Consider the following 53266-nt stretch of genomic DNA (forward strand, 5'->3'; position numbering starts at 1 on the left):
GCCAATATCCAGACTATGATATACGCATATCAGCAGGGCTGCACTCTTAATATGTACGGCGCAAGTGACCTTATGATACAGGGAGTTGATGACGGCGAAGTTGTTTACCGCAACAGAGGAAACGGCGTTTATATATCTGTATTCGCCCTTTCGGAAAGTCTTGGTATAGACTATTTCCGAGGAGTCAAGTATCCTCTTGAGGACTACTGTATGGTGCAGTCATTCCCCATAGGAGTGAGCAACGAGATCACCGAAAGGACAGCAAGGCTTCGTATAAATAATGGTCTTGCACTTATAATAATAACAAACAAGTAACAAAAAAGCCTTTGATGAATATAATATATTATATCATCAAAGGAGGGATAACATCTTGAAGATAGTTGTCATAAAGAGTCCGAGGTTCGTATCAGGCTTTTTGCGTATGATATTCGGTATCAAAAAAGAAGAACAATAAAATAAGGCTGATTCATAGCTGCGGTAACTCATATAGAAGTTTATATTAATTTATCGGGGGAACCCTTTCTGAAAAAGGGACTCCTAAAAGAAGTATTTATAGTTCTTAATTGCAGGCTGCGTAAAAATTACGCAGCCTGCTTTCTTTTTTATAGTCTTTTCGAGAAATAACCGCCGAAGCTCTACAATTATGACCGTATTAACGCCCGTTACGAGCTTTCGCAGGAGAGCAGGGAGCGCTTTTTAATATCCTTGCCGTGAAGCCACGTGCTGGTCTCATCGAGGACATAGATCTCGCCTCTGCTTTGCAGATGACTTGCCAGCTTGACACGCTGAACCTCACCGCCCGAAAGGGTATCCGTACGCATTGAAAGGGACGGATAGCCGATACCTACATCTGTCATTTTTTGCGGTATTGACAAATCTTTCACTTGCAGTGTTGCTTTTTGCGAAAGAATGTGATATAATTAATTGTAAGTGTGCATATAGACAGATGCAGAACTGTCTGCACAAATAAATATTATGAAAAGAGGAAAACAAATGCCTGCAAATATCGTAGTCGGAACTCAATGGGGAGACGAAGGAAAGGGCAAGATCATTGATATCCTTGCTTCCCGCGCAGATGTTGTAGTTCGCTCACAGGGCGGAAACAACGCAGGACACACTGTTGTAAATAACGGCGAAGTATATAAGCTTCACCTTGTACCATCGGGTATACTTTACCCAAATGCTCTCAACCTTATCGGTGCAGGTGTAGTTCTTGATCCTAAGGACTTCATCGGTGAACTCGACAGCCTTGAGTCGAGAGGTATAAAAACAATCGGTCACCTCAAGGTAGACCCTCGTGCTCAGATCGTTATGCCTTGGCATATCGCTCTTGACGGTCTTTCCGAAGCATTCCGCGGCGGCAAGGACATCGGTACTACAAAGAGAGGCATCGGCCCTACATATATGGATAAATACGAGAGATGCGGCATACGTATGTACGATCTCGTTCACCCTGAAGTACTTGCTGAAAAGATACAGTCAACAGGCAAACTCAAAAATGAGATAATCACTAAGGTATACGGCGGTGAGGCTTTCGATCTTGACGCTGTTACAAAGGAGTATACAGAGTACGGAAAGAGACTCCTCCCTTACATGGACGATGTTTCTGTTCTCACATTTGAGGCTCACAAGGCAGGAAAGACAATCATGTTCGAGGGTGCACAGGCTACTCTCCTCGATATCGACTTCGGTACATATCCTTATGTTACTTCATCACATCCGCTTTCAGCAGGCGTTTGCGTAGGTACAGGCGTAGGTCCTAAGGTAATCACAAACATCATCGGTGTTGCAAAGGCTTATACAACCCGTGTAGGCAAGGGACCATTCCCGACAGAGCTTGACGATGCTACAGGCGATCAGATCAGAAACGTAGGCGGCGAGTTCGGTACAACTACAGGCAGACCAAGAAGAACAGGCTGGTTCGATGCAGTTATCGTCCGTCACTCTGTAAGAGTAAACGGCCTTGACAGCCTTGCTATCAACAAGCTTGATACTCTTGCTAATATCGACACACTCAAAATGTGTGTAGCTTACAAGAAGCCCGACGGAAGCATTATCAAGGAGTTTCCGCCGACACTCGAAGAACTCGAAGGCTGCCAGCCTATATATGAGGAATTCCCCGGATTTACCGAGGATATCTCAAAGTGCACAAGCTTTGACGAGCTTCCTGCAAACTGCAAGAGCTATATCGCTCGTCTCGAAGAGCTGGTAGGCTGTCACGTAAGCATGGTAGGTATCGGTCCTGACAGATCACAGATACTTGAAAGATAAGAAAATACAAAGTTCAGCCGCTTCGGCGGCTGTTCTTATAATTAATAGATATAGGGGAGATCATTTATGAAGATTTTCACAAAAACAATTGCAGCAATTCTTACAGCCTCTCTTGCTGTATGTTCAGCCGCTCCTGTAAACGCAGCTTTTACGGATATTCCGTCGTCTGCTGTAGTCACAGCCAATGACAATGTAAAGGTTCCTACATTCACTTCCGATGAGGAAATGCTGAAATATATACGCAGTGAGATGCGTAACAGGGTCGAGAGTTTTACGGTAGCATTAAAAGGCGCAGACGTAGCCGAAGCAAGTAATTACGATGATATGCTCCTGACAAAGATATTCGATAGTACAGGCGATCCCAAAGAGGGAAGCTATCTTTTTTTAGGTGTCCGCAATATCAATGTCAAGACCTCTGCTGATGATGATATATTCAAAATAGATTTTGAGTTATCGTATATGACAACATACGATCAGGAAACAGAGCTCGACACTCAAATAAAAAAACTCGTCAGTGCAATGCCTCTTATATTGGGAGAAAATTACAAAGACCTTCCTGATGCAGAAAAAGTCGCTAAGGGTTACGATTATTTTGTAAAACTTATGAAAAATGTCGATCACGTAGAGGATAAAAATGATCTCTCACTTTATTCGGCTTATTCGGTACTGGTAAATAAAAAAGCAAACTCCATCGGCTTTGTACAGTTATTTATCCGCACTCTTGCCGAAATAGGCATTGATTCACAAGTTATGTTTACCTCAATTGATCTGACAGGTAAACTCGGTTCTCACTTCATTCCGGCAGTATGCATTGACGGTACCTATTACCTATGTGATCCTGTATCGGATTTCATTTCAGGAGACGGAGATAATAAGTTCCTGCTGAAAGGTGTAAACGATTTTGACAGTTCCGCAGAGTATAAACAAGCTGTTGAAAAGCAAGGACTGTCCCTGAACAAGTTGGCTGAACAAAACGGCGTAGCACTGTATTCTTACGATAAAACATTTGATTTCGGCGATGTGAACGATGACGGTCTCATAGATTCTGTTGACGCTTCTGCTGTACTTGCCGAATATGCAAGGCTTTCGACCTCTGATAAATACGGAATATTCTCGGCAGGTCAGAAAACTGCCGCTGATATTGATAAAAACGGTCATATCGACTCTGTTGATACGTCGATTATCCTTTCATACTATGCATACAAGTCAATAAGCTCAGATAACAAAACTTTGAGCGATTATGTAAGCAAGAAGTGATCTTCCTTTGCAAAGGAGGTATAACATGAAGTTTTCATTAAAAATACTGGCTGCTGTTTCTTCCGTTATTGTACTTACAGGCAGCATGATACCGACTGTATCTCTGGCTGCATCTTCTTCATTACCTGACATATCATATTCAGATAATGTCACTGAATCTTTAGATGAAGCAGCTGCAACGGTGCGTGAATACCTCAAAGCCCGTTCTCTTGAATTCACTGTATTTGTAGACAATGTAAAATTCTCAAGCGACAAGGAAACAGCAAAAGCCGAAGCCGAAACTTTATCTCAGTCGCTGATATACAAGGCTTTTGAAGAAACAGGAAACGGCGATGAAGGCGATTACCTCCGTTTTGCTGTAAAAAAGTACGGATGCAGCGTCTCTATAAATAATCCGGGCAGTCTTACCTATAAAGTGGAATACTATACAACTCCCGAAGAAGAAGCAATGCTTGATGATAAGGTCGATCGTGTACTTGCCTCTCTTTCACTTGAAAACAAGTCTACCTACGATAAAATAAGAGCTATATATAAATACGTTACGGAAAAGGTCTCATACTCCACAAATATGGACGACCCGTATATATATTCCGCTTACAACGCTATAATAAACGGAGATGCAGTATGTCAGGGTGTTGCACAGCTTCTGTATAAGATGTATAATGATTCGGGTATACCATGCCGTGTAATCGCAGGTATCTCCCACGATATAAGCGGCGCAAATCCCGACGGGAACCATGTGTGGCTCATAGTAAAGCTCGAAGATAAGTATTATCTCCTTGACCCTACATGGGATCTGAGATATAACGGACATTATTTCCTTTACTTTTTGAAGGGCTCGGACGATTTCGACTCGGTAAGCCCTAATATAACCCATATTCCCAGAAACGACAACGGACTTTCGTTCCCTGACTACAATTCAGAGGAATTCAAAAAAAATTATCCTATATCTCAGTATGAATATAAGCTGCCAACGTATTCCCTCGGCGACCTGAATGCCGATAAGCACATAGATTCCGTTGATGCTTCAATGATACTTGCTGAATATGCACGTATCTCCGCAAACGGAGAGGGCACGTTCACTTCGGAACAGAAAAGATTCGCCGACCTTAACGGCGATGATCTTATAGACTCCGTTGATGCTTCTATTGTACTGTCCTATTATTCGACAGTTTCCAACGGCAGTGATATAAGTATTTCCGACTTTATTAATTCTCATTAAACGAGGTGTTGATTATGTACGATGAAAAAAATCCCACAGGAGGACTTCCCGAGGAAATAAACTATACTCCCGAGGCTTCCAGAAAAGAAGGACCTACAGGCGTTACCGCTCCTGTTCTTGATGATTTCGGATATGCAGCCCCCGCAGCGAAGAAGGACGGCCCTACAGGAGTAGCTGCTCCTGTACTTGACGATATGGACAGCTTTGTTTCTGACGGAGCAAGAAAAGGTGCACCCACAGGCATATCGGCTCCTGTTCTTGATGACAGTATGGGCTACGGTCAGACAGACGGCAGAAGAGGTGCTCCATCAGGCGTATCAGCACCTGTACTTGATGATAATATGGCATACGGTCAGTCGTACGAGAAGAAGGGTGCTCCAACAGGCGTATCTGCTCCTGTACTTGACGATAATACATCATATAATCAGGCATATGAGAAGAAGGGCGCTCCCACAGGAGTATCCGCGCCAGTGCTCGATGACAGCAGTGCACCTTATACTCACGAAAAACTTGTGCTTTCAGACGATGACATAATCGCAGGTCTTACACCTGAGCTTAAAGCCCGTTTTGACGCACTTCCTGCTGATAAACAGCAGCAGATTATAGATATGAGAAGAACTCAGCTCGGCGCAGTTGCTCCGCCCGTTCAGGTAAGTGCACCTGTACTTGACGAGGACAATTATACTCCTCCTCCGAAAAAGGAAGAGCCGCCCAAGCAGCCAGAAGCTCCCATATCTGCTCCTGTACTTGATGATGAGCCTGAGCCGCCGAAATATCAGCCAAAGTATGTTGATGAGGACCTTGAACGTGCTAAATCACAGGCAAGATCTTCTGCTAATCTCACTTATGAACAGAAAGACTCAAAGGCAAGTCTCCAGATGATGCTTGCCCTCAAAGAAGAAGCTCGTCAGAAAGAAGCACAAAAGGGCTTCAAGATAACTATTGTTCTTGCATTATTAGGTGTTGTGGCAGCTGTTCTGTTCTTCCTGCTTTACTCTGGTCAGCTCGGCCTCGAATACAAGGACGGACTCAGCGGCATAAGCAAGATAATCGAGAATTCAGCTCTCTATATTGCAGGCGGAGTCGGACTCCTGTCCCTACTTCTCCTTACAGGAATAGGCGGCATCAAGTCATTGACTGCTTTTGCATTCCTGCTCTTCGGAGTAGTGCAGCTCTTCCCGGGACTCTTTATGATAAACCAGCATAAAGGCAGCTCAGGACTTGCAATACTTCTTTATGCTGCATCACTCATACTCACAGTCGCAGTATTCTTCGTGCTCTGCGGAAGCGAAGCAGTTGGACAGTTCTTCAACAAGAAAAAATCATAAAAAGCCGGCTCTGACAGCAATACTTATATAGAAGCTTTTGTACTGATTATTGAGAGAACATCTTTTGAAAAAGGGAGCCCTATGACGGAGGCTCGTACCCTTGTCACTATGTTACATCTCCCCGCAATGCGGGGAGTCACTCTCAAACTCTCTCCCGAAAACTTCTGTTTTTATTTTTTCCCGGATAGGGCGTGACCTGTTTATTACAGGTCTTTTTTATTTTCTATACGCGCCCTATCCGGAAAAAATCAGATAAAAGTCTTTGGAAAAGGGTTCGGGGAAGAACCTTTCCTCAGAAAGGCTCTTCCCCGATAAAAAACTATAAACTTTCATATAAGCACCACGGTAAAGTGCGCCTTTTATTACAGGCTGTTTTTTCTCTGATAATAGAGTTCCTTGTCTTTTTTCATATTTTTTCTTGCTTCGATGAACACATGACGGTAATTTTCGTGCTCTTCGGGAGTATAGGAAGAAGTTCCCTTTGCGATGCCGAGGATATGCTCCGACTTCTTTGAATCATTGAATGTATTCAGCTCTTCCTCAAACTGCTCAAAGAGCAGGCCCATCTGGATATGGTTCTTTTCTTCCATTATAGCGATGAATTCATCACCTGCAACACGGAATACATTTTCTTTTCCGAATACATTTTTGAGTATCCTTGCAGAATGGAACATGAGCACGTCGCCTGCTTCAAAGCCGTAATGCGCATTTATGCTTTCAAGACCGTTTAAGTCAAAGAATGCAACGGAAAAAGCTATCCCCTCCGATTTTATCCTGTCGTCGAGAGTCTTGATAGTGTTTTTGTATGCGGCTTTGTTGTATGTATTGGTGAGCTCGTCCTTATACATATTTGCATCTACATAATTTACGTATTTATCCAGCTTTTTGCAGACAGCCCGGAGATTCGTGGTCACTTCATCGTAATCGTCTCTCAGAGCCTCGCCGCCTTTTTCGCCGTTTGCCAGAGTTTTTACCACTTCGCTCTCGCTGTCAGGCAGGAAATTCAGCTTCTTTATGCAGGTATTCATAAGCTGCTCGTTTATTCTACGAGTAGCCAGATCGAGCTGATCGACCTCTTTGAGCATTGCTGTGAAACGTTTTCTGTTCTGAGACATGATTATGAATGAGAGAACTATACCTATGGTCATAGCGATCATGAGTATAACAACGGATATGACTCTGTTATTGCTGAGCTTGCCGTCATACCACTCTGCGGCGAAATCAACTCCGACGATGCCTGCTACCTTGCCTTCAGAATTGAAAACAGGACTGTATGCCGAGTAGAATGTGCCCCATTCATCGGTATGAGATTTCTTATCAACAGATGAAATACCTTGTGCAGCACTTATCATGCCGTCTGTTGCTTCAAGGCTTTCACCGAATTCGCCCGGGTCTTCCGTGTCAGGGTCGATAATAAAAGTAAAGGAACCATTGCCTTCGGCACGTAAGCTGTATATATAATCAAGCTCTATGTTTTCCTGAAAGGCTCTGAGGGTATCAAGTGCCTTGTTATAGCTTTCTGTGCCTTTATCTGAGGCTTGCAGTTTTTCAAGCTCGTCGCCGTTGAGCATATATGCCGCAGTATTTGAGATGTCCAGCATTCTTTGCTCTATCTGTTCACGCAGGTTTTTCTTGGCAAGCATTGAAAGTATCATAGCCATAAGAATGTTCGTTATCAGAAGCAAAGCAAGTGCCAGAATGAAATTACGTTTGCTCGATCTGAATCTTTTTTCTTTCATATAAAGCCCCCTATTACATCAAACAATATATATATATATATATATAATTTATATGGATATTATATCATCTGATGCATAGATTGTCAAGTTAAAAATAAAAAACAGGCAGTTTTAAAGGTCGGTACTGATATAGAAGTTTTGCCCCGAAGCATTTCAAAAGGCTTCGGGGCATTGTATTTTATACGGTTCATAAGATAAATCAGAATTTATAGGGAGTAGGGATAATCCATGTCCAACAACTGGATGCTATCTGTTTTCCCCGTTTCATTATCAAACAGAACACACAGTACGATATTTCCCCAGGTGTGCTCATAAAGATACTCCGATTTTGTTTCAGATTCCCCGAATATTGATTTGAAATCTTCAGGATTGTCATCTTTTAAACCGTTCAGAGTGAATATTCCGTTCGACGGATCGTCAATGGTGATTTGCGTTACAAGGGTTTCCGCTGTATGTTCAGAAACATTTCCGGTAACAAAAAGAGTGCAGATACGATTCATTCCCTGATAGACGTTACATACTGAGAACCCTTTTTCTTCAAAATATACATTCTGACAATCAGATAGATCAAGCAATTTCTCAAGTTCTTCATATTTGAACGGGAATGTCAGAAATTCGCCTGAAACACCAATTTCAATAACCGGAACTGACACTTCTGCGTTAATGGAAGATGTAGTTGAATCAGTTGTGTTTGTTTCTACAATAGTATCACTTGTATTCACATTTGGCTCTCCGCAGCTGCTTAACAAAATATCAGCCGTCAGCAAGCCAGCTAACACGATGATTGATTTATGGTACATACAAGCATTCTCCTCTGTAAATTCCGGGTTTATGTTAGTAACAATTATAGCATAAAATCTCTGCACTGTCAATAGAAACGCCATAGTACTTCTGACTGAATATCAGAAATACTATGGCGAAAAACTTCTATATCAGCGCAGTACTAACAGCCTGTTCATTTATTATTTTGGGAATGTGCTTTTGAGCGGATATACGCGGATCATCTGCGCTTTTTGATGCAGTATTTTGCATCTTTTGACTGCCAGCTGATATTTTCATCGTCAAGCTCGGTTTTAAGCTTTTTTATGTTGTTCGGGCATACCGTATAGTAGCGTTCATCTTTATCGTGTTCCGTATACGTATATTCCACAAACTTATCCTTTATGATGACAACGTCCTTGATAGTGCCGTGGTCAAGACATTTTTCAAATGATTCGTATGTAGTGCTGGGATACTTCAGGTAATAGGAGTTTTAATTGATGTCGTAGATACTTAATATTGAACTGCCAATGTAAAATATAGCTATGCAGTAGAGAAGGATATATATTATAAGCATTATTGAGGATTTTTTCTTGTATTTCTTCTGCTTTTCTTCGGGAACGATATTTCTGATGAAATTCAGCTGTTCTTCGGTACACGAGCTTTTTTCAACGGCTAAATTTCTGCCGAGTGCGAAGAAAAGAGCCAAACGTTTGGAGTCCTCCATATAATGGTCAACCTTGCTGTAATTGCAGGTCGTGTTAAGTGTGGGCGTTTTTATATTTACACTGTCAGAGTAAAATATATACGTAATAAGGTCTTCGTTTTCGGCGTGTACCTTCTTGTATTTTTTTCTCATAAGAAGCGGTGTGATAATGCAGTCTTTCACAGTGTATGCAAGTAAAAGGACCGGAATGACAAGCATTGAATAAAAAGAAGAAACAGGATTGAATATCAGCATCAAAAAGAGTACGATAATCGCTATAGTGCAGATGATACTCAGTATTTTAAAGATCAGAAAAAGCTTTTTCAAGTGGTTGCTGTATATTGGCTTTGTGTAAAAATATTTGGGCTTGCGAAAATTAAATTGGCAAATTATTTCTTTTTCGTTGTTATCAGGCATTTTTTAGTTCCCCTTCTGAATTTTTTGTGTTTGATATATTTATCTTTCGGTCTCAAAGCTTATTTCAGCACCGTTGCTTGTAGCAGTTATATCGCCATTGTAGCAGGTAGCATAGGATTGTATCTTCATAGCTTCAAGAAGCTCCTGAGTCTTTCCCGAAAACTCGGACGTTGAAGTGCAGGTCACAGCGCATTTAGGCTTGACTTTTTTCAGGAAATCGCCCAGATTATCCAGCTTTCTGCCGTGATAGGGGACTTTCAGCAGTGTGCACTGACCTATATCCATGATCTCGTCAAGTCTTTCCTCCATAGCATCTCCTGTGAAGAGCAGAGTGTTTTTGTGGTGAACTGCCTTTGTGACGAGGGAGAAGTTGTTTTCGGCACTTTCATTATCGCCGTAGAAGTCCTTTTCTGGAGCATAGATGGTGTATTTTACATCGTCAAGTGAGAATGAGAGATCGTCGGTGATCTTTTGCGGCTGAACGTTAAGCTCATTCAAGGTCTTGACGAATTTCTTGTATTCATCGTTGTTACCCTCATAGTTGGGGGTTATAAGGTTCTTGACTTCTAAGTTGTTGAGTACCTTCGGTGCTCCGCCTACATGATCCTGATCGAAATGAGTGATTATAAGGTAATCAATAGACGTTCTGCCGCTTTCTTCGAGGAGATTTACTATTTTTTTACCGTCACCCTTTTCGCCGCAGTCAATAACAACAGTGCCTGTTTCGGACTGTATAACTATGGCATCAGCCTTGCCAGCTTCGAGGAAAGTTACCTTCATTTCCTTGGCATCGGCAGGAGGTCCGTCATCTGAACACGAAAACATCGATATTGCTGCGAGTAAAGAGGCAGCGGCTAAGGCTGCAAGCTTTTTGATTTTTAACATATTTAAACCCTCTTTCGTTAGGAATATACACTTTTACATTTTACATTATATGACTCAAAACTTAAAATAATCTTAAAATGAGCAGTAAGACTATTGCTTGAACTCAGGATAATCGTATCAGTTATAATAAAAAGGACTTTCCGCTGCGGAAAGTCCTTTTTTGTCATTATATGATCTTATACGATCATGCTATAGGTCCGAGATTGTTTCTGCTAAGGTAAGTAAGTACCTTATCTCTGATATCTACGTTGTTGTACTGTGATTCATCAGAAGCACCTGATGTAGTATAGTTGCATACTATCCACTCTGCAATTGTATGGAAATCAGTTGGATTGTATACCATTGAATCAGCAAGTGACTGCTGGAAGGCACGTGTATTCTTGAGGAATGTCTCATACTGATCGAAAGTTACTACATGTTCGGTTGCATTATTTCCGATGAAACAATCCCATCCGCAGTCAACTACAAACCATTCGCCGTGATTCTTTATATAGTTCCATGCGTGACAGTGTCCGTCACCGCCGATAAGAACTTCATTTTCATTCATGCCCATAAGTAATGCGCAGCGATAGAAGGTTCTTGCAAAACCGCCGCAAGCAGAATTTAATAAGCTTAATACTGTTGCAGCATTACCGTCTTCATTGATAGGGTTGCGTTCCATATATTCGTCTATATGCTGAGCAAGATCCTTGATAGTCTGCATCTTATCACGCTCAGGTGCATTTCTGTTGTAAGAAATGTTCCACTTTCTGAGGAGCTTCTTGCATACAGAATCAACATAAGAATTGATGCCTGCATTTGAAGAGCCGTTGATACCGTAACCTGTCATTGATACATTAGGATTGATAGTATATTCAGGGACATATCTTCCTTTTGATGCATCATATACACGATTCTGAGTTGTGAATACATCAATGTCAGCGTTGAATTTTGAACGGTTGAAAACAACAGATGTGAGTGAAGGGCAGTTTGTGAATGACTCGGAATAAAGTCTTAATTCATACTGATTTGAAGGGCTGCCTTCAAATTCTACTCTGCTAAGGTTATTACAGCCGAAGAAAGCACGGTACTGTATTCCTGTTACCGTCTGTGGGATAATTATGCTTGATATGCCTGTATTCTGGAAAGCGCAGGCACCTATACCTGTAAGAATATTTGGAAGCTGTAAATTTGTAAGACTTGTGCATCCACTGAAAACTCCGTTATAGATCCAACGGAGATTTGAAGAGCTGAGATCGACCTTCCAGAGAGATGTACAGTTTCTGAATGCATCATTCTGAACAAGCTCCTGAGCGTTTCCGAGATATACAGTTTCAACACCTGATCCCTCAAATGCGTTATAACCGATATATGACAGTGAACTTGATGCTCTCAGATCAACTCCGAGGAGATTGCTGTCATTCTGGAAAGCGTAGTCTGCGATATGTGTGATCTTGTACTGTTTGCCGAGGTAGGTAACAGAATCAGGAACAGATAATATCTCACCATAGATGCGTCCGCCAACTACCTTAGCGTAACCGTATTCTGAAATTGCTATTTTGAGACGGTTGTTATTTTTGTCTTTTATCCACATTGTTGGCTCATTTGATGCAGCAGATGCTGTGACAGGTGTTACAACAGGAATGCTGCTATCTAAAGCGGCAAATGGGACAGTTACTAATGAGAGCGCAGCCATAATGCTTGCAACAGCTTTTTTTGAATTCATCATAGAATCCTCCCTTATAAGATATATTGGTAAATAATTTGACAAATGTAATGTGAGTATAAAACCGGTTACATAAAAAGAATTATTTATCAAAACACATTTTACTCTCAACTGATTTGGAAGTCAATCTTTTTGTTTATGAATTTACGTTTGATATAGTTTTTCTCCTCATTTGTGCTGAATTTATAGTTAAATATGATCGTCAATTTACAAAGCGTTTGCAACTGCGCGTTCAGCTTTTTGTGATCGGATAATTCAGACCTTCAAAGTAAACGGCGTTTCTATAAGCGTCAGTATTTCATATACGCTGATAATTGCGGCAGGAATGAAAAAATTCTTTATCCTTTTTTACGGTTTTCGGTACTTGAAATATACTATATTATATGGTATAATTATTTATTACAGGATTTTTTGGAAGGCGAGGTACTGCAATTGAATGACAATACCGCAGCGATAAAAGAAATAAACGGACTTCTCGGAGACAAGGAGCGAAAGGCTTATGTCAGGAGCTTTGGCTGTCAGCTCAATGTTTCCGACGGAGAAAAGATAAAGGGACTCCTGCAGAAAATGGGGTATATCTTCACTGAGGACGAGCATGAAGCCGACCTTATCATACTTAACACCTGTGCGGTGCGCGAAAGTGCGGAGGACAGAGTTTTCGGCATAGTGGGAAGTATGAAGAAGCTAAAGGAGCTGAAACCGTCGCTCATTATCGGTATAGCAGGCTGCATGACTGCACAGAGCCATATTGCGGAGAAGATACGCAAGTCCTATCCGCAGGTGGATATAGTTCTTGGAACTTCCGCTATAAATGCTCTGCCGAAGCTGCTTCTGGAGGCTCTTCACGGAGCACGTTTTTCGGCTGATATCAGTGAATACGATGATTTTTCCGAGGCGGCGGAGCAGGTACGCGACAGCAGATTCAAGGCTTCTGTTCCTATAATGTTCGGCTGCAATAATTTCTGTACCTACTGTATAGTACCCTATGTCCGCGGACGCGAGCGCAGCCGCCATGCTGAGGATATAATCGAAGAGGTGCGCAGACTTGTTCAGAATGGCTATAAAGAGATAATGCTTCTTGGTCAGAATGTCAATTCCTACGGCAAGGACCTTGAAAACGGAATGAGCTTCCCGCAGCTTCTACGCGAGCTCGACAGTATAGAGGGGGATTTCATAATAAGATTTATGTCATCTCACCCAAAGGACGCTTCAAAGGAGCTTATCGATACTATATTTGAGTGTGAGAAAGTCGCAAAGCATCTGCATCTGCCCGTACAAAGCGGAAGCAGCGATGTGCTTTTCAGAATGAACAGGCATTACGATATAGAAAAGTATCTCGGCATAGTGGATTATATCTACAGCCGCGATCCTGAATTTTCACTTACTACCGACCTTATCGTGGGATTTCCCGATGAGAGCGATGAGGAATTCAAAGCGACACTTGATCTTATTAAAAAGGTCAGATATGACAATATCTACTCGTTTATCTATTCAAAGCGCTCGGGAACTAAGGCTGCGGAGATGCACGACGGTATATCCGATGAGGAAAAGGGTCAGCGCATGAGAGAGCTTCTCAGCGTTCAGCGAGAGGTGTCTTCGGAACATTACAAGCGCTTTATAGGAAAGACTATGAGAGTTCTTGCGGACGATGTATCAAAAAAGAAGCAGGGATATCTCACAGGTAAGAGCAACGAATTCATTATAGTGGAATTTGAGGGTGACAGCTCGCTTATAGGACAGTTCGTTGATGTTGAGATAACTGACGCTATGAACTGGGCTGTTGCAGGAAAAATAAAGAAAGGATAATAAAATGAAAAGAATTATTGCAATATCATGCCTTGCAGCGGTTGTGCTTACAGGCTGCGGTCTGATAGGACAAAAGGAAGGCAAAGCCAAAAGCGAAACAACTACGGCTGCCATAGAAGCATCGACAACAGCTGCTGAGGAAACAACTACAGAGGTCGAGACTGCTGTTGAGGCGGTTACGCCGGAAATAGTTACAGCCCCTGCTGTGACAACTACAGAGCCTGACGGCAATGTATCCGCAGGCGGCTTGATGGATATGTATCCTGCTATCTATCAGAGCGTTATAAAGACTGTTTTTGAGGAGACAGCTGCCAATAACGACGGTATAGCAAGTATCGAATTTGGTTTCCGTGATCTCGATGCAGACGGTATCCCCGAGCTTTTGCTGAAATACGGCACCTGCGAGGCTGATTTCCAAATACACGTATATCAGGTCGATGCAGAGGACGGTGCAGATGATCTCGGTCTTATCGGCGGAGGTCATACATCATTCGCATATGACGAAAACACAGGCGATTTCGTTATCGTATGGGGACACATGGGTGCTGCAAGCATTAATTACTTTAAATGGGACAACGGTAACTTAAAGTCATCAGGCAGTTATGATTTCACTATTGATGAAAATACACCGTCTTACGAAAAGGTGCTTGAAGAAAAGGGAATCAGATACATTGATGTTGTATATGCTACAAGGTACGAGGACGGAAGCGTAAAATCATATTTCTCACACCCCAATGGCGAAACTGAGGAATTTGACGAGCTTTATCTCGATTATATGGGTTAAGTCTGAAATAAAATATATTTAAGGAGAATTATTAAAATGGATATTATGGAAATGACAAGAGAGCTTGGAAAGGCTATCCAGCAGGACGACAGATACACAGCTTATATGCTTGCAAAGCAGGCAAACGATGAGGATAAGGAGCTTCAGGAGGATATCGCTCACTTTGAAGATCTCCGCATGAATTTAGGTACTGCTATGAGTGCGGAAGAGCCTGATTCTGACAATATCAAGGCGCTTGATACAGAGCTCAAGACTGTATACAACAAGATAATGAAGAACCCGAAGATGATAGTTTTCTCAGGGGCACAGCAAGCTCTTGAAAAGCTGGTCTCAAATGTTCAGCAAATAATAAGCCTCTGTGCAAACGGCGAAGATCCCGAGACCTGTCAGATACCTGAGACAGGCTGCACGGGAAGCTGTGCATCATGCGCAGGCTGTCACTGATAAAAAGCTATGGCTGACAGTAACAACATAAATAACAGGCTGCTCGAAAAGATCTCAGCAGTAAATGAGATCATAAACTCTTCGAGCGCAGGTGAGCCGCCTTACAGCTTCAAGCTGGGGTACTGCGATGATACTGTAAAGCAGACAAGGCAGATAGGCTATTGTACAATAGCCTGTGCGGCTCTTATACTTATCCGTTCTGTACGACCTAATGCAAGTTTACAGACAGCAGGAATTATTTTTGCGTTTGTTGCCCTATTTTATGCCATATACTGCATGGTATATGCTTCAAAGATAGAAAAGACCGACATAGCCGAAGTAAACGGCGACAGCATCACCGTCAAGGGCAGGACTTACAGCTATAGTGAGATATCAGAGATAAAAGGTGCTGCGATCAATAACCTTAAAATAATGTCAAACGGCACTAAGATAACATCTCTGAACAAATCTTGCGACGGCTGCGGCGACCTTGTAAGGTGGGCTAAACTGCACAATATCCCTGTAAATGACAATAATACAAGGGATATGCAGTCAATTCAGAAGAAAAACTCAGTAATTGTGGCAGTGCTGGTGACATTAGCTATCGTTATAGGATTTTTGATGGCATTTCTGAAAAGAATGTGACGTTGTGCGAGAGCATAGTATTTTAAATAAAAGGAGCTAAACCAATGGAAATCGACAGAAGTAAAATATCTCCCATGATGCAGCAGTACTTCGAGGTCAAGGACAAGTACACTGATTGTATTCTTTTCTTCCGCCTCGGCGACTTCTACGAGATGTTCTTTGACGATGCCGTAACGGTCTCAAAGGCTCTGGAGCTTACGCTCACAGGCAGGGACTGCGGACTGGAAGAACGTGCGCCTATGTGCGGAGTACCTTATCATGCGGCGGATATGTACATAAAGAAGCTCATAGATCTGGGCTTCAAGGTGGCTGTCTGCGAACAGCTCACAGACCCTGCCGAGACCAAGGGCATAGTAGTGCGTGATGTTATCCGCGTGGTAACTCCGGGTACGCTGACCGAGAGTAGTATGCTGGACGACGGCAGCAACAACTACATATGCAGTATCTTCTACGATAAGGATACGGATTCCTGCGGTGTTGCTTCTGCGGATATTTCCACAGGTGATGCGGCTCTCAGCTTCTTTGAGGGCAAGGATCTGGAAGCAGGTGTCATCAACGAGCTTTCACGTTGCAGACCTGCGGAGATAATATTCCCCGAGAATTTCCTCTCACTAAAAAATGCAGCGAATTTTGTAAAGGTACGTCTTTCGTGCGCGGTGACGCTGAGAGATACAATATGCTTCACTCCGTCAGCCAGACGCGATACGGTAACAGCCGTTTTCGGCGTAAAATCCGTGACAGAGCTTGGCATAAGCGAGGACGGAGCAGACTGTGCGGCAGTATGCGGACTTTTCGATTACATAAACGATACCCAGAAAACCTCGGTATCCCGTTTTACTGCCATAGATATACTCAGCGGAGATCAGTTCATGGGACTTGACCTCAATGCAAGGCGAAATCTTGAGCTTACGGAGACTCTCCGCAGCAAGGAGAAAAAAGGCTCGCTGCTGTGGGTGCTGGACTCCACAAAGACTTCAATGGGACGCAGACTCCTCAAAAACTGGATAGAGCAGCCATTGAAGAGCCCTGCAAGGATAATCGAGCGTCTTGACGCTGTTGAAGCTCTTTACCGCAAGAGCGTTGTGCTTGCTGACCTTACAGACCTGCTGGACAGAGTTTACGACCTTGAGCGTCTTATGACCAAGGTAATGTATAAGAGCGCAAATCCCCGCGACCTGAAGTCCCTTTCTGCTACGGCTATGCAGCTGCCCCTCATAAAGCAGGAGCTTGCAAAGCTGTCGGATTCAAAGCTCCTTGCACGATATAATGACGAAATATCAACTCTTGACGAGCTTGTGAACCTTGTGGAGAATGCCATTATGGACGAGCCGCCTATATCCGTAAAGGACGGCGGTGTCATCAAGGAAGGCTTCAACAAGGAGCTTGACAGCCTCCGTCATATTATGAACAACGGACGCAGCATCATTGACGAGATAGAGCAGCGCGAAAAGGAAGCTACAGGCATCAAGAACCTGAAAATAGGCTTCAACCGTGTGTTCGGATACTATCTTGAGGTTACTCGCTCCTACTACGACCTTATTCCCGAGGGGTGGATACGCAAGCAGACTCTTGCAAATGCCGAGCGTTTCATAACAGAGGAGCTGAAAAATGCCGAGAATGCTATACTTGGCGCAAAGGACAAGGCTCTTGCCCTTGAAGCCGATATATTCTCGGAGGTGCGCGATTTCCTTGCTACAAAGCTTGAAGCTGTACAGAAAACTGCCTCTGCGGTAGCTTCCGTGGACGTGCTGTGCTCATTTGCAGATGTGGCTCTGCGAAATCAGTACGTAAAGCCTGATATCGTTCTTGACGGAGCTATAGACATCAAGGCTGGCAGACACCCTGTTGTTGAGCTCATGCTCACAGATGAGGTGTTCGTGCCCAATGATCTGCATATCGACAACAAGTCCGACAGAATGTCCATAATCACAGGACCTAATATGTCGGGTAAATCTACATATATGCGTCAGAATGCGCTTATCGTCCTCATGGCGCAGATAGGAAGCTTTGTGCCTGCCGACTCCGCAAGGATATCGGTAGTTGACAAGATATTCACCCGTGTGGGAGCTTCCGACGACCTTACCGCAGGACAGTCCACATTCATGGTGGAAATGAGCGAGGTATCGGATATCCTCAAAAATGCCACAAAGGACAGCCTTGTCATACTTGACGAGGTGGGAAGAGGTACTTCCACATTTGACGGTGTAAGCATTGCCCGTGCAGTTGCCGAGCATATCTGCACCTCGAAAAAGCTGGGCTGCAAGACTCTTTTTGCTACTCACTACCATGAGCTTATTGGACTTGAAAATGAGCTTGAAGGCGTCAAGAACTATAGTATCGCCGTAAACAAGCACGGCGGCACTATACGCTTCCTTAGAAAGATAGTCCGCGGCGGAGTTGACGAGAGCTACGGTGTGGACGTTGCAAAGCTGGCAGGACTTCCTGCAAAGGTGGTAAGCCGCGCAAGAGAGCTGCTTGAAGAAATGGAAAAGGCTCACGAGAATGAGCGTCCTGTAATAAAGAATGATGACTTCGGACAGATAAGCTTCGGAAGTCTGGGCAGGGAAGCTGCGCTGGATATGCTTGAAAAGACCAATGTCGATGAGCTTTCTGACAGCGAATGCCGCGAGCTGCTGAAAGATATGCTCAAGGCTATGCAGTAGCCCTTAGCCGCTGTAGGGAACGCCGCCCTCGGCGTTCCGTGTATGACTTTCAACTCTCAACTCTAAATGCAGGGAATGGCTCTGCATTTCATAAATATATAATCGGAGGTAAAAATATGCCTGCATATATCTCAATGACATTTGAATACAGCCGTCTGGAGCTGGATTATGACAATATGAAGGAGCTTCTTGCTTACATCAAACACGCAGGGCTTGAATTCAAAAGCGGATCAGGAAACTGCGAAAACGAAACAATCGAGGATATACTGGAGTACAACCAGAAGAAGCTGGAGCAGAACTTCGTCCTAGGCAGTGACGAGAGCCGCGAAAATGACTATAAGCAGATGATATTCGGCTATGAAGGCTTTTCCGAGATACGCGGATATATCAGCAATAATTACCCTGCCGACAGGGAGTACAGCTTTACTCTGTTGTTCAAGGAAGAAGAGGTCGCTGCTGAGCGAGGCGTATACAAGACCGAGGCTATCGCAAAGATGAAGAATATTGCAAGCCTTTTGTGGATACTCCCGAAAACACGCACTGTGCAGACCGAGTTTGAGACAAGCGACGGAATACGTACAGAGCAGGAGATAAAGGACGGAGCTGCACCGTCTGTCTGTCCGTTAGCCATAGTATCCGAAAAGCAGTTCGGACATATGGACACAGCAGCATATACCGACGATCATATTTATGCAGGCGGAGTCCTCATAATGCATAAGGATATCAAGCTGGTCTGAACCGCGTTCCATATCAGAAAGGAAGTAAGCAATGCCTCCAATAAACGTCCTAAGCAAGGAAATATCCGAACTCATCGCCGCAGGTGAGGTCATCGAGCGTCCCTCATCGGTCATAAAGGAGCTTGTGGAGAACTCCATAGACTCAGGGGCGACTCATATAACAGTGGAGATAAAAAACGGCGGAACTACATATATGCGCGTCACAGATGACGGCTGCGGAATGTCCTTTGACGATGTACCAAAGGCGTTTCTTCGCCATGCCACAAGCAAGATAAGTGCAAAGGAGGATCTGGAAAATATCCTCACTCTCGGCTTCCGCGGTGAAGCACTTGCGTCTGTAGCAGCAGTTGCCCGTGTGGAGATAATGACAAAGCAGAAGGAAGAGCTTTACGGCACACTCTATACCATCGAGGGAAGTGTTGAGAGCTCCCATGAGCAGAGCGGCTGTCCCGACGGCACTACTATAATTATCCGTGACCTTTTTTACAATGTCCCTGCAAGGCGCAAGTTCATGAAAAAGGACGTTACCGAAGCAAATGCGGTAAGCAGTATACTCCAGAAGATAACTATGTCACACCCTGACATAGCTTTTCGCTTTATACGCGACAACCGCACTGAGTTCAATTCAAGCGGTGACGGGGAGCTGTTTTCGGCAGTATATGCGGTTTACGGCAGAGATTTTGCCCGTGACCTCATGCCCGTTGACTATGAATATGAGGGAGTCCATGTGGGCGGATACGTGATAAAGCCTCTGTACTCCAAGAATAACCGTGCTTTCCAGAATTTCTTCGTAAACGGAAGATATGTCCGCTCAAGGCTTTGCTCTGCGGCTCTGGAAAATGCATACACTAACATGATAATGACAGGAAAGTTCCCTGCCTGCGTACTTCTCATAGATCTGCCGCCAAGCACTATGGACGTAAATATCCACCCCACAAAGGCAGAGGTGCGCTTTACTAACGAAAAATCCGTATCGGACGCGGTTTATTTCGCTGTGAAGAACGCTATGATGAAGGACGGTCTTATCTACGAGTTTGAGCTGAAGCCTCATGCAGACTGGACAAAACCTGCGCCTGAGCAGGAGGAGATGATACAGCAGGAATTCCTGTTCACTCCCGTTGACAAGATAGAGGAGACAGAGAAAAAACTGGCTGAAGCTCCTGCGGCTGTATCCGCGCCTGTTCAGCCTGTGCAGAGAGAGGTCGAGGAAAAGCCATATACTGCGGATATAAAGCCGAGCACAGCATATGACGAGCCAAAGCCTATACAGGCGGCAGTTCCCGTATATGAAAAGCCCGAGCCTGTACGGGAAGTCATAGAGGCTCCGAAAGCGGAGCAGGTGACTGAGAGCGTAAAAGCTCCGGAGTCTGTAGCGGTCAGCGAACCCGAGCCGCCTGCTGCTGTTGAGGGATTCAGCTATATCACTCAGCAGGCATTTACTGCCGCACAGCCTGAAGCACCTAAGCCTGTCGAGGAAAAGAAAGAGGAGTCCGTATGGACTGAAAAGCCTAAGATACGTGTTATCGGTGAAGCCTTCGGACTTTACATCGTTGCCGAGGTAGGTGACGATACCATGATAATGATAGACAAACATGCTGCTCATGAGCGTATAATCTTCGAGCGACTGAAAAGCCGCAACTGCAGGCAGTACAGCCAGCAGCTCCTTACGGGAGTTCGTGTGCTGCTCACAGGTGACGAGATAAGCGCACTTGAAGCAAATCAGGAGCTTCTTGCGGACTTGGGATTCACATTCGACTTTTCCGAGAAGCCTTGCGTAGTTGCAACGGCAGTCCCTACATTTATAATGGAGCTTGACATGGAGGACATAATCTCCGAGATAGCCAATAATCTCCGTATGTACAGCCACGACCCACAGTCTCATATGCTGGACGATATGCTACATACAGTTGCCTGCAAATCCGCAATAAAGGGCAATGACAAGAACGATATAACCGAGCTGCAATCTCTTGCGGAGCAGGTGTATTTCGACGAGCGTATACGCCATTGTCCTCACGGCAGACCTGTAATGTTTACTATGACAAAGAGCAATATCTCACATCAGTTCAAAAGAACGTAAGGAGTAACTATGAAACGAGCAGTTAAAGCATTCATCGCAGTATATTTCACAGTAATAATGTGCTTTATGGGCGGAACCAACGCCTTTGCATGGGACGTTGATACCCTTCATCAGAATATAACACTGAAAAATGCTCCCGAGGGTACGGCATTTGCGGATATTCTCGTAAAGGACAAAAAGAACGACAAGTACGTCATTGACCTCAATGAAGAAAACGGGAAGCTGCTTGGAGTGGACAAAGACTGTGAACTTGCGAAATATGAAGAAGGCTGCTATACAAGTATGCTCCTGCGCCATAACTGCGCAGTTTTTGAAAAGGCGGATATTTATGACAGTATTACTGTAATATTCAGGCTGAAAGAAGAAAACAGCACGCTGTTCAATCATTTCAGCAGTATAAAAGTCGCTTACTGTGATAAAGACGGAAATATCCTCGGTATCACCAACGAGGCCGATATCAAAAAATCATTTTGGGGTATGCCTGAGTACACGATAGCGGCAAACGGCAGCAGTCTGACCTGTGATGTGAATAATGGACCGCCTTATTTCATGCTGGTGCTTGTGCCTGCGGTGTTAACAGGCCTTGCAGTAATTACAATCGCGGTGGTCATCACGGTAAAGCTGAGGAAAAATGCAAAGCTTAAAAAAAGCATAAAACGCATACAGTCGGGAGAAATTGATAATGAACGAAAAGAACAATAAGCCCTTTGTGCTTGCGGTAGTCGGTCCTACGGCTTCGGGCAAGACATGGCTGGGCGTTGAGCTTGCAAAGATTTACGGCGGAGAGGTCATCTCCGCCGATTCCATGCAGATATACAAGGGTATGGACATAGCCTCCGCAAAGCCAACGGAAGAGGAAAAACAGGGGATTCCCCATCATCTTATGGATTTCCTTGACAGAGATGTGAGCTTTAGTGCCGCGGACTATGTTCAGCTTGCAAATGAGAAGATACAGGAGATACTCTCACGGGGAAAGCTTCCTATTATAGTAGGGGGCACAGGACTTTATATCGACTCGCTCCTTGAGAATGTGAAGTTCTCCGAGGGAGGCAGCGATGAGATTTACCGTCAGGAGCTGTACGCCTTTGCAAAAGAACAGGGCAACGAGGCACTCCATGCAAGGCTTGCGGAGCTTGATTCAAAAGCCGCAGAGGGCATACACCCCAATAATCTGGTGAGAGTAGTTCGCGCACTTGAGGTCTGTCACGTTACGGGCAGGAAGTTCAGCGAGCTGAAACGTGAGAGCAAAATGGTGGAAAGTCCTTATGATTCACTTATTATAGGGCTGAACTATGAGGACAGGCAGACACTTTACGACCGCATAGACCTGCGCGTCGATGAAATGGTCAGGGCAGGGCTTGTTGAGGAGGCGAGGCAGCTCTGGCTGGAGAGAGGCATGAAAACTGCCGCAAACGCTATAGGCTATAAAGAGCTTATTCCCTATTTCAAGGGGGAAAGAGCTCTTGAGGACTGCATAGCAGATATCAAGCAGGAGACCAGACATTACGCAAAGCGTCAGCTCACATGGTTCAGAAGAAATCAGCGTATTGAGTGGATAATGCCTGATACATTTAATAAAAAAATTGAAATATTAGAAAAATGCAAAAAAACTATAGCCAAACACTTTGAAGTGTGATATAATGTAATGTGTGTATTTCTATGCGAGCTATTTGGAAAATAATTTTACCCGTACAGATGTACACGTAAACAAATAAATCAGATAGGAGAATGTGTATGAACAAAACTATTAATCTGCAGGATGTTTTCCTTAATCAGTGCAGAAAAGACAAGATCATGGTAACTATTATCCTTACTAACGGATTCCAGTTCAAGGGTATGGTAAGAGGCTTTGACAGCTATGTAGCTATCTTCGACTGTGAAGGCAAGCAGCAGCTGGTTTACAAGCACGCTATATCAACGATCATCCCGGCAAGATCAGTTTCTATTCTTGACGCTTCGGAAAAGAACGACTAAGGGTGATCTGAATGCGATTTGCCAGATCGGAAGGCAGCTTTATGGTCAAGCTCCTGAGGAACGTTGTCCTTGTGCTGCTTCTGATAATCTTTATCAGCATAGTCTATAATTTTCGCAACAGAGAGAGCAATACCGTCTCGGCTCTGACGGCTTCCGCAGTATCCTCAAAGGAATACAAGGGAGTATTCATCAGGGATGAGGAGATAATCCTCTACAGCGGCGAAGGCGTTCTCAGTTATAATGTGTCTGACGGCGGAAGAGTCGGCAACGGCACTGTCATTGCCGAGGCTTATCCATCGGACGAGCAGCTGAGCATAAAGCACGAAAAGGCTAAGCTGGAAAAAGAGCTCGCTATCCTTCAGAAGATACAGAACCCCGGTACTCTCGAATCGGCACAGCCTGCAAATCTTTCAGAAAGTATCGACGAGAATTACCGAAGGCTCATCTATTCCAGGGATATGGGCGATTATGAGACCCTTGACGAGGTAAGTGAAGAGCTTCTTGTAAAGCTAAGTACCTATCAGATAATAACCGAAGAGGTACAGGGCTTCAGCCAGAAGATATCAGATATACAGTCGGAAATTGCAAAGCTTGATGCAAAAATGGTGGTTTCGCAGGAAACTATATCCGCAAAGCGCTCTGCTTATTTTGCAAGTTATATCGACGGCTATGAGGACAAGCTCACGACAAAGAACCTTGACAGCCTTACGGTCTCTATGCTGGACGAGATAACCGACAGAAAATCCACAGCTCCAAACGTTGTCGGAAAGCTTATCGACGGCTACGGCTGGTACCTTGCGCTGGTTGCCGATAACTCCAAAAAGGAGTACGCTATCGGCGATGAAGTAAAGCTGAGATTTGATTCTTCTGCGGAAGCTTATCCTGCTCAGATCACGGATATCCGTGATGAAAGCAAAAATAAAAGTATAATCATAATATCGTGTGATAAGTTCAATTACGAGCTGGTACAGCACAGAGCTGAGATCGTGGAGCTTATCAAGGGTGAGTACACAGGGCTTAAAGTTCCGCGAGAGGCTATACGTTTTGCCGACGTAAAGACAACGTATACCGACCAGGACGGAAATGAGGCCGAAAAGACGCTTACCAGCAAGGGTGTATATATCCGCAAGGGTGAACAGATACTATTTAAAAAGATAAAGGTAGTCTATGAGGGAAGCGATTACGTTCTCTCTGAGGTAACTGACGATCCTGAGTATCTTGCGCTTTACGATGATATTATGATCGAGGAGGTCGAGAAAGAGAATGAAAAGTAACGATCTCGCTTATATCGACGAGAATTTGCACATAATAAGAGAGAGATGCGCAGAGGCTAAGGCGAAATACCGAAGCCCTGAGGACAATGTCCGCATCATGGCTGTAACAAAAACTGTTGCTCCCGAAGCTATTAACCATGCCATAGAGCTTGGTATTGATCTTCTCGGTGAAAACAGAGTACAGGAGTATCTCTCGAAGGCTGACTTCTATGACAAGTCGGCTGAGGTGCAGATCATTGGTCATTTACAGACAAACAAGGTTAAATATATCATAAATTCGGTAAGTATGATACAGTCCGTTGACAGCATTAAACTCGGACAGGAGATAAGCCGCCTCGCCGTTAAGAACGGCAGGACGATGGATATCCTGTGTGAGGTAAATATCGGCGGTGAGGACTCCAAGAGCGGAGTAGCACCGAGTGAGCTGAATGAGCTGATCGAAGGACTTAAAGAGCTTGACGGCATCAGGATAAGGGGGCTTATGACTATCCCGCCGCCGGGCGAAAGCGATATCTTCCTCGGACGTATGAAGGAGCTTTACGACAGCGTAAAGACTCAGTACCCCGATATGGATACGCTCTCTATGGGTATGACTCATGATTACGCCGAAGCCATTAAGTACGGCTCAACTCTCGTGCGCATAGGTACGGGACTTTTCGGCGCAAGAGACTATTCCAAGTAACTTCCAGCGGAACGCTGAATATCAACACGGGATGCTCCGCATTGATCCTGTGAAGAGAAATATATAAAAACAAAGAATGCGGAGAAGGAGTATTAAGATGAAACTTTTTGACGGTATTAAAGATTTTTTCTTTGCTGCAGATGATGATGATTTTGAAGCTGATGTACCAGTACGTCATGAGCGTGAGAGAGGCGGTTTCCAGCCTTCCGATCAGGACGATGCTCCTGTGAATGAGACAAGTGCTCCGGGCACAGGCAGAAGAAACAAGGTCGTAAATATCCAGACTACTGCACAGCTTCAGGTAGTTCTCGTAAAGCCTTCTGCTTTCACAGACGCTAAGCAGATCGCAGATCACCTTATCGCAAAGAAGACAGTAGTTCTTAATCTTGAAACAGCTTCTCCTGAGAATAAGAGAAGAATCATTGACTTCCTTGTTGGTGTTGCTTATGCAAACGGCGGAAGCCTCAAGCCTGTTGCTAACCTGACATATATCATTACTCCATATAATGTCGGATTTATCGGCGAGGATCTTGTTGGCGAGCTGGAGAACAACGGCGTATTCATCTGATGAACGATCAGTCGGATAAGCTATTTGTTGCAAGGCTGGGGGATATGGTCTCGCTCTGTGAAAGAGACGGGACGGCTCAGTTCTCATCATTTCTCGACGAGCGTCAGTGCACTGAGGCTGAGATGTGGTGCAGAAAGAACACTGGTGGGCTAAGGTATATGCTATGGGGCGGATATGAGAATGCCAGAAGAAAGATACTTGCGATATACCCCGATTACTGCGAGGAGTATATCAGAGATGATTTCCCTATGAAATGCCTCACCTTCAGCTATCGTAATGAGGACAAGCTCACGCACAGAGACTTCCTCGGCTCTTTTATGGCTCAGCAGCTCAAACGCGAAGCCATCGGCGATATCGCCGCAGAGGAGGGAACTGCGCAGACCTTTGTTACTGAGGTGGCGGCAAAGCTTATCATGTCTGCGGTCTCAAAGATCGGCAGGGTCGGAGTTAAAATATCCGATGACAAGCCATTTGAGCTGGAAAATGCTCAGAAATTTCAGGATATCAGCGGAACTGTCGCATCGCTGCGCCTTGACTGCGTAGTAGGGGCTGCGGCAAATGTCAGCCGTGAAAAGGCTGCTGCTCTTATCCGTTCGGACAAGGTGGAGGTAAACCACTTTCCCGTTTCTTCGGTCTCACACGAAGTGAGAGAGGGAGATATCCTCTCGGTGAGAGGCTGCGGAAGGTACATTCTTTCGGGTATTAACGGCTCGACCAAAAAGGGCCGCATACACATAAATCTGAGAAAGTATATTTAGAGGTGAATTGAAATGATAACTTCAAAGGACGTTAGAAATAAGAGATTTGAAAAAGCTGCTTTTGGTTATAAGCAGGAGGAAATAGACGAATTTCTCACACAGCTCGAGGCTGAGCTTGATGAAATGGAGCGCGAGCGCGCTGAGGCTAACAGCAAGATACAGGTGCTTGCTGACAAGGTAAGAGAATATATGAGAGACGAGGACGCTCTCAAGGACGCACTTCTTGGTGCTCAGAAGCAGGGTCATCAGGTACTCAACGAAGCTAACGAAAAGGCTGAGCAGATACTTGCTGAGGCTAAGGAAAAGGCTGCTGCTCTCGAGGACGAGGCTGTACGTCAGCACGCAGAGGCTATGGAGAAGAACCGCGCTGAGATCGCTAAGGAGAAGGAAGCTCTCATCGAAGCTCAGCAGCAGGTAGCTGACTTCAAGAAGAGCCTCTTTGATATGTATAAGAGCCACCTTGAGCTCATCTCTTCTATGCCCGAAACATTCGATGATGCTGAGGCAGAAGAGGAAGAGCCTCAGACAGCTGAGGAGATCGCTGCTGCTGTAGCTGCTGAGACAGAAGAATAATTATATCAAAAAAGATTGAAAGGAGGATCTCTCAGAGCTTTTAAATGAGAGATCAGATAGTATGGCACAGGATTATAACAGTACCCTTAATTTACCGCAGACAGAATTCCCCATGCGTGGAAATCTGCCAAAGAGAGAACCCGAAACTCTCCAAAAATGGGAAGATGAAAGGCTCTATTACAAGATGATAGAGAAGAACAAGGGCAAGACCTCTTACATTCTCCATGACGGACCTCCCTATGCAAACGGCGAGATCCATCTCGGTCACGCTCTTAACAAGTCTCTCAAGGATTTCATCGTAAAGTATAAGAATATGAACGGATTCTGTGCTCCTTATGTTCCGGGCTGGGATACCCACGGTCTTCCTATCGAGCTGAAGGCTATGAAGGCTATCGGCGTTGAAAACGGTGCTATCCCTGCGGTAGACCTCAGAAAGCACTGCCGCGAATACGCTATGACTCAGGTCGCTAACCAGATGAAGGGCTTCAAGAGACTGGGTTCACTTGGCGACTATGACTACCCATACCTTACACTTCGTCCCGAGTACGAGGCAAAGCAGGTAGAGGTATTTGGCTCAATGGTAAAGAAGGGCTATATGTATAAGGGCTTAAAGCCTGTATACTGGTGCCCTGACTGTAATACAGCTCTCGCTGAAGCTGAGATAGAGTATTCAAACGACCCATGCTATTCTATCTATGTCAAGTTCAACGTAACTGATGATAAGGGTATCTTCAAGGGACTGGGACTTGACCTTTCAAAGATATATTTCGTTATCTGGACAACTACTACATGGACCATTCCGGGCAACCTTGCTATATGCCTCGGTCCTGAGTATAACTATACACTCGTTCACGTAGGCGATGAGTACTACGTAATGGCTGAGGAGCTTGTAAAGACAACTATGGAAACTGCCGGTATCACAGAGTATACCACAGAGCATATCTTCACAGGTGCCGAGCTTGAGGGAATGAAAACAAAGCACCCTCTCTACGACCGTCTTTCACCTATCATCGTAGGTGATCACGTTACTCTTGAAAGCGGTACAGGCTGCGTACATACAGCTCCGGGCTACGGTGTTGAGGACTTTGAGGTGTGCAAGAAGTACGACGATATCGGTATCATCGTATGCGTTGACTCAAAGGGTAAGCAGACTGCCGAAGCAGGCGAATTCGAGGGCATGGACACAGATCAGGCTAACAAGGCTATTGCTGCAAAGCTCACAGAGCTGGGCGCAATGCTGGCTACACAGAAGATCGTCCACCAGTATCCACACTGCTGGAGATGTAACAGCCCTATCATATACAGAGCTACAGAGCAGTGGTTCTGCTCAGTAAATGGCTTCAAGGACGAGGCTATCAAGGCTATCGAGTCTGTTCAGTGGATCCCTGAGTGGGGCGAGGACAGAATCAAGGGCATGGTACGCGACAGAAGCGACTGGTGTATCTCCCGTCAGAGAACATGGGGCGTTCCGATACCTGTTGTTTACTGTAAGGACTGCGGCAAGCCTATATGCAATGACGAGACTATCAATGCTATCTCTGAACTCTTCCGCAAGGAAGGCAGCGATGCTTGGTGGACTAAGGATACAAGTGAGTTTATCCCTGCAAGCGTAAAGTGCGAGTGCGGCTGCGGTGAATTCACTAAGGAATACGATATCATGGACGTATGGTTCGACAGCGGTGTATCTCATACCTCTGTTATGGAAGGAAAGGACTTCCCGAGCCTTACATGGCCTGCTGACCTCTATCTCGAAGGTGCAGATCAGTACAGAGGCTGGTTCCAGTCATCACTCCTTACATCTGTTGTATACAAGGGACAGTCTCCTTACAAGGCTGTTTGCACTCACGGCTGGGTCGTTGACGGCGAAGGCAAGGCAATGCACAAGTCACTGGGCAATGGTATCGACCCAAGCGAGATAACAGACCAGTACGGTGCTGATATCCTCAGACTCTGGGCAGCTTCTTCAGATTATCACAGCGATATCCGTATATCCAAGCCTATCCTCGGTCAGCTCTCCGACGCTTATAAGAAAATAAGAAATACTGCTCGTTTCATTCTGGGCAACCTGGGTAACGGTGCAGGCTTTGATCCTGATAAGGACAGCGTGTCCGACGATCAGCTCACAGAGCTCGATAAATGGGCACTTATGAAGCTCGATAATCTTATCGACACTATGAAGAAGGGCTATGATGCATTCGATTTCCATATCGCACTTCACGCTCTTCACAACTTCTGTGTAATAGATATGTCTAACTTCTACCTCGATATCATCAAGGACAGACTTTACTGTGAGAAGGAAGATTCCGTTCTCAGAAGAGCAGCTCAGACTGCTATGTATCGCATAATCAGTGCGATGACAAGACTGGCTGCACCTATCATTTCATTCACAGCCGAGGAGATATGGCAGTTCATGCCTCATTCGGCAGCAGACGACAAGGAAAGCGTATTCCTCAATCAGATGCCTGAAAAGAGCGGCATCGAGTTTACAGCTGAGTTTACAGAGAAATGGGATTTCATCTACAATACCCGTCTTGCAGTAAACAAGGTCCTTGAGGACGCACGTAACGAAAAGACTATCGGTAAGTCACTTGAAGCTAAGATCATAATCAAGAGCAGCGATGCTGACTATGACAGATATGCTTCACTGGCTGACCAGCTCAAGGATATCCTCATCGTATCAGGCGTTGAGGTAGAAAAGAGCGGTGCTGAGACTGCATTCGAGGTAGCTAAGGCAGAGGGCGAGAAGTGTGAACGCTGCTGGTGCTTCAGCAAGTACGTAGGCACAAATCATAACCACCCGACACTGTGCGAGAGATGCGCAGTGGCTGTAGAAGCTTAACTAATTTGTACTATATTGCCTGTCGGCTGAAAAAGTCGGCAGGCAGTCTTATTGAAAGGATAAAATACCGTGGCTATACTTCTTGTACTGATGATAGCAGCTCTTGTGGGAGCTGACCAGCTTGTGAAATACTGGGCTATACATGAGCTCAAACCTGTACACACCAAGGAATTCATACACTTCGGCGACTTTAAGATACTGGATCTTACCTATCTTGAGAATGACGGTGCTATTTTCGGAAGTATGTCGGGACAGAGATGGTTCCTCGTAGGCTTTACGAGTCTTGTGGTGATCGGCGGTATTATCCTGCTTTTTAAGGTGTATAAACGTTCAAGGCTTCTGAATATTGCACTTGCACTGTTCATAGCAGGCGGTATTGGAAACCTTATAGACCGTTTCCGCTTCTCCTATGTTGTGGATATGTTCGAGGTGAAGCTTTTCCACTTTGCTATATTCAATGTGGCTGATATCTGCGTAACTGTGGCTTTTGTGATGCTTCTCATCTACGGTATCTTCATTGATCCCAAGATAGAAAAGGCTAAGAAAGCTGAGATAGAAAAGGCGGCTGAAAATGAATGAGCAGGTAGTCCTTACAGCTTCTGCTGAGGACGCAGGAAGTCGTATCGACAAGTGTATTTCGGATAATATTGCTGAGCTTACACGTTCGGCAGTACAGGGACTTATCGAAAAGGGCATGGTCACATCGGGCGGCAAAGCCGTAAGCAAGAACATGAAGCTCAAAGGCGGCGAGGAGATAGTCGTTGAGATACCCGAGCCCGAGCCTATGGACGCTGTACCTGAGGATATACCGCTGGATATTGTCTATGAGGACGATGACCTGCTGGTGGTGAACAAGCCAAAGGGCATGGTGGTGCACCCTGCTCACGGAAATTACACGGGAACTCTCGTGAATGCGCTGCTTCACCACTGCGGAGACAGCCTTTCGGGCATAAACGGCGTGATACGTCCCGGTATCGTACATCGTATCGACAAGAACACAAGCGGACTGCTCATCGTTGCTAAGAATGATGCTTCTCACTTAAAGCTTGCGGAACAGATAAAGGTCCACAGCTTTACAAGAGAATATGAGGCGGTAGCCTGCGGATACTTCAAGGAGACTGAAGGCACTGTTGATGCTCCTATCGGGCGGCATAAGACCGACAGGAAGAAGATGTGCGTCACTACTGAAAATTCGCGCAATGCCGTTACTCATTACAGTGTGATAAAGCAGTACGGCGGCTATGCTCACGTAAGGCTAAGACTTGAAACGGGCAGGACTCACCAGATAAGAGTCCACCTCAGCTATATAGGACACCCTGTACTGGGCGATGATGTCTACGGAAAGCCCTACAAGGGACTGGAAGGACAGTGCCTTCATGCACGTAAAATAGGCTTTATCCACCCGTCAACAGGTGAGTATATGGAGTTTCAGAGCGAACTGCCCGAATACTTCACTGCTGTCCTGAGAAAGCTTGAGAAAATGTAGGAGTGATACCTTTGTTTGAAGATATATCGAAAGTCGTACTGCTCAGCGATATGGACGGTACTCTGCTCAACTCGCAGAAGGAGATAACCGCTGCTGACAGAGCTGCCATAGAGCATTTCACGCAGTTGGGCGGACGCTTTACTGTGGCTACGGGACGTACCATACAGTCTTTTACGCAGTTCCGCAGCACACTCGGACTTAAATATCCTATCATAATGTATAACGGAGCGGCTATCTATGATTATATCAGCGAAGAAACGCTCTATACCAAGCCTCTGACCACTGCGGCTAAGGATTATACCCGTAAGCTCCTCGAGCTTATGCCGCAGGCAGGAGGAGAGGTGCTGAAAACCGACGGCACTTACGTTTTCAGCAACACAGATTATCAGCAGCTTCACACGAAGCTGTGCAATATCGTGCCCAATTATGCTGAGCTTGATGAAATATCCGACGGAGGCTGGCTGAAGGTGCTTTTCTCACTTGCTCCCGAAGATGTTGACTATATGCAGATACTCACGGGCAAGCTTGAATTTGCCGATGTTGATTTTGTGAAGTCATCGGATATATTCCTTGAAATGCTCCCCGGCGGTGTAAGCAAGGGCTCGGCACTTAAAGAATACAGAAAGCTCAGGGGAATGGAGGGCTGTACCTTCGTTTCCATCGGTGACTTCGACAACGATATAGAGATGATAGTCGAAGCCGATGTGGGAGCTTGTCCTGCAAATGCACAGGACAGTGTAAAAGAAAAGGCAGACCTTATCCTGAAACGCACAAATGACAACGGTGCGGTAGCTGAGCTTATAGAATACATAATCGAAAGGTGCAGCAAGTAGAACAATGAAAAAGAAGGCGGCAATAACGACATACATAATAATGATACTATTCATGGTCGGACTTCTGGCCATGCTGGTATACGGCACGCTCTACGGAAGAAGCTCGTCATCAACGGCTGATTTCACTATGAGCGATGCGGCAACTCTGGGACTGGCTATATGGGCGATACCTATGTGGATATCATCGCTTATGCTTATGAAGGCACTAAGGCTCAGAGGGACTTTACACGAGAAGCAGAACAAGATGCTCATTGCATTTCCTGCCATAGCTTGTTCGGGATTTCTCATATTCTATCTTATCGTACTGGTAATGATGATTTTCTGATGAATATAAACCGCAAGAAAAGTCTTGCAATGAGACAATTTTTGCGGTATAATAAATACATAGCTTTTATTGCAGGGGCGGGCGGCTGTCTGAATAATTAATAATTATTGCTATTGCTTTTTGTACCTGCGACAATATTATGAGCCATTGAAAAGTTAGGTACATGAGCAGTATTAGGGGGCGACCGAGTCACCCGCCTTCTGCTGTCAAACAAATTACGGCTTATGCCGTTAAATAAAATCATGGAGGTCAATATGGACGCAAATATCAAAAAAGAATTGCAGAAAACAGCCTGCAAGGTTAGAATGGGCGTTATTGAAGGCACATATAACGCTAAATCAGGTCATCCGGGCGGCTCGCTCTCTATAAGCGATACCCTGACTTACCTCTACTTCAACAAGATGAACAACGACCCCAAAAATCCTGACGCTCCCGACAGAGACCGTCTTGTACTCTCAAAGGGTCATACAGCTCCTGCACTTTATTCCGTACTTGCACAGAAGGGCTATTTTTCTGTAGAAGAGCTCAAGTCTCTTCGTCACATCGGTGCGCTCTTACAGGGACATCCATGTATCCATATCCCCGGCGTTGATATGTCAAGCGGTTCACTTGGACAGGGAATCTCCGCAGCCTGCGGTATGGCACTTGCAGGCAAGATCGACGGCAAGTCATACAAGGTATACACTATCCTCGGCGACGGCGAGATCGAAGAGGGTCAGGTATGGGAAGCAGCTATGTTTGCAGCTCACAAGAAGCTCACAAACCTCGTTGCTATCGTAGACAACAACGGACTCCAGATCGACGGTCCTATAACCGAGGTATGCTCACCTGAGCCTATCACAGATAAATTCGCAGCTTTCGGCTGGCACGTTATCACTATGGACGCTCACGACTTTGATGATATCGACAGAGCTTTCACAGAGGCTGAGTCAGTTAAGGACAAGCCTGTTGCTATCATTCAGAAGTCCGTAAAGGGCAAGGGTGTTTCATTCATGGAAAATCAGGTAGGCTGGCACGGTACAGCTCCTAACAAGGAACAGTACGATCAGGCAATGTCAGAGCTGAATGCGCAGTTAAAGGAATTGGAGGACTAATTATCATGGCAGATGTAATCAAAAAGGCTACCAGAGAAAGCTACGGCGAGGCTCTCAAGGAGTATGCCGAGGAATATAAGGATTTAGTAGTTCTCGATGCAGACCTTGCTGCTGCAACAAAGACAGGTATATTCAAGAAGGCTTATCCCGATCGTTTCTTCGACTGCGGTATTGCAGAGGCTAACATGATGGGCGTTGCAGCAGGTCTTGCAGCCTGCGGTAAGATACCTTTCGCAAGTACATTCGCAATGTTCGCAGCAGGAAGAGCTTTTGAAATAGTAAGAAACTCTATCGGCTACCCACACCTCAACGTAAAGATCGGCGCTACACACGCAGGTATCTCTGTTGGTGAGGACGGTGCTACACATCAGTGCAACGAGGATATCGCTCTTATGAGAACTATCCCTGGCATGACTATCATCAATCCATGTGATGATGTTGAGGCTAAGGCTGCCGTAAAGGCTGCTCTGGACTTCAACGGTCCTGTATATATGCGTTTCGGCAGACTTGCAGTACCTGTGATCAATGACGCAGCAACTTACAAGTTCGAGCTTGGCAAGGGCGTTGTTATGAAGGACGGTAAGGACGTTACTATAGTTGCTACAGGTCTTATGGTAAATGAGGCTGTAGAAGCTGCAAAGACTCTCGAGGCTGAGGGTATCTCTGCAAGAGTAGTTAATATCCACACCATCAAGCCTCTTGACAAGGATCTTATCTGCAAGTGCGCTAAGGAAACAGGTCTTATCGTAACTGCTGAGGAGCACAGCATCATCGGCGGTCTTGGTTCAGCAGTAGCTGAGACAGTAACAAATTGCTGTCCTGTTCCTGTTGTTAAGATAGGCGTAAACGACGAGTTCGGACACTCGGGTCCTGCTGTTGATCTTCTCAAGGAGTTCGGCCTCTCAGCAGAGAACATCGTTAAGACAGTAAAGGCTGCTCTTAAAAAGTAATATAATTATATTGCTATAGAAAAGGCGCACGATGTGCGCCTTTTTAAGTTGTTTTTGAATAAATAATGATGCGCTTTTTTATGAATACTTGACGATTGATGTTAAATGTTATAAAATATAAATAGTGTTTTTTATGTAGGTGAAAGCTTTTGGCTTCATTGAGAATAATCATATCTGATAACAAACGATTTTTCACAGGATTTTCTACGTATTTTGTTTATTACCCAAGTTTTTTATTTAATGGGAATATTCGGGTACAATAATAAATGCAATAAATCAAAGAAACTAAACGATATCGAAAGGAAATTATTTCAATGAAAAAGAGAATCATCGGTGCAGCACTTGCACTCGCAATGGTAGTTCCAACATCTGTAAGAGCAGTAAACATAAACAATACATTCAACACAACAATAGCTATCACAGCTGAAGCAGCAGAGGTTCACGTAGCAGATGCTGCACTTGTTAAGACAGGATATGACAAGCTCATCGGTATCAATTGGCTTAGATGGAAATATGTTGGTACAGGTACAGTATTCAAGGCAGACAATAAAATTTACAGCGGAAAGAAAGTTGTTGTATATCGCGCAGATGTAAAGCCTATAAGACCAATATTTTTTAAGAATGCTGTTATCAAAAATATTTATGTTATCTTTGTTGATGGTAAGATCTATATAAGATTTAACGTAAAGAGCGCAGGTTTTATAAAGAAGTAAGATAAATTTTTGCATAGAAATTCGTATTTGAATTTTTAATAATTTGACCAGAATAGTAGGACAATTCCTTATAAATAAAATATTAATGAAAAAGAGCGCCTATGATGCTCTTTTTCTTTTGATTTTTTCGGAAAAATGCTTGACAAGCATAAAATAATATGGTATAATAATCAAGCTGTGAAAAACAGTATCGTATTCTAAAGACAGCTGGCAGAGCGAAAGCTCAGTAAGTCCCGCCGAGGAATAGCAATTGATAGAATTATCATTGTCCATTCTGCGCTGTCGGAATGGGCTTTTTTATTGCTCTCTGAATACGATGAATTTCATTCGGAGGTGAATACAAACTATGCCAAGCAATGCTGTACTCGAAGCAAAGAAGGCTAAGGTCGAGAAGCTCACCGAGGTCATCAAGAATTCCGTATCAGGCGTTCTTGTTGACTACAAGGGTATCACTGTTGAAGAGGATACTAAGCTCAGAAAAGAGCTCCGTGAGGCTGGCGTTAACTACTTTGTAGAAAAGAACACAATGCTTCTCCGTGCTTTCAAGGAATGCGGTATCGAGGGATTTGAAGAAGCTCTCAACGGTACAACTGCTCTTGCCGTTTCTAACGACGACCAGACAGCTCCTGCAAGAATCCTTGGTAAGTTCGCTGAGAAGGCCGGCGATGAGAAGTTCAATCTCAAGGCTGGCTACGTTGAAGGTGAGGTCTATGATCAGGCTGGAGTTGTTGCTCTTTCCAAGATCCCTTCAAAGGACACTCTTCTCGCACAGCTCGTTGGCTCTCTGCAGGGTCCCCTTCAGAAGCTGGCAGCTACACTCAACGCTGTTGCAGAAAAGAAGAAGGAAGAAGAGGCTGCATAATCGCAGTAACATTCTTCATCACACATTTGCGGAGATATGCTCCGCAGCTTAAATCAGCCCAATAAGGGCAAATATAATTAAAGGAGATTATTATCATGGCTTCTGAGAAGATCACAAAATTTGTTGAAGATATCAAGACTCTTTCAGTTCTCGAGCTTTCTGAGCTTGTAGACGCAATCCAGGAAGAATTCGGCGTAACAGCTGCTATCGCTGCTGCTCCAGCTGCTGGCGGTGCTGCAGGCGGCGCTGCTGCTGCAAAGACAGAGTTCGACGTAATCCTTGCTTCATTTGGTGACGCTAAGATGGCTGTTATCAAGGTTGCTAAGGAAGTTCTCGGTCTTGGCCTTAAGGAGGCTAAGGAAGTAGTTGAGGCTGCTCCTAAGGCTATCAAGGAAGGCGTTTCTGAGGCTGAGGCTAACGAGCTCAAGGCTAAGTTTGAAGAGGCTGGCGCTACAATCGAGATCAAGTAATTTCGATTTACATTCAGACATCAGGGCTGTACCGATTGGTACAGCCTTTTGTTTATTGTGATGCTTTAGGAACTTCCAAGTTATGCACAATGTATATTTTAGACGTGATTTGTTGACTTGCGGAGTGAAATATGCTATAATAACTGTGGGATATGTTTTTGCTTTCGTTTTGATAACGTTCGGCTATGTGTTTATATGGAGGTATCATTATGAAAAAAACAGCTGCGATTCTGACTTCATTATTAATTGCAGGTCTATCCTGTATTCCGACGGTTGCTTCTTCCGCTTCGTCTGAATTTATCGTATCACCTGTATCTGACGAAAATGTTTCTTCCTCGGATATGAGCACTTATGTTGCCGAGGTTTTGAAGCTTGTAAATAAAGAGCGTACAAGCAGGGGACTGCCTGCTTACAGGGTTCTGCCTGAGCTTATCAGAGCAGCGGATATACGCGCTAAGGAAACTGTGAAGCTCTGGGATCATACTCGTCCTGATGGCAGAAACGGTCTTTCTATAATTGATGATCTTGGCCTTGACTGGAATTATATTGGCGAGAATATCGCTCAGGGTCAGACGAGCCCTGAATCGGTTATGAACGGCTGGATGAATTCCAACGACCACAGAGCGAGTATATTGAGCACTAATTTCCAGTACATAGGCGTTGGAGTTGCTTATTCGGGGGGCAGATATTACTGGACTCAGGTATTCCTCGGCAGTTCGGCTAATTTTCCTGTGGCTTATTATCCCGAGCATTTCGGCGATACAAACAATGACGGAAAAATAGATTCTATTGATGCATCGCTTGTGCTGAAGGAGTATGCTGCTACATCTGTCGGCAAGTCCTATACTCTGAGTTCGAGCGAGAGAGCACGTTCTATGGTAAATGGCGATAATATCATTGACTCGGTAGATGCATCTGTAATCCTGCGTATCTACGCCAAAAACTCGACATAATAAAAAGGCTGTACCGCTTAGGTACAGCCTTTTGTAATATTAAAGTGAAGAGTGGAAAGTTCGGGAGATAACATCGTCCTGCTGCTCTTTTGTGAGCTTTACAAAGTTAACTGCGTATCCCGAAACTCTTACGGTGAGCTGTGGGTACTTCTCAGGGTGAGCCTGAGCGTCAAGGAGAGTTTCACGTGTGAAAACGTTTACGTTGAGGTGATGTCCGCCCTTTTCAACGTAGCCGTCAAGAAGCTCTATAAGGTTGTCTACCTGTTTCTGGTTATCCATTTTTCGTTCCTCCTTGTTATGTGTAGGGGCTGATGCTTGCATCAGCCCGAATGGGGATTATTGCGGAACGCCGAGGGCGGCGTTCCCTACATTTTATAGTTCGTCATCGTCGGGTTCAAGTTCGGTGGGCTGACAGCAGGCACCCTTTGTGCCGCATATATCAGTACTCTTTACGGTATTGACTTTCAGTTCCGAGCCGTTTTCCGAGACTATATTCACGTGACCGCTGCCCTGTTCCATAAGCTTGTCAATAAGGTCTGCAAGTTCGGACGGATCATCGGTCTTGCCGAGCATATCGGGAGTTATCATTTTTCTTCTCCTCTGAGCTTGTCAAGGTCGAGGTCTCCTGCGAATACCTCCATGTCCTTGCCGAGAGCGTTAGGAACTATGGAGAAGGTATTGGAGATACCGTCCTGTGCGTGTCTGAACGGCAGCTTTGCAACAGATGACAGTGAAGCTACAGCACCGTGGGTGTCTCTGCCGTGCATTGGGTTAGCACCCGGAGCAAGCGGTACTCCCTGTTTTCTGCCGTCAGGAGTATTACCAGTCTTTTTGCCGTATACAACGTTTGATGTGATAGTGAGGATAGACATTGTAGGAACGCCGTCACGGTAGGTGTGGTGTTTTCTTACGCAGTCCATAAATCTGCGGACAACTTCAACAGCAAGCTTGTCCACACGGTCATCGTTGTTGCCGTATTTCGGGAAATCTCCCTCGATCTCGTAGTCAACTACGACATTCTTTGCTACGCTTGTGACGTTGCCTGCCTTGTCCTTTATTTCGATATCCTTGCGGACAGGCTTTACCTTTGCGTATTTAATAGCCGACAGTGAGTCCGCAACGACTGAAAGTCCTGCGATGCCTGTAGCAAAATAGCGCTTTACGTCTCTGTCATGGAGAGCCATTTGCAGTCTCTCATAGCTGTACTTGTCGTGCATATAGTGGATAACATTGAGGGTGTTGACGTAAAGTCCTGCAAGCCACTCCATCATATCCATGTACTTTTCCCATACATCGTCAAAGTTGAGGTACTCGGTATCAACAGGTCTGAACTTTGGACCTACCTGAAGTCCGAGACGCTCGTCCACACCGCCGTTTATAGCGTAGAGCAGGCACTTTGCAAGGTTTGCTCTTGCACCGAAGAACTGCATTTCCTTGCCTACTACCATTGATGATACGCAGCAGGCGATAGCGTAGTCGTCGCCGTGTATTACACGCATCATGTCGTCATTCTCGTACTGTATAGATGAAGTCTTGATAGACATTTTAGCGCAGTATTCCTTGAACTTTCTCGGGAGCTTTGTTGACCAGAGTATGGTCATGTTGGGCTCGGGAGCTGTTCCGAGGTTTTCGAGAGTATGGAGGTAACGGAAGCTGTTCTTTGTTACCATGTGGTTACCGTCAACGCTTACGCCGCCGATAGACTCTGTTATCCATGTGGGGTCGCCCGAGAAGAGCTCGTTGTATTCGGGAGTACGTGCAAACTTGACGATACGGAGCTTCATGATGAAATGGTCGATAAGCTCCTGTGCCTGTTCCTCGGTGAGTATACCGCGGTCAAGGTCACGCTGAATGAATATATCAAGGAATGTGGAAGTTCTTCCCAGTGACATAGCGGCACCGTTCTGCTCCTTGACAGCAGCAAGATAGCCGAAATACAGCCACTGAACGGCTTCCTTTGCGGTAGCCGCAGGCTTTGAGATGTCAAAGCCGTATATCTTTCCAAGTTCCTTGAGATCCTGCAATGCACGGACCTGCTCTGCAAGCTCCTCACGGAGACGGATATTCTTTGAAGTCATTCTCACAAGTGAAGTGTCTATCTGGTGCTTCTTGTCCTCAATAAGGAGGTCGATGCCGTAGAGAGCCACACGGCGGTAATCGCCGATGATACGTCCTCTGCCGTAAGCATCAGGAAGTCCTGTGAGTATAGCAGAGTGACGGGCAAGTCTCATTTCGGGAGTATATGCGTCAAATACGCCCTGATTATGTGTCTTTCTGTACTTGGTAAAAATCTCAACTACCTCGGGATCGACTTCGTAGCCGTACTCCTTGCAAGCCTGCTGAGCCATACGGATACCGCCGAAGGGCTGTAATGCACGCTTGAAAGGCTTGTCCGTCTGGAGACCTACTATCTGCTCCAGATCCTTGTTGAGATAACCGGCTTTATGTGATGTAATTGTCGAAACGATCTTGGTGTCCATATCCAGAACACCTCCGGCTTCTCTTTCCTGTCGGGAAAGATCCATGACCTGCTCCCAGAGTTTTTTGGTAGCCTCTGTAGGTGGTGCGAGGAAGCTCTCGTCGCCATCGTAAGGAGTGTAGTTCTTCTTGATGAAGTCTCTAACGTTTACGGAAGTGGTGCTCCAGCGGCCTTCTTTGAAGCCGTCCCATTCCTTTGGCCATGTATTGATCATAACACATTACTCCTTTAAACATAAATATTATCCTTAGATATATTATCACATTGATTAATTTTTGTCAAACTCTCTATTAACCGAGATTAACAATAAAAAGGCATTTTTGGTTTTATCAGATTACAAACCCTTTTCTTCAAAGTGAAAACCGCCTTTGACTTCATCGGATTATTGAAGTGTTTCGGCGGTCAGTGAAATGCGGATATCAAAATGTTGTGAACTTGTTAGGGCAATTTGTGCATTAGATAGATTTTGCGAGTAGTGATTGAAAATTGCGGTTTTGAAAAAATGTGAACTGCTTATTTAGCCTTTGTCATCTTTTTCTTATTTTTTGTCTCCTTCTTTTTCTGTTTTTTTACGGGCTTTTCAGCGAAGGGGGCTATACCTCGTTCGGCTTCTTCACTTTCAAGCTTTTCAAATGTGAGCTTATACAGTGTACCTGCCAGCGGTACTCCAAGCACCATTCCGAGGATACCGAAAAGTCCTCCGCCGATAGTAACTGCGGCAAGAGTCCAGATACTTGGTAGACCGACTGTGCCTCCCACTACCTTGGGGTAGATGATATTCCCCTCAAACTGTTGTAAAATGAGCAGGAAAATGATGAATATAAGCGCCTGCATAGGATTTTCCGTAAGGATAATGAAAGCGCTTACTCCTGCGCCTATGAATGCACCAACTATAGGGATAAATGCGGTAACTCCAACAAGCGTTCCCGACATAGCGGCGTATGGGAGCTTTAACAGCTTCATGCCGATGAAGCAGAGCGTTCCGAGTATTATCGCTTCTATGAACTGTCCTACAAAGAAACTCTGGAAGGTTTCGTTTGCTGTATGCATGAAGTGCGATGACTTGTTATTGAAGCTTTCGCTGAACCATAAGCGCCTTAAACGGTTGATGTCGTGTATGAGCTTATCCTTGCGCAGAAGCATATATATGGCAAAGATTATGCCGAGGACAAGATTTGTGACCGCAGAGGCAACTCCGCCTATTATTCCCCATGCAGAGGTCAATATGCCTGCAACTCCGGATGTAAGGATTTTTGACAGCTTTCCTGCTATACTTGCCCAGTCAAATTCAAGGTTTTCTATTTTTTCCTGTATTTCAGGGTATTCGTTAAGCTTTCCGATGACGTAATCCTTTGATTTTGAGAACGCAGGCGGTATCTCGTCGTATAGTACGCCGAACGCCTTGATTATCTCGGGTACAATGATATACGTTATAAGTATTATTGCCGCAACTGCTATTGTGAATGAAAGCACAAGGCAGGTGGGACGGCGTGTTTTTTTTATGAAAGACGAAGTAGTTTTTGGAAAATAATACTTTTCAAAGAAATTCATTATGATGTTGAAGATATAAGCTATAAAAAAGCCTATCATCAACGGCTTCAGCGCACTTAAAAGTATGGATACAAGTTTGGTGAAAACGTAAAAATTCTGAACGATAACACATACCATTATCGCAAGAACAGCAATAAAAATATAGCGTCTTATTTCCTGTTTGTTCATATCAGGCTTTAATTAAGCCAAATCCCTCCAATCTGATCTCTATACCCTTATTATACATTATATGCAGGCATATGTCACGGGGATAAATGTTAAATTTATGTGAACATTTGCGGTACTTGACCGCAGGCGGATTTCATGATATAATATAAGATATAAACGAGCAACTGTTAATTATTTTATATTATATATTGGACGGAGGTAATATTATGCCTGGTTTAGACGATTACGCACCTGCTGTCAGAAAGGTCATGACACTTTTCTATGTCATCGACACTTCGGGAAGTATGCAGGGCAGCAAAATTGGACAGGTAGAGTCTGCTCTTGAAGAGGTAATGCAGACTTTACAGGAGATCAGCGATGAAAGCGATGACGCTGAGATAAAAATTGCAGTTCTGGAGTTTTCTACAGGAGCTTCATGGGTGACTCCCGAGCCTGTATCGCCTGAGGGATATCGTTTCAAGACATTTGAAGCCTGCGGCGTTACAGATCTTGGTGCTGCCTGCAAGGAGCTTGATAAAAAGCTTTCAAGAAATGAATTTTTACAGACTGCCGCAGGCGCATATCCGCCTGTAATACTTCTTTTCAGTGACGGCGGTCCTACTGATAACTGGGAGAGCGGACTTGACGCACTCAAGAAGAACAACTGGTACAAGCGTTCCATAAAGATAGCATTTGCTATCGGCGACGATGCAGACAGGGACGTTCTTGCACGTTTTTCGGGAAGCTCTGAGACAGTTCTCGATGTAAAGAACAAGGATCAGCTCAGACTTATGATAGAAAAGGCAAGCGTTATCACAAGCGTTTTTGCAAGTCATTCAAGTACTGTTGACAGCGATACAGACCCTGTTGAGATATCAAAGAAGCTGGCTGAGGACGTTCAGACTCAGACCAATGATGCTCTCAGCGACGCTAATACTGCCGACTGGGACGAATCCGACTGGTAAGGAGAGGTTATGGAGAGATTATCTTCCTTTGCTCAGACAAGTATCGGTGCTTCACACCTTAGCCATGAGCTTATATGTCAGGACAGCTCTCTCTGCGGCGACTTTGAGAAATATTCATTTGCAGCAGCTGCTGACGGTCACGGAAGCCTCTGCTATCTGCGTACAGACAGGGGGTCGCGGTTTGCTGTTGAGTGCGCTGCGGAATGTGTAAAGGAGTTTCTGGAAGGGCTTGAAGATGCTGATGAGATACTGAAGGATGAGCGTCAGCGCGAGCAGCTTTTTAATCAGCTCTGGCGCAGTATCATTGCACGCTGGCATGACAGTACGGAAAAGGATTACCTTGAAAATCCTTTTACCGAGGAGGAGCTTGACCGTATACCCGAAAACTTTGCAGGCTATCGTGCAAGGTACGAAGCAGGGGAATACATAGGCGCTTACGGTACTACTCTTGTGTTTGCGGCAGTTACCGAGAATTACGCTTTCGGTGCGCAGATAGGCGACGGAAAGTGCGTGATAATCGACGGCGACAGCAATGTTTATGCTCCTATCCCCGAGGATCCGCGCTGTTATGATAACGTTACGACTTCCATGTGTCAGGACGACGCTGCACTTTCGGCAAGATTTTTCTATCTTCCGAAGGGGCTTATGCCTGCGGCTGTATTTCTCTGCACGGACGGAGTTGAAAATTCATACTGGAACGAGGAACAGCTTTTCGGCTTCTTCCGCGGACTTGCTCTTACTCTGGTGGAGAACGGCATGGAAGAGGGAGTGCGTCAGCTTAGTGAATTCCTGCCTGCTATGACACGCAAGGGCAGCGGTGACGATGTTAGCTGTTCGGGTATAATCAATATGAGGAGACTTTGTGCCTGCTCGGACGGTATACGCGAGGACCTTGCAGCGGCAGTTCCTGTTGTTGATGAGAGTATAAACGATGAGGATATCGTTTATGTTGACGAGTCTCAGCCCCAGGTGGTAACAGATGCGGCGGCTGATAATGCAGAAGCTGCTGAAGAACCGACAGATGAGTCTGCAAATGAGCAGTAATAATTGATAAGTATGGGCGGATAATATCCGCCCTTTTTTATTTGGCTGAGCCAATAGAGTTGAAAAGGTGACAAATGTCACTATCTTAGTGACAATCATCATCTTGTTATATTTAAATAATAATGGTAATATAAATACAGATTATTGGTTCGGTTTATTTTTGGGGTGGTAAAAACGTTCAGCGCGCGGAATGTTTTAAGATTTCTTATATTTTTTTAGGAGTTTTTTTATATGAGAGTATTTATGAAAAAAGCAGCGTGTTTACTTTCTTCCGCAGTCCTTTTATGCGGAGCAACAGCTATTTCCGCAAGTGCAGCACCTACTACATATAATCCAAATGCCACAAGCAGATCCTCATCAACAACTACAGCATATAATCCAAGTGCAAGCAGCAGACCTTCAACTACGACAGAGACAGGACGTTCTTCGGGACGCGTTGGAAGGTATAAGTTTTTCCTTGACTGCGGCAGTTTTGATATTGCAAACGGCGAGTCTAAAACTGTGACAGTTAAAAAGTCATCAGGCTATACAGTACCCAATAATTCTACTATATCCTATCAGTGGTACCGTGATGACACAGAGATAATCGGTGCAACAGATGTCTCCTATATAATAAAAACAAAAGGAACATATTATTGCAAGGTAAAGGTAACGACGGCTTATACCATAAGACAAAGAGGCGTACGTGAACGCACAGTCTATTCCACCGATGAATTTGATACAGATATAATCACAGCATCTCCTGCACTTAAAATAATAGCACAGCCGACTGATATCTGCTATATTAATGAAAAAACAGGTACAGCAACAGTGTCTGTTTATGCTTATGGCGGTCACGGTTCATATACCTATGAGTGGACATACTATGGAAGCAAAATATCGGAAACCAGCAATGTTTTCGGTGCTACTAAGACGGGTTTTTATGTTTGCACAGTGACCGACGCCAACGGAAATACAGTAACAAGCAAGCCGATAGAAGTAGAATATCCAGATGTAAAGATTGAGGATTATACGAAGAGCATACTATTTAATTCCGCCTATGGAAAAAAACAGACGAAAAAAATAACCGTAAAAGCTTCAGGCGGTTCAGGTCATTATACTTATTTTTTAGAGAAGAAGAATAGCAAAGGCGGCTGGAATGAGATAGCTTATTCTTATGAACCTGAGTTTGAGTTGAAGTATGAGGATATAAATGATAACTACGAATACACATGGCATCAGCCCTATTATAGGGACGGTAAGTGGCATTATAGAGGTACTTCGAGTAATACCAATTATTACCGTGTGCATATACGCAGCACAGGAGAATGGGGCGTAGCGGCTGGCTGTGCTGATACGGGTGAGATCACAGTTATACGTGAAAACGGAGAAGAAGATAGCTTTACTTCGGATTTTTATTATGATTAATTAAACGTGAAAAGGAACTGCAATTGCAGTTCCTTTTTTGTCGCATAATGTCGAAACGAAAAAAATTTGAAAAAGCCCTTGACAAATCGGAACAGATGTTCTATAATATGATTACAAGGAATAGAACATTAGTTCGCAAGCTATCTTATCAAGGGTGCAGCAATATGCTGCTCGTGCGCTCTTTTATTTATTATTAGGGGGCGAATACTATGACTAAGCTTATCAACGATTACACCAAGAGCTGTTTTATGGTGAAACAGCGTATCTCCGAGCTTACCGAAATGCGAAATACTCTCATCGAAAGCGGTGACGAACTGAAAGTCAGGGAGCTTGACCTTGACCGCCGCATACATCTGCTCTATATCGAGCACGGAGAGATGCAGGAGGTGATCTCTCATCTTACCGCGTATAAGAGGAGGCGTGAAGGCTTTGTCGAAACGTAACTCTTATACCGATACTTTCACGGGCGAGGCTGATAAGGGGATCAGAATGATACTGGGCTGTGATAACGATGAGGAGGGAAATGCACAGAGACTGCGGCGAGTACTGTTAAAAGTTATTAATAATGAGCTTACCCCGAGACAAAAAGAGATAATTATGCTATACTATTTTAAGGACACTGATATCGTTTCTATCAGCAAAAGGCTTGGAGTGTCGCCGCAGGCTGTTTCCGCGGTGATGTCCCGTGCCAGAATGAGAATGTTCAGGATACTGCAATACTACATCTGAGGAGGGGACTATGGATACACCTTTGTATGACTTTCTTGTGAAATATGCTTCGTCGGGGACTCTTCGCGCTCATATGCCCGGGCATAAGGGAAAAGCTCCTGTAAAGGAGCTTGATTGGCTGTATTCACTTGATATAACAGAGATAAAGGGGGCGGACAGCCTTTTTGAGGCTGATGGCATAATCGCCGAGAGCGAGAGAAATACCGCGAAGCTGTACGGAAGTGCGGCTACTGCTTTTTCGGCAGGTGGCTCGACTTTGTGCATACAGGCTATGCTGGCTATAATGAAAACCGAGGGGCGGAGAATTATCGCAGCAAGGAATGTTCATCGTGCTTTCCTCAATGCGGCTGCGCTTTTAGGACTTGATGTAACGTGGATTATGCCGCAGTACAGCGGCGGTATCCTGTCAGGCGAGCTTCAGCTCGCTGACGTGGAGGCGGCTTTAGCCGCCGACCACACGCCAGCCTGTGTTTATGTGACATCACCCGATTATACGGGCAGGCTGGCGGATACCGCCGCTTTGGCGGAGCTTTGTCACCACTATGGAGCTAAGCTCCTTGTGGACAATGCTCACGGTGCGCATCTTGCCTTTTTGGGGAAAAATCTTCACCCCATAGCTCTCGGAGCTGATCTGTGCTGTGACTCGGCGCATAAGATGCTTCCTGCATTGACGGGAGCGGCTTTTCTGCATACCTCATGCAGGGAATATGCGCCTTTACTGAAACAGGCGATGAGCTTTTTCGGCTCCACAAGTCCGTCTTATCTTATTATGGCATCTCTGGACCTGTGCAACCGTTACATTGTCGACAGCATACGTGATGATATTACTGCGGCTTTGCCGCAGATAATCGCGCTGAGAGAAAGCTTCAGCGGAAGGCTTATATTTTCTGAGGGAGAGCCTTTTCACATAACTGTGAAAGCCGCTGAAAGCGGCTACAACGGTACAGAGCTTGCGGAGCTCCTTCGCGGCGTAGGCGTTGAATGTGAATATGCCGACAGTGAGCTTGTGGTGCTTCTCATGTCGCCTTTTTCTTCCGACCTTGATTTTGTGCGGCTTCGCGCCGCGCTTGAGAGCGCGGTGGCGGGAGCTTCACGGAAAGAATGCGCGAAACCGATAATTGAGCCGAAGCTCCCGCAGATGGCTCTCGCCATCAGCGAAGCCGCATTCGCACCGCCTGAGGAAATACCTGTTGAAAAGGCAGAGGGACGCATCTGCGCGTCGGTGAAAGTACCCTGCCCGCCTGCGATACCAATAGCTGTAAGCGGAGAGATAATTGACCGCAGCTGCATAGAGCTTTTCAGAGCTTACGGGATAAAGACTGTACTTGTTGTGAAAAAATAGGTAGGACTATTGCAATTTTGAATGATATGTGTTAAAATGAGGTATATTATTTATGCGGAGGTGTCTGTATGAGCGACATGAACGAAAAAGATTTCGATGAGCTTGAAGAAGAGGAAGCAGCAGAAAACTATATCACGCTCACCGATGATGACGGTAACGAGGTATCATTTGAGATAATCGGTACTGTTGAATATAAAGAGCATCTTTATGCTGTACTTCTTCCTTTTGACGATGAGGACGATGAGGTAGTCATTCTTGAAGTTATTCCGGGAGAGACTCCGGAAGAGGACGATTTTGTGTCAGTTGATGATGACAAGCTTCTCGGAGAGGTGTTCGAGGAATTCAAGAAAAACTACGACGGCGAATATGAATTTGAATAAGCTTCATTATGTCATTATTCTTTTATAAGAAAATAAGAAAGGACGGATATTATCCGTCCTTTTTTCGTCAGAGTTATTTGATAGCACCTGCTTTATATGCTTCAAGGAGCTGACGCAGGTCGTTTATTTTGTCAACTATCTCCTCGCCTTTGTCGGTATCGGAGATGTTAGCGCGTCTGTCCAGTTTCTCAACAAGGTGTATCGTAGGAGTATTGCCGCTTTCACCTGCCACAAAGGGCTTGTGCTCGGCAAGATTGAGGCTGTGAGAGTCGTATATGAGCGTATAGCCTGCGATACCTGTAGTTGACTGATAAGCCTTTGATATACCGCCGTCTATGACGAAAAGCTTTCCGTTTGCTTTTACGGGACTTTCTCCGTTCTTTATTTTTACGGGAACATGACCGTTGATGATATGACCTTTTTCGGCATCAAGTCCGAATAATTCAAGCAGAGACATACATATTTCTGCACTTTCGGAGAAAGTATAGTAAGCGTTGTAATTTTCGGTATGCAAGGTCTTATCCGCAAGGAGTCCACGCTCGAAGAAAGCCATTTTATCCTTTCCGTAAAGAGGGGACTTTGCTCCGCACCAGAGATACCACATATAGTCACTGGCAAAATCCTTATCAGAACCGTTGCCGAAGTATGCCTGATTTACCAGCTCTCCCAGCTTGTCGAGGAGTGCTTTGCCTGAATACTTCTGACCGCTTATGTTTACACTTTGAAGCTCGCCGCTTTCGTCCATAGGTATGCAGCCGTGGAAGAGGAGATTATTGTTGCAGGTCTTGTACATTGCGCCCTTTGCATAAATGAAGCGGATATGACGCTGTAATTTCTCGCTGTGCCTGAATGAAGCACCAAGGACTTTCATAAGCTCTGCTTCACCCTCAGAGAGTTCAAGAGGAGATTCAGGGTCAACAGTAGGGAAGCTCCTGTCAAGGAGCTCATGCACCTTTCCGTTTATAGTGACCGTGCCGTTTCTGAAATCCGCTCTGCCGAACAGATCACGCTCCTGCATTTCCCACTCGGGGTGCTTGGCAATGAGCTGACCTTCAAGCTTCATCTGTATAACGGTTATAGCCTTGTGCATTTTCGCAGCAAGGTCAAGGTCAACGGGGTCGTAGATATTATCATCGAGAGTGCTGGGAGTATAGCGTTTGCAATCGTCATCTGCGTATGTCTCGCCTGCAAATACGGCAAGTGCGCGGAGATTGAGCCCGTAACCGTCCTCGAGCACATCGAAATTGTTATAGCGCATGGCTATGCGGATAACATTTGCGATAAGTGCGGGATTTCCTGCTGCTGCTCCCATCCATGAGATATCGTGGTTGCCCCACTGTATGTCAACATCGTGCATCTTCATAAGCTCGTCGAGGATAATATCCGCACGGGGACCTCTGTCGAAGATATCGCCTATGATATGGAGCCTGTCTATACTTACGGACTGTATGAGTCTGCAAAGTGAGATTATGAAGGTCTCGGCAATGCCTGTGCTTATGATAGCACTGATTATCTCATCGTAATAGTAGTCCTTGTTTACATCATCGGTAACGTTGAGAAGCTCGTCAAGTATGTACACCATATCGCTTGGTATGCGCTTTCTGATACGTGAACGTGTATACTTTGCGGAAACAGCTTCACATACAAGTATGAGCCTGTAGATGCTGAGCCTTTTCCATTCGTCGGACATCTCGCCGCTGTTTGTAAGTCGGGTTATTTCCTTCTCGGGGTAGTATATGAGCTCCGCAAGCTGCTCGCGGTCACGGGCGGAAACAGTCTTGCCGAGTACAAGGTCTATTTTTATCTTTATCATTCCTGAAGCGCTTCTCAGCATATGCAGAAAGGCTTCATATTCGCCGTGCATATCGCTGAAAAAGTATTCCGTCCCCTTTGGGAGACTGCGTATAGCCGACAGGTTTATTATCTCACTGGCAGCACTTTCTATAGTGGGGTACTCCTTTGCAAGAAGTCTGAGATATTTTATATCCATAGGTGCCCTCCCTTCAGAGTTGTTCCATAAGCTTGTCTATGAGTTCTTTCTTTGCAAGTCCGTCGGAGAAAGCTGTTGCACCTCCGCAGGCTGTGCCGAGTTTCAGGGCGTAGTCGTAATTCTCACCGTCAAAGCCTGCAATAAAGCCTGCAAGCATTGAGTCGCCTGCACCTACGGAATTTTTTACCGTACCCGTACAGGCTCCGCATTTATAGAGCTTTCCTCTCTCGTCAAGAAGTACAGCGCCCTTTTCAGCCATTGAAACAAGCACATTTCCTGCGCCCATAGCCTGAAGCTTTACGGCGTGTTCGACTATCTCATCGTAAGTCGTGATATTTATGCCGAATATCTCACTGAGCTCGAAATTATTAGGCTTGATGAGAAAAGGACGGTATTTCAGTATGCTTGTAAGGAGTCCCTTTGCTGTGTCGGCAACTACTCTTATATCACGGTCGGACAGCCTTGAAAGTATCCTTTCGTATATATCGTCGGGAAGACTGTTTGGGATACTTCCTGCAAGAACGAGGGTATCGCCGTTTTGTATCCCGTCGAGCTTTTCCATGAGCTCATCTATGTATTTACTGTCGATATGCGGACCCTGTCCGTTAATTTCGGTCTCTTCATCGGCTTTTATCTTGACGTTGATACGGGAATTGCCGCTTTTCAGTTTTACGAAGTCAGCATCTATGCCCATTCCCTTTACGCCCTGCTCTATAGCTTCGCCTGTAAAGCCTGCAATAAATCCCAGTGCCTTGCTTTTTACACCGAGTTCGGCAAGTACAGCAGATACATTTATGCCTTTGCCGCCGAAGAATATCTCCTCGGACTCGGAACGGTTTACGCAGCCCGTCTGTATTCGGTCGGTGTGCAATACGTAATCTATTGCGGGATTGAATGTGACCGTGTATATCATTTTTAAGACTCCTTTTTATTTCGGATCTGAGTTCGTATTAAAAAGAAAGAAGCGTTTACCATTGGTAAACGCTTCTTTGGTGCGAGTAATGGGACTTGAACCCATACGTCTCTCGACACACGCCCCTCAAACGTGCCTGTCTGCCTATTCCAGCACACTCGCATTGCCCGTCTCTCGACTGCTTTAATATTATACCAGATAAAAAACGGTTTGTCAATACCTTTTTTCAAAAAAATCTAAAAATTTTTTCAGAGCAGAAATCAAGCAATTTATGTTAATAAAAAAAATAAAATATATGCCTATTGACTTTTGTGAGCAGGTGTTGTATAATATTAACTGTTGATGCTGATGTGGCACAGTCGGTAGCGCAACGCCTTGGTAAGGCGTAGGTCGTCGGTTCAAGTCCGATCATCAGCTCCAGAAACGCCCGTCACTAATGTGACGGGCTTATTTTATAATGAATAGTGAATAATGTATAAATCATAATATTATTATCGTGCGTTTCTGTATTATTATTTATTTACTATTCACTATTCATTATTCTTTATTCATTTGAAGTATCTTACTTTTGTGATTATTTATTGACCTGTTTTTTTGGCGTTCCATACCGTATCTAATTTGTAACACATACACACGCTAAACGGCGTGAAACAGGCGTTTCTTCTTTTTGAGGAAACGCTTATTTATTTTATTAATAGGAAAAGTGTCATAAATCTGTCATAGTGTTATGAAATTCAGAAACAGGAAACAAGCGATTTGGTCAGGGATTTACAGAAAAGCTTGCTGATCTGTACGGAAAGAGTCTGTCAGAGCTGGCAGAGTATTGCAGTAAGAATAATAATTCAGAAGTAAAGACATTGTCTGATATGCAGATCAAGGAAATTAATGAAGATGAACTTGATTTTATTAATTCTCTCTTAGATTATGATGTTATCCATATATCATTACCTTATTTACAATTTAATATTCAGATAAAATCACATTGACATTTTTGGCAATAATCGTCTCATGACGCAGGATCAAACTATAAGATGCGGAGTTGCTGTTATGCAGCTCCGCAATCACTTGCATAGATTTTGCACTATAATATATTCTTCAATTTTAGCACATTTTTTAAAGCGAACGCATCATTTCATCATTACAAGGTGCCCTTCGCAGAAAGGCGGATATAAACATGGCTAAGGTAAATAAAAAAATAGAGAATATTTATTCCCTTACACCTTTACAGGAAGGAATGTTGTTTCATAACATATATGACAGTAAATCGACAGCATATATAATGCAGATCGTTTTAGATATAAGAAACAACTTCAGATATGAGTATTTCGGACAGGCATTGGCATTGATCGCAGAAAAGCATCAGACTCTGAGATCAATGTTTGTTTATGAAAATGTCAATTCACCCAAACAGGTCATTTTAAAAGAACGTGAAATAGAGTCTGAATTCATTGATCTGACAAATAATGATGAAGAAAAAAGAATTGAAGAATATAATCAGATACTGAAAGATGATAAAAATCGTGGATTTAATCTGCAAAAGGATTCTTTAATAAGAATAAAAACCATTAAGCTTGGCGAGAAATCGTTTAAAGTTATTTTAACTGCACATCACATTATTACCGATGGCTGGAGCAATGCTGTTCTTATTAAAGAGCTTTTTGACATATATGACAAGCTGGTTGACGGCACTGATCTACAGGATATTGCCAATATCATAAGAGAAGAAAAAGCTTCATCTGCTGATTACGGTGATTATATACTGTGGCATGAGAAGCAGGATAAGCAGGGAGCATTGGATTATTGGGACAAAGTGCTCGAAGGTTATGAGGGCTCGTGTGATATTGCGCCTTTGGCTAAAGGAGAGCAGACAGATGAACAGATGCTTGAAAAGAGCATTGCAATAAAAAGTGAAATAACCGCTAAACTCCGTGATATAGCCAAAAAGAATGATGTTACAATAAACACTGTTGCGGAAACAGCTGTAGGAATGCTGCTGCGTTCATATACAAGGAATGATGATGTGGTCTATGGAAAGGTCGTATCAGGAAGAAACGCTCATATAAATGGAATAGAGCGTATGGTTGGCTTGTTTATAAACACTGTTCCTTTAAGAATGAAAGTTGAAGAAAATGAAACAATAGACGATCTGCTTGTAAAAATACAGAAGCAGGGAAACGAAAGCAGCTTATACGATTATTGTTCTCTTGCTGAAATACAAAGCAAAACTATACAGGGACCTGATCTTATCAAGGTTATTTTTATTTTTGAAAATTATAGTTCAGGAATGAAAAAAAGCGATATTGCGCAGGAAACAGAAACGGTTTCGCTGGAATATTCAAGAGAGCAGACAAACTACGGAATCAGCATTATTTGTTATGATGAGGGTGATCTTCGTTTTAACATTATGTTTGATCCCGCTAAATACAGCGATAAAGAAATAGATCTGATCTTAGAGCGTATTGAAAAAATATGCGAAGAAATATCGGAAAAACACGATTTAAGAATAAACGAAACAGAGACCGTAACAAATGTAGAGAAAAA

Annotated in this window: 53 protein-coding genes and 2 tRNA genes (1 of these 55 cut by a window edge); 41 read left to right on the forward strand and 14 right to left on the reverse strand. The window is 44.5% G+C overall.

Annotation, left to right across the window (positions count from 1 at the left end; genetic code table 11):
* Positions 1-315 carry the final stretch of a thiamine diphosphokinase gene (locus L870_RS0113750; RefSeq protein WP_037272409.1) on the forward strand. Its footprint begins 327 nt before the window's first position, so 315 of the gene's 642 nt are visible here — the last part of the coding sequence; its start codon lies off the left edge, out of view; it ends in the stop codon at positions 313-315.
* 55 nt (positions 316-370) lie between these two features.
* Positions 371-454 (forward strand): stage V sporulation protein SpoVM, encoded by an 84-nt coding sequence (gene spoVM, locus L870_RS20165; RefSeq protein ID WP_423752174.1) that lies wholly within the window; start codon positions 371-373, stop codon positions 452-454.
* 208 nt (positions 455-662) lie between these two features.
* Here spoVM and L870_RS19545 read toward each other — a convergent pair whose 3' ends face one another.
* Complete coding sequence (locus L870_RS19545) at positions 663-884, reverse strand: ATP-binding cassette domain-containing protein (protein WP_162148452.1); 222 nt, start codon at positions 882-884, stop codon at positions 663-665.
* A gap of 109 nt (positions 885-993) precedes the next feature.
* On the opposite strand from L870_RS19545, the gene L870_RS0113760 reads away from it, so the two are divergent.
* From L870_RS0113760 to L870_RS0113775, 4 genes are all read left to right on the forward strand, one after another.
* Entirely contained in the window at positions 994-2271 is a 1278-nt protein-coding gene (locus tag L870_RS0113760) for an adenylosuccinate synthase (RefSeq protein ID WP_028518641.1), read from the forward strand.
* Positions 2272-2337: 66 nt separating this feature from the next.
* Positions 2338-3528 carry a dockerin type I domain-containing protein gene (locus tag L870_RS0113765; protein WP_028518642.1) on the forward strand — a complete coding sequence of 397 codons (1191 nt, stop codon included), beginning with the start codon at positions 2338-2340 and terminating at the stop codon, positions 3526-3528.
* A gap of 25 nt (positions 3529-3553) precedes the next feature.
* The gene (locus L870_RS0113770) at positions 3554-4750 is read left to right on the forward strand and encodes a transglutaminase domain-containing protein (protein ID WP_028518643.1); all 1197 of its coding nucleotides are present in this window, start codon (positions 3554-3556) and stop codon (positions 4748-4750) included.
* A 14-nt stretch (positions 4751-4764) separates the two neighbouring features.
* The gene (locus L870_RS0113775) at positions 4765-6078 is read left to right on the forward strand and encodes a hypothetical protein (RefSeq protein ID WP_028518644.1); all 1314 of its coding nucleotides are present in this window, start codon (positions 4765-4767) and stop codon (positions 6076-6078) included.
* A 362-nt stretch (positions 6079-6440) separates the two neighbouring features.
* On the opposite strand, the gene L870_RS0113780 is transcribed toward L870_RS0113775, so the two are convergent.
* The 6 genes from L870_RS0113780 to L870_RS0113805 all read right to left on the reverse strand — a co-directional run bounded on the left by L870_RS0113780 (position 6441) and on the right by L870_RS0113805 (position 12292).
* Positions 6441-7817 (reverse strand): diguanylate cyclase domain-containing protein, encoded by a 1377-nt coding sequence (locus tag L870_RS0113780; protein WP_028518645.1) that lies wholly within the window; start codon positions 7815-7817, stop codon positions 6441-6443.
* A 206-nt stretch (positions 7818-8023) separates the two neighbouring features.
* Positions 8024-8617, reverse strand: a complete 594-nt coding sequence (locus L870_RS0113785) for a hypothetical protein (protein ID WP_028518646.1) — start codon at positions 8615-8617, stop codon at positions 8024-8026.
* A gap of 200 nt (positions 8618-8817) precedes the next feature.
* A complete protein-coding gene (locus L870_RS19385) occupies positions 8818-8967 on the reverse strand; it encodes a hypothetical protein (RefSeq protein WP_155250205.1) in 150 nt (49 codons plus the stop codon).
* 102 nt (positions 8968-9069) lie between these two features.
* On the reverse strand, positions 9070-9699 hold the full coding sequence (locus L870_RS0113795; RefSeq protein ID WP_028518647.1) for a hypothetical protein: 630 nt from the start codon (positions 9697-9699) through the stop codon (positions 9070-9072).
* Between the two features lie 39 nt (positions 9700-9738).
* Positions 9739-10584 (reverse strand): ComEC/Rec2 family competence protein, encoded by an 846-nt coding sequence (locus tag L870_RS17800; RefSeq protein ID WP_051411578.1) that lies wholly within the window; start codon positions 10582-10584, stop codon positions 9739-9741.
* A 184-nt stretch (positions 10585-10768) separates the two neighbouring features.
* Positions 10769-12292 carry a leucine-rich repeat protein gene (locus L870_RS0113805; protein ID WP_080676461.1) on the reverse strand — a complete coding sequence of 508 codons (1524 nt, stop codon included), beginning with the start codon at positions 12290-12292 and terminating at the stop codon, positions 10769-10771.
* A gap of 429 nt (positions 12293-12721) precedes the next feature.
* Between L870_RS0113805 and miaB the strand changes: the two genes are divergently transcribed.
* From miaB to L870_RS18720, 26 genes are all read left to right on the forward strand, one after another.
* Entirely contained in the window at positions 12722-14095 is a 1374-nt protein-coding gene (miaB, locus tag L870_RS0113810; protein WP_028518649.1) for a tRNA (N6-isopentenyl adenosine(37)-C2)-methylthiotransferase MiaB, read from the forward strand.
* Positions 14096-14099: 4 nt separating this feature from the next.
* Positions 14100-14879, forward strand: a complete 780-nt coding sequence (locus L870_RS0113815; RefSeq protein WP_028518650.1) for a hypothetical protein — start codon at positions 14100-14102, stop codon at positions 14877-14879.
* Between the two features lie 36 nt (positions 14880-14915).
* Entirely contained in the window at positions 14916-15323 is a 408-nt protein-coding gene (locus L870_RS0113820; protein WP_028518651.1) for a YlbF/YmcA family competence regulator, read from the forward strand.
* 9 nt (positions 15324-15332) lie between these two features.
* A complete protein-coding gene (locus L870_RS0113825; RefSeq protein ID WP_028518652.1) occupies positions 15333-15947 on the forward strand; it encodes a hypothetical protein in 615 nt (204 codons plus the stop codon).
* 44 nt (positions 15948-15991) lie between these two features.
* Positions 15992-18610 carry a DNA mismatch repair protein MutS gene (gene mutS, locus L870_RS0113830; protein ID WP_028518653.1) on the forward strand — a complete coding sequence of 873 codons (2619 nt, stop codon included), beginning with the start codon at positions 15992-15994 and terminating at the stop codon, positions 18608-18610.
* 116 nt (positions 18611-18726) lie between these two features.
* Complete coding sequence (locus L870_RS0113835) at positions 18727-19347, forward strand: hypothetical protein (protein WP_028518654.1); 621 nt, start codon at positions 18727-18729, stop codon at positions 19345-19347.
* A gap of 31 nt (positions 19348-19378) precedes the next feature.
* Positions 19379-21424, forward strand: coding sequence for a DNA mismatch repair endonuclease MutL (gene mutL, locus L870_RS0113840; protein WP_028518655.1), 2046 nt, complete (start codon positions 19379-19381; stop codon positions 21422-21424).
* Positions 21425-21433: 9 nt separating this feature from the next.
* The gene (locus L870_RS0113845; RefSeq protein WP_028518656.1) at positions 21434-22126 is read left to right on the forward strand and encodes a hypothetical protein; all 693 of its coding nucleotides are present in this window, start codon (positions 21434-21436) and stop codon (positions 22124-22126) included.
* The gene (gene miaA, locus L870_RS0113850) at positions 22107-23060 is read left to right on the forward strand and encodes a tRNA (adenosine(37)-N6)-dimethylallyltransferase MiaA (protein WP_028518657.1); all 954 of its coding nucleotides are present in this window, start codon (positions 22107-22109) and stop codon (positions 23058-23060) included. Before L870_RS0113845 ends, miaA begins: the two co-directional genes overlap by 20 nt.
* 98 nt (positions 23061-23158) lie before the next feature.
* Positions 23159-23398 carry an RNA chaperone Hfq gene (hfq, locus tag L870_RS0113855; protein ID WP_028518658.1) on the forward strand — a complete coding sequence of 80 codons (240 nt, stop codon included), beginning with the start codon at positions 23159-23161 and terminating at the stop codon, positions 23396-23398.
* Between the two features lie 11 nt (positions 23399-23409).
* Entirely contained in the window at positions 23410-24672 is a 1263-nt protein-coding gene (locus L870_RS0113860) for a biotin/lipoyl attachment domain-containing protein (RefSeq protein ID WP_028518659.1), read from the forward strand.
* Positions 24662-25354 (forward strand): YggS family pyridoxal phosphate-dependent enzyme, encoded by a 693-nt coding sequence (locus L870_RS0113865; protein ID WP_028518660.1) that lies wholly within the window; start codon positions 24662-24664, stop codon positions 25352-25354. Before L870_RS0113860 ends, L870_RS0113865 begins: the two co-directional genes overlap by 11 nt.
* A gap of 97 nt (positions 25355-25451) precedes the next feature.
* A complete protein-coding gene (locus L870_RS0113870) occupies positions 25452-25922 on the forward strand; it encodes a cell division protein SepF (RefSeq protein WP_028518661.1) in 471 nt (156 codons plus the stop codon).
* Positions 25922-26680: a YlmH family RNA-binding protein gene (locus tag L870_RS0113875; RefSeq protein ID WP_028518662.1), complete on the forward strand. Its 759-nt coding sequence runs from the start codon at positions 25922-25924 to the stop codon at positions 26678-26680. The genes L870_RS0113870 and L870_RS0113875 overlap by 1 nt, the downstream gene beginning before the upstream one ends.
* A 12-nt stretch (positions 26681-26692) precedes the next feature.
* A complete protein-coding gene (locus L870_RS17805) occupies positions 26693-27253 on the forward strand; it encodes a DivIVA domain-containing protein (protein WP_028518663.1) in 561 nt (186 codons plus the stop codon).
* Positions 27254-27314: 61 nt separating this feature from the next.
* Positions 27315-30092 carry an isoleucine--tRNA ligase gene (gene ileS, locus L870_RS0113885; RefSeq protein ID WP_028518664.1) on the forward strand — a complete coding sequence of 926 codons (2778 nt, stop codon included), beginning with the start codon at positions 27315-27317 and terminating at the stop codon, positions 30090-30092.
* Between the two features lie 69 nt (positions 30093-30161).
* Positions 30162-30671 (forward strand): signal peptidase II, encoded by a 510-nt coding sequence (gene lspA, locus L870_RS0113890; RefSeq protein ID WP_028518665.1) that lies wholly within the window; start codon positions 30162-30164, stop codon positions 30669-30671.
* Positions 30664-31578, forward strand: coding sequence for an RluA family pseudouridine synthase (locus L870_RS0113895; RefSeq protein ID WP_028518666.1), 915 nt, complete (start codon positions 30664-30666; stop codon positions 31576-31578). Before lspA ends, L870_RS0113895 begins: the two co-directional genes overlap by 8 nt.
* A gap of 11 nt (positions 31579-31589) precedes the next feature.
* Positions 31590-32411: a Cof-type HAD-IIB family hydrolase gene (locus tag L870_RS0113900; RefSeq protein WP_028518667.1), complete on the forward strand. Its 822-nt coding sequence runs from the start codon at positions 31590-31592 to the stop codon at positions 32409-32411.
* Between the two features lie 4 nt (positions 32412-32415).
* A complete protein-coding gene (locus tag L870_RS0113905; RefSeq protein WP_028518668.1) occupies positions 32416-32736 on the forward strand; it encodes a hypothetical protein in 321 nt (106 codons plus the stop codon).
* Positions 32737-32990: 254 nt separating this feature from the next.
* A complete protein-coding gene (locus L870_RS0113910; protein WP_028518669.1) occupies positions 32991-33830 on the forward strand; it encodes a transketolase in 840 nt (279 codons plus the stop codon).
* A gap of 5 nt (positions 33831-33835) precedes the next feature.
* Positions 33836-34780: a transketolase family protein gene (locus L870_RS0113915; RefSeq protein ID WP_028518670.1), complete on the forward strand. Its 945-nt coding sequence runs from the start codon at positions 33836-33838 to the stop codon at positions 34778-34780.
* Between the two features lie 314 nt (positions 34781-35094).
* The gene (locus L870_RS0113920) at positions 35095-35493 is read left to right on the forward strand and encodes a hypothetical protein (protein WP_028518671.1); all 399 of its coding nucleotides are present in this window, start codon (positions 35095-35097) and stop codon (positions 35491-35493) included.
* Positions 35494-35839: 346 nt separating this feature from the next.
* Positions 35840-36355: a 50S ribosomal protein L10 gene (rplJ, locus tag L870_RS0113930; RefSeq protein WP_028518672.1), complete on the forward strand. Its 516-nt coding sequence runs from the start codon at positions 35840-35842 to the stop codon at positions 36353-36355.
* Positions 36356-36450: 95 nt separating this feature from the next.
* Complete coding sequence (gene rplL, locus L870_RS0113935; protein ID WP_019679085.1) at positions 36451-36825, forward strand: 50S ribosomal protein L7/L12; 375 nt, start codon at positions 36451-36453, stop codon at positions 36823-36825.
* 209 nt (positions 36826-37034) lie between these two features.
* Positions 37035-37778, forward strand: coding sequence for a CAP domain-containing protein (locus tag L870_RS18720; RefSeq protein WP_051411579.1), 744 nt, complete (start codon positions 37035-37037; stop codon positions 37776-37778).
* A 39-nt stretch (positions 37779-37817) separates the two neighbouring features.
* Here the strand turns inward: L870_RS18720 and grcA3 are convergent, their stop codons facing one another.
* The 4 genes from grcA3 to L870_RS17815 form a co-directional block, all read right to left on the reverse strand.
* Positions 37818-38057, reverse strand: coding sequence for an autonomous glycyl radical cofactor GrcA3 (gene grcA3, locus L870_RS0113945; protein WP_019679089.1), 240 nt, complete (start codon positions 38055-38057; stop codon positions 37818-37820).
* Positions 38058-38150: 93 nt separating this feature from the next.
* Positions 38151-38366 carry a hypothetical protein gene (locus L870_RS0113950; protein WP_028518673.1) on the reverse strand — a complete coding sequence of 72 codons (216 nt, stop codon included), beginning with the start codon at positions 38364-38366 and terminating at the stop codon, positions 38151-38153.
* Entirely contained in the window at positions 38363-40471 is a 2109-nt protein-coding gene (pflB, locus tag L870_RS0113955; protein ID WP_028518674.1) for a formate C-acetyltransferase, read from the reverse strand. Before pflB ends, L870_RS0113950 begins: the two co-directional genes overlap by 4 nt.
* Before the next feature lie 299 nt (positions 40472-40770).
* Positions 40771-41976 (reverse strand): AI-2E family transporter, encoded by a 1206-nt coding sequence (locus L870_RS17815; RefSeq protein ID WP_051411580.1) that lies wholly within the window; start codon positions 41974-41976, stop codon positions 40771-40773.
* 206 nt (positions 41977-42182) lie between these two features.
* Here L870_RS17815 and L870_RS0113965 point away from each other — a divergent pair, with 206 nt between their 5' ends.
* The 7 genes from L870_RS0113965 to L870_RS0113995 all read left to right on the forward strand — a co-directional run bounded on the left by L870_RS0113965 (position 42183) and on the right by L870_RS0113995 (position 47822).
* Positions 42183-42920, forward strand: a complete 738-nt coding sequence (locus L870_RS0113965; RefSeq protein ID WP_028518675.1) for a vWA domain-containing protein — start codon at positions 42183-42185, stop codon at positions 42918-42920.
* 9 nt (positions 42921-42929) lie between these two features.
* Positions 42930-43964, forward strand: a complete 1035-nt coding sequence (locus tag L870_RS0113970; RefSeq protein WP_028518676.1) for a PP2C family serine/threonine-protein phosphatase — start codon at positions 42930-42932, stop codon at positions 43962-43964.
* A gap of 231 nt (positions 43965-44195) precedes the next feature.
* Positions 44196-45371 (forward strand): hypothetical protein, encoded by a 1176-nt coding sequence (locus L870_RS17820; protein ID WP_037272413.1) that lies wholly within the window; start codon positions 44196-44198, stop codon positions 45369-45371.
* A gap of 209 nt (positions 45372-45580) precedes the next feature.
* Positions 45581-45814 carry a hypothetical protein gene (locus L870_RS0113980; protein ID WP_028518677.1) on the forward strand — a complete coding sequence of 78 codons (234 nt, stop codon included), beginning with the start codon at positions 45581-45583 and terminating at the stop codon, positions 45812-45814.
* Positions 45792-46100, forward strand: coding sequence for an RNA polymerase sigma factor (locus L870_RS0113985; RefSeq protein ID WP_242836517.1), 309 nt, complete (start codon positions 45792-45794; stop codon positions 46098-46100). The genes L870_RS0113980 and L870_RS0113985 overlap by 23 nt, the downstream gene beginning before the upstream one ends.
* A 10-nt stretch (positions 46101-46110) precedes the next feature.
* Positions 46111-47442, forward strand: a complete 1332-nt coding sequence (locus tag L870_RS0113990) for an aminotransferase class I/II-fold pyridoxal phosphate-dependent enzyme (RefSeq protein ID WP_028518679.1) — start codon at positions 46111-46113, stop codon at positions 47440-47442.
* Positions 47443-47510: 68 nt separating this feature from the next.
* Positions 47511-47822: a DUF1292 domain-containing protein gene (locus L870_RS0113995; protein WP_051411581.1), complete on the forward strand. Its 312-nt coding sequence runs from the start codon at positions 47511-47513 to the stop codon at positions 47820-47822.
* Between the two features lie 73 nt (positions 47823-47895).
* Here L870_RS0113995 and L870_RS0114000 read toward each other — a convergent pair whose 3' ends face one another.
* The 3 genes from L870_RS0114000 to L870_RS0114010 form a co-directional block, all read right to left on the reverse strand.
* Positions 47896-49812: a fructose-bisphosphatase class III gene (locus L870_RS0114000; RefSeq protein ID WP_028518681.1), complete on the reverse strand. Its 1917-nt coding sequence runs from the start codon at positions 49810-49812 to the stop codon at positions 47896-47898.
* Between the two features lie 13 nt (positions 49813-49825).
* Positions 49826-50725, reverse strand: coding sequence for a 1-phosphofructokinase (pfkB, locus tag L870_RS0114005; protein WP_028518682.1), 900 nt, complete (start codon positions 50723-50725; stop codon positions 49826-49828).
* Positions 50726-50802: 77 nt separating this feature from the next.
* Positions 50803-50887, reverse strand: a tRNA-Leu gene (locus tag L870_RS0114010).
* Positions 50888-51069: 182 nt separating this feature from the next.
* Between L870_RS0114010 and L870_RS0114015 the strand changes: the two genes are divergently transcribed.
* Both L870_RS0114015 and L870_RS0114020 read left to right on the forward strand, forming a co-directional pair.
* A tRNA-Thr gene (locus L870_RS0114015) sits at positions 51070-51145 on the forward strand.
* 754 nt (positions 51146-51899) lie between these two features.
* Positions 51900-53266: condensation domain-containing protein (locus L870_RS0114020; protein ID WP_028518683.1), on the forward strand; the 1367-nt coding region annotated here is incomplete at its 3' end.

Source organism: Ruminococcus flavefaciens ATCC 19208 (assembly GCF_000518765.1).
Taxonomy (GTDB): domain Bacteria; phylum Bacillota; class Clostridia; order Oscillospirales; family Ruminococcaceae; genus Ruminococcus; species Ruminococcus flavefaciens.

Excerpts from the sequence above, each read along its gene's own strand:
- L870_RS0113910 (WP_028518669.1), top strand. The coding sequence starts at position 32,991 with ATGGACGCAAATATCAAAAAAGAATTGCAGAAAACAGCCTGCAAGGTT.
- L870_RS17815 (WP_051411580.1), bottom strand. The coding sequence starts at position 41,976 with ATGAACAAACAGGAAATAAGACGCTATATTTTTATTGCTGTTCTTGCG.
- L870_RS0113905 (WP_028518668.1), top strand. The coding sequence starts at position 32,416 with ATGAAAAAGAAGGCGGCAATAACGACATACATAATAATGATACTATTC.
- L870_RS17820 (WP_037272413.1), top strand. The coding sequence starts at position 44,196 with ATGAGAGTATTTATGAAAAAAGCAGCGTGTTTACTTTCTTCCGCAGTC.
- rplL (WP_019679085.1), top strand. The coding sequence starts at position 36,451 with ATGGCTTCTGAGAAGATCACAAAATTTGTTGAAGATATCAAGACTCTT.
- mutL (WP_028518655.1), top strand. The coding sequence starts at position 19,379 with ATGCCTCCAATAAACGTCCTAAGCAAGGAAATATCCGAACTCATCGCC.
- L870_RS0113765 (WP_028518642.1), top strand. The coding sequence starts at position 2,338 with ATGAAGATTTTCACAAAAACAATTGCAGCAATTCTTACAGCCTCTCTT.
- L870_RS17800 (WP_051411578.1), bottom strand. The coding sequence starts at position 10,584 with ATGTTAAAAATCAAAAAGCTTGCAGCCTTAGCCGCTGCCTCTTTACTC.
- L870_RS0113980 (WP_028518677.1), top strand. The coding sequence starts at position 45,581 with ATGACTAAGCTTATCAACGATTACACCAAGAGCTGTTTTATGGTGAAA.
- L870_RS0113875 (WP_028518662.1), top strand. The coding sequence starts at position 25,922 with ATGAACGATCAGTCGGATAAGCTATTTGTTGCAAGGCTGGGGGATATG.
- L870_RS0113820 (WP_028518651.1), top strand. The coding sequence starts at position 14,916 with ATGGATATTATGGAAATGACAAGAGAGCTTGGAAAGGCTATCCAGCAG.
- L870_RS0113965 (WP_028518675.1), top strand. The coding sequence starts at position 42,183 with ATGCCTGGTTTAGACGATTACGCACCTGCTGTCAGAAAGGTCATGACA.
- L870_RS0113920 (WP_028518671.1), top strand. The coding sequence starts at position 35,095 with ATGAAAAAGAGAATCATCGGTGCAGCACTTGCACTCGCAATGGTAGTT.
- L870_RS0113805 (WP_080676461.1), bottom strand. The coding sequence starts at position 12,292 with ATGATGAATTCAAAAAAAGCTGTTGCAAGCATTATGGCTGCGCTCTCA.
- ileS (WP_028518664.1), top strand. The coding sequence starts at position 27,315 with ATGGCACAGGATTATAACAGTACCCTTAATTTACCGCAGACAGAATTC.
- L870_RS0113995 (WP_051411581.1), top strand. The coding sequence starts at position 47,511 with ATGAGCGACATGAACGAAAAAGATTTCGATGAGCTTGAAGAAGAGGAA.
- L870_RS0113825 (WP_028518652.1), top strand. The coding sequence starts at position 15,333 with ATGGCTGACAGTAACAACATAAATAACAGGCTGCTCGAAAAGATCTCA.
- L870_RS0113845 (WP_028518656.1), top strand. The coding sequence starts at position 21,434 with ATGAAACGAGCAGTTAAAGCATTCATCGCAGTATATTTCACAGTAATA.
- L870_RS0113785 (WP_028518646.1), bottom strand. The coding sequence starts at position 8,617 with ATGTACCATAAATCAATCATCGTGTTAGCTGGCTTGCTGACGGCTGAT.
- L870_RS0113865 (WP_028518660.1), top strand. The coding sequence starts at position 24,662 with ATGAAAAGTAACGATCTCGCTTATATCGACGAGAATTTGCACATAATA.
- pfkB (WP_028518682.1), bottom strand. The coding sequence starts at position 50,725 with ATGATATACACGGTCACATTCAATCCCGCAATAGATTACGTATTGCAC.
- L870_RS0113775 (WP_028518644.1), top strand. The coding sequence starts at position 4,765 with ATGTACGATGAAAAAAATCCCACAGGAGGACTTCCCGAGGAAATAAAC.
- L870_RS0113870 (WP_028518661.1), top strand. The coding sequence starts at position 25,452 with ATGAAACTTTTTGACGGTATTAAAGATTTTTTCTTTGCTGCAGATGAT.
- L870_RS0113895 (WP_028518666.1), top strand. The coding sequence starts at position 30,664 with ATGAATGAGCAGGTAGTCCTTACAGCTTCTGCTGAGGACGCAGGAAGT.
- L870_RS0113860 (WP_028518659.1), top strand. The coding sequence starts at position 23,410 with ATGCGATTTGCCAGATCGGAAGGCAGCTTTATGGTCAAGCTCCTGAGG.
- grcA3 (WP_019679089.1), bottom strand. The coding sequence starts at position 38,057 with ATGGATAACCAGAAACAGGTAGACAACCTTATAGAGCTTCTTGACGGC.
- hfq (WP_028518658.1), top strand. The coding sequence starts at position 23,159 with ATGAACAAAACTATTAATCTGCAGGATGTTTTCCTTAATCAGTGCAGA.
- L870_RS0113970 (WP_028518676.1), top strand. The coding sequence starts at position 42,930 with ATGGAGAGATTATCTTCCTTTGCTCAGACAAGTATCGGTGCTTCACAC.
- L870_RS0113815 (WP_028518650.1), top strand. The coding sequence starts at position 14,100 with ATGAAAAGAATTATTGCAATATCATGCCTTGCAGCGGTTGTGCTTACA.
- L870_RS18720 (WP_051411579.1), top strand. The coding sequence starts at position 37,035 with ATGAAAAAAACAGCTGCGATTCTGACTTCATTATTAATTGCAGGTCTA.
- L870_RS0113950 (WP_028518673.1), bottom strand. The coding sequence starts at position 38,366 with ATGATAACTCCCGATATGCTCGGCAAGACCGATGATCCGTCCGAACTT.
- L870_RS0113770 (WP_028518643.1), top strand. The coding sequence starts at position 3,554 with ATGAAGTTTTCATTAAAAATACTGGCTGCTGTTTCTTCCGTTATTGTA.
- L870_RS0114000 (WP_028518681.1), bottom strand. The coding sequence starts at position 49,812 with ATGGATATAAAATATCTCAGACTTCTTGCAAAGGAGTACCCCACTATA.
- L870_RS0113760 (WP_028518641.1), top strand. The coding sequence starts at position 994 with ATGCCTGCAAATATCGTAGTCGGAACTCAATGGGGAGACGAAGGAAAG.
- L870_RS0113990 (WP_028518679.1), top strand. The coding sequence starts at position 46,111 with ATGGATACACCTTTGTATGACTTTCTTGTGAAATATGCTTCGTCGGGG.
- L870_RS0113835 (WP_028518654.1), top strand. The coding sequence starts at position 18,727 with ATGCCTGCATATATCTCAATGACATTTGAATACAGCCGTCTGGAGCTG.
- L870_RS0113780 (WP_028518645.1), bottom strand. The coding sequence starts at position 7,817 with ATGAAAGAAAAAAGATTCAGATCGAGCAAACGTAATTTCATTCTGGCA.
- L870_RS0113795 (WP_028518647.1), bottom strand. The coding sequence starts at position 9,699 with ATGCCTGATAACAACGAAAAAGAAATAATTTGCCAATTTAATTTTCGC.
- pflB (WP_028518674.1), bottom strand. The coding sequence starts at position 40,471 with ATGATCAATACATGGCCAAAGGAATGGGACGGCTTCAAAGAAGGCCGC.
- L870_RS17805 (WP_028518663.1), top strand. The coding sequence starts at position 26,693 with ATGATAACTTCAAAGGACGTTAGAAATAAGAGATTTGAAAAAGCTGCT.
- miaA (WP_028518657.1), top strand. The coding sequence starts at position 22,107 with ATGAACGAAAAGAACAATAAGCCCTTTGTGCTTGCGGTAGTCGGTCCT.
- mutS (WP_028518653.1), top strand. The coding sequence starts at position 15,992 with ATGGAAATCGACAGAAGTAAAATATCTCCCATGATGCAGCAGTACTTC.
- L870_RS0113915 (WP_028518670.1), top strand. The coding sequence starts at position 33,836 with ATGGCAGATGTAATCAAAAAGGCTACCAGAGAAAGCTACGGCGAGGCT.
- rplJ (WP_028518672.1), top strand. The coding sequence starts at position 35,840 with ATGCCAAGCAATGCTGTACTCGAAGCAAAGAAGGCTAAGGTCGAGAAG.